Raw genomic sequence first — 57,671 nt, 5'->3', positions numbered from 1 at the left:
TAGAAGCAATAACTGGGGGTAAACCCACATGTAAGATACCTGCTAATGGTCCTGACCTCTCTTTCAGTGATTTTTTCATATTGTTAAAAAGTTCAAGTAATTGCACCCCGTAACGGTACAGAATTTCGCCTTCATCAGTCAGCTTAACCCCATCAGGTGCCCTCACTAATAAAATATAACCAAGCTCCTGCTCCAACTTTTGAATACTTCGACTGATTGCCGGTTGTGTAATAAATAAGCTTTTCGCCGCTCGGCTGAACCCATTAAGTTGTACAACCTCTACAAAATATCGTATTGCGCGTACGTCCATTTCTTCACCTATTACTTTTAGTTATAGCTACGATGATTATATGTGATTTCCAAATAAGAGAATTATGCACTAGAAATAATATAAAGCAGAAGATTTGTCTAATATAATTACTAGGAGCAATATAATGAGTAAGACAGTCATTGAACATGTTCTGAGCCGCTTAAACGAAATTGGAATTTGTGACATTTTTGGTGTTGCTGGTGACTATGCCTTCCCAATTGAAGATGCAGTTTGTGAAAGTAAAAATATGCGTTGGATAGGCAATTGCAACGAATTAAACGCCTCATATGCAGCAGACGGCTATGCGCGGACAAAGGGTGCCGCCGCACTGTCTACAACCTTTGGTGTGGGCGAACTGAGCGCATTAAATGGTATTGCCGGTTCTTATGCTGAAAACCTTGCTATTTTCCACCTTGTAGGGATGCCAGCAAGCGGCGTGCAGAAAAAACATCGCTTAGTTCACCATTCTCTTGGTAATGGTGATTTTGATGTTTTTTATCAAATGAGCCAACATTTAAGCTGTGCTCATGCCATTTTAACACCTGAAAACTGCATAGCAGAAACCGAACGTTTAATCACGACAGCCTTACATGAGCGGCGCCCTGTTTACCTAGGTTTTCCCTCTGACTACGCAGTCATGCCTGTCATCGCAGATGAAAACACTGAAACAATCACTATACATAAAAGTAATGATGAGTCACTATCAGCTGCAGTAACCGCTATCATAGAAAAACTCAATTCAAGCTCACAAGCCTGCGTTATTCCCGGTATTTTAACGGCTCGACTCGGCTTAGCTGACGATGTTCAAACTATTATCAATAAAACAGGGCTTCCTTATGCAACCATGTTTATGGATAAAGCTATTTTAAGTGAGTCTAATCCGAGCTATATGGGGATTTATAATGGCCAATTAATGAACCATGCTGTCGCTGAATTTGTTGAAAATTGTGACTGTATTTTAGGTATAGGGGCTGTATTAACTGATTTTAATTCAGGGAGTTTTACCGCAACTGTTAAAGTGGAAAACTGGATTAATATTCTAGCAGACCATGTCAAAATAGGCTCTGCCGTTTATCCACAAGTTTATATGAAAGACGTGCTTAGCGAACTGAAAAGGCTAGCCCCATCATTAAACCATCGAGGCATCACAGCACAAGGGCTCGGAGAACCAATTCAAAATCAACAAGGGAAAATTACCGCCGCCTACCTCTATCCACGCCTAGAAAAAATGTTTAAAAAGGATGATATTATTATTACGGAAACAGGCACCGCTTCCATGGGCTTAGGTTTCGCTTTATTACCTGAAAATGCTCAGGTCTATAACCAGACTCTATGGGGTTCGATTGGCTGGGCGACCCCCGCTGCCTTTGGCGCGGCCATCGCTGCACCACAGCGACGCGTTATTCTAGTCACAGGGGAAGGTTCACACCAATTGACAGTACAAGAAATTAGTCAGTTTGCCCGTTTTGGTTTAAAACCCATTATTCTTGTACTCAATAATGATGGTTACCTAATTGAGCGCTTACTCTGTAAAAACCCTGAAGCTTATTACAATGATATAGCTCAATGGAATTATGCACAATTACCCGCAGCACTGGGGTGTACAAATTGGTATTGCCAGAGAGTCACTGATTGTAACGAGCTAGATGCCGCAATAAAAGCAGCAGAGTTATCAGATAATGCTGCTTATATAGAGATCGTTATGGATAGGTATGCCGCATCTGAACTCGCACAAAAACTCGGTGATTCTATTGCTTCATTATATTCGTTTTAAACCAGAGTGTTCGGTACCCTCGGTGTTTTCATACACCGAGGTATAAAAAGCAACCTAAAAGTAGGTTACTCAAATACTAAGCCTACATCATGTTTTGATTGACTCAGTATCTTCGAGACGGTTAATGCCAATTCTAGCAGTTCTTGGCTAGTCGTTAATTTATTGGAGGCAATCTGATCACGAAAGAACGCAAATTCGTAAACCATATGATTAATTGCCCTATCCCGAGAAACCGTTGTGATGTCCCCATCAATACACACCTCAACTGATTCACAAAGACTCGGTGCGCCAATAACACGAATATAGCCTTTCGTCCCTTGAATAATAAAATAACCTGGACTTGCTGAATCTTTAGCGCCAACACAAGTAGCTACCGCAGTAGAAAAATAGGCCGTTAATACACCTGAAGTATCAATCCCATTATACCCTTTGTTGCAAATATATTGGCTTTTCTCTGGAGCCCCCAATAATGCGGATAACAGATAAATATTATAAAGGTTGATATCATACAGTGCTCCACCTGCTTGTTTGGGGTCAAATGCAGCATGAATATGGCCTTGTAAATAATCATTATATCGGCTTGAATATTGTGAATAATTACCTTGAATTATTTTTATTTCGCCTATTTTATCAATATATTGCTTAATAAAATGAAATTCAGGTGTGTGTATTGATGTAATAGCTTCGAATAGATATAAACCTTTTTGACGTGATAAAGAAATTAACTCCTGCAACTGTTCCCAATCTGGCGTGAAAGGTTTCTCACAAATAACATGCTTATTTGCCATCAACGCATCATAGGTATATTTGTAATGCAGATGATTTGGAAGCCCAATATATACAACATCAATATCCGGCTGTTGTAAGAGTTTTTCGTAATCCGTATACAAGCTAGCTATATCAAATTGTTGACAGATTGACTCCCCCTTTTCAATACTTTCAGCCCTAACACATAATGCGGCCAATTCTACCCCTTGCACCTGCGTTAGCGCATCAAGAGCCATCATGATTATTTTACCTGAACCAATCAGCGCTATTTTCATCTACGTTACCTATATAAGAAGAGTAAATTTTATTCTGCCACAGAGCATCACAATTAAGAAATCCCTTCGATTAATTTTTGATACTGACTCCCCTTTCCAAACTGTTCAATTAAAAACTCGGTAAATGCTGAGACTTTTCGTGGTAAGTATTCTTTTGCAGGATATACCGCATAGATATTGTGCTCAGGTAATTGATAATTCCCCAATAAAGGAACTAATTGATGGTTATTGTCACCTATAGCCGTAATGAAATAAGGTAACAATGCGATACCTATATCCGCTAATACGGCTTGGATTAGTGCCTGACTATTATTGGCACGAAAAGACCCTTTTGGTATATGGCTATATTTTTTCCCTTTTTGGTAAAATACCCACTCTTGCCCTGCTTGGTAAAATGAATAGCACAAACAATTATACCCTTTAAGATCGGCGACTTTTTGGGGAGAACCATATTTCGCCAGATAAGATTTCGATGCATACAGCCGACTATGGCAAGGGGATAATTTACGCGCAATTAAGGACGAATCAGGCAACGCACCAATACGAATAGCTAGGTCATATCCCTCACTAATTAAATCTACTACTTTATCATTAAAAGATAACTCAACATTAAGCTCAGGGTATCTTTGCATAAACTGGGGGAGAACTTTAGCTAAGTGTAAAGTACCAAAAGACATTGGAGCTGAAACCCTCAGAGTTCCTGTTATTTTATCACTAAATTTAGCGGCAATATCATCTGCCATAACCGCGAATTGATAAGATTGTCGAATATAACGAATATATACAGCCCCCGCTTCCGTCAAACTTACCGTTCGAGTAGTACGATGGAAAAGTTTTATTCCCAGTTTGTCTTCGACGATTTGAATTGTTTTACTTACCGCCGATTTAGTCATATTTAATGAATTTGCCGCTTTAGTCAGACTTAAACTATCAGCCACTGCAATCAAAACTGGAAATGCATTCATATCCATAGATACCCCATTGTCAACCAAAAGGAAACAGTGTGTTTTCTTGATACCAAAGAAAAAACAGCATACCTTATCGCTACAGAAATACAATGTTTACGCGATAAGACATATCATTATGAAAAATAAATATATTCTATCTTTTCTTGCCTTAGCCTCTGGGGTTTTACTGTCAATGATGATCATGGCAAATAGTTACCTAGCCCGCTTTACAACACCATTGACAGCATCATGGCTTACTCATGGCATCGGAACATTATTTTCGCTCGTTATTTATTTTTTTTACTTACAAAAAAGGAAACAACAAGTTCAGCCACAAGTCATAAAAAAAGGGAAAATGATTTGGTATTTAGGTGGTATTCCTGGAGGCTTTACCGTTTTATTGGCAGCAATAACCGTTAATAGCCCACTATCACTTGCGGGAAGCATTATTTTAATGATCACCGGCCAAATTATATTCGGTTTGTTAGTAGACACTATGGGCTGGTTTGGTGTGATAAAACGTAAAATTACAGTTAGTGACTTTCTGATGTGTACATTATTAATAACAGGCTGTAGCTTGTTAATTATAGGAAAATAATAAAATGAGTATATATACTTTTATCGCATTACTAAATGGTATTTGTATTGTTATTAGCCGCACATTAAATGGCAAATTAGCTCAACAACATAATGCGTTCTACAGTTCACTAATCAACCACTTTGTTGGTTTTTTGTTTCTCACTATCATGGTGCTCATTTTTAAAACATACCTGTTTAATTTCAATGAGATCCCGTTAGTTGCATTCATTGGCGGTATCATTGGTGCGTTTTTTGTTATCATTAATAGCTATGTTCTACCATTGCTTGGTGTCATGCTCACCTCAATACTGGCTATTTGCGGCCAAATGATTTCAAGCTTAGTGATTGACCTTGTAAATGGCGCACATAGTCAAAATGTCTACTTACAATTAATAGGCGTTGTATTAATTATTGGTGGTGTATCCATTCATTTTATCAGGCGAACCAATTAAATTACTTTTTAAGGTTTTTTATCTCTGTTTATTTTGTTTTTTACTTGAATAGCCATCCGCTTTCTTTATTTGCCAAATAGAAATTAACCAATTGTTTTATATAAAAAATCAATTATTAAATACGCTTTCTAACACGCTAAATTCATTTTCAAAAACCTAATCCACCTCACAATTTATTAACAACTCTCTTGAATCATTTTTAGTTATTCCCCATGCTAATTTTATTATATAAACCAGTGGTTTGCTGTGCAAACCAAGTGAGGCAATCATGAAAGACAATATTGTGACGGCTGTTGATGATGCTTTATTACTGATGATGTTATTAGGTGAGAAAAATAACCTTGGATTAAGTGAGCTAGCTCGCTTATCTGGAATGAATAAATCTAAAGTATACAGGCTATTATGCACATTGGAGCATCGTGATTTTGTACAAAAAAATGATAACCCTGTTACCTATCATTTGGGTCATCAATTATTAAGCTTAGGAAATTGTGCTCGCCAGCAAATCAACTATATCCAAGTAGCTGATATTGAAGCTGAACATCTACGTCAACTTTTTGATGAAAACATTCAACTGCGTATACGTGATCACCATGAAATTTTGCAAGTTCTTCATAAAGCTTCAGGGCAGTCACTACAAGTTCGCAGTGAAGCTGGTAACCGCCGCCCACTCGGTTCAGGTGCCTCAGGAAGAGTATTACTCGCCTATGCTCCTACCACTGTGCAGGCGCCCTTTGTTGAAAAAAATGCCTCCCTGACCAAATCCCTTGACGAAATACGGGCACGGGGTTTCGCCATTACACGCGGGGAATTAACGGCGGGAATAGGTGCTATTGCCGCCCCTATTTTTTCTCAACAGGGCGAATGCATTGCAGCACTCAGTATCAGCCTTCCTCTTAGCCGCTTTTCTGATGAAAAAGAACACAATATGACGGAGCAATTACTCCAAGCGACTCAACGTATTTCGAGGCAACTCGGTTACCACTTATAATTAATACAATAAAAGAGATAACACCCATGCAACCAACACAAACCACAATACACAGCCCATCACCATCTCCTGGCTGGCAAATGAACCCCGTTTTAGTGATGTTAACCATTGTTGTTATTGCTTTTTTAATGACTTACTTTGTTAATTCAGGGCAGTATGAACGCGAGGGTAAAAAGGTCATTCCTGGTTCCTACCAAACCATCACAAAACAAGTAACTGTTGACCAAGTATTGGGAATAGAAAAACCGGCTGAAAATGAAGCGGCTCCTGTCAGCCTACTTCAGCTATTCAAAGCCATTCCTGAAGGAATTATTAAACAATCCCCACTTATTTATATGGTGCTATTTATTGGTGGTATGTTTGGTATTCTCAATAAAACAGGCGCGATTGAGTCAGGTTTAGAAAGGTTGCTGCATGTCACTCGTGGCAATATTTACCTCTTAATCCCTTTTTTAATGATTGTTTTTTCTATGGGTAGTACCTTTATGGGGTTAGCTAAAGAGTATCTTTTAGTGATCCCGATGGTTATTGCCTTAATGAAGCGTGTCGGGCTTAATGAGCTCATCGGTCTTGCTATTGTCGCTATCGCTGTCAAAGTGGGTTATTTGGCATCAATTACTAACCCATATGCCTTATCTATTGCACAACCGCTCGTTGGCTTACCTGTGTTTAGCGGCCTCAGTATGCGGGTTGCAGCCTACTTTGTGTTTATTACTTTAGGGATCTTATTTGTTTTCTATAGCATTCGTAAGACAACATTAACTTCTTATGTTGTCGAAGAACATGTCCAATCAAGTCAGTTAACCCGCCGCCATAAACTCATGCTCATTGTTTTAGCGATTGGCGTGGCATTTTTAGTTTATGCGTCTAATCGCTGGCATTGGAAAAATAATGATTTATCTGCTTATTATTTATTTTTAAGTGTCATTCTCACTTTTTGTAGCGGCTTAACCGCCAGTGCAGCGGCGGATGCCTTTGTCAGCGGGATGAAAAAAGTGCTGATTGCGGGTGTCTTAATTGGCCTAGCTACCGCCGTTGAAATTATTCTTTCACAAGGGAAAATTCTCGATACCATTATTCATCAACTAGTTGGTTTAGTTGGCGACCATGGTGCTTATATCTCGTCATATAGCATGTTCCTTTCGCAGTTATTACTGGATGTCGCCATCCCTTCCACATCAGGTCAAGCCGCCGTTACTATGCCAATTTTAGGTCCAGTAGGGGAAATTTCAGGCGTTTCGCCACAAACAACCGTCTTTGCGTTTTTAATGGGCAATGGATTAACCAATATGATCACACCAACATCCAGTGGGCTACTCATCTTCTTAGCTACCGCAGGGGTAAGTTGGACGACATGGGCAAAATACATTTTTCCTCTATTTTTAATTTTTATGGCAGTCGGAATTGGCTTATTAACCATAGCAGTAACCATAGGGTATTAGCAGGATGGATATGAAGAATTACCGCGTAACAATGCGCGATGGGATCACGCTTTCTACTGATGTTTATTTTCCTCAGGGAAAATTATCAGCAGCTTACCCTGTTATTATTGAGCGTACACCTTACGATAAAACTGCACCTTCACGCTCAGAAAAAACGGCTTCTGGACATCAAATTACACGCCAAGAGATGGCCCAGTATTTCGTTAACCACGGGTTTATTGTGATATTTCAAGATTGCCGTGGGCGCTATGACTCTGAAGGAGTATTCACTAAATACATTAATGAAGCCGAGGATGGTTTCGACACATTACAATGGATCATGGAACAACCTTGGAGCAATAAGAAAATAGGTTCAATGGGCCTCTCATATGCCGCACACACGCAATTGGCAATGGCTTGTTTGAACCCTCCAGGTTTGCTAACTATGGTGTTAGATTCCGGCGGTTTTGCCAATGCCTTTCAGTGTGGGATCCGCCAAGGAGGCGCATTTGAACTTAAACAAGCTACTTGGGCATTTAAGCAAGCAAAATTAAGTCCATTAGCGCAACAATCGGCTAAAATATCAGCAGCACTTGAGCAAGAAAATATTCATGATTGGTTTGCTGCAATGCCATGGCATCAAGGACATACCTTACTAAAACATGTCCCTGAATATGAATCCTACTTGTTTGAGCAGTGGGAAGAAGAGTGTTTTACAGATTATTGGCAGAAAATAGGCATTTATGCGGAAGGATATTATGACCAGATACCTGATATCCCAGTACTATTCATGTCCAGCTGGTATGATGCCTATGTCAGTTCCACATTAGATAATTACCGTGCATTTGTCACCAAGAAACAATCCCCGCAAAAATTAATCATGGGGCCTTGGTTACATGGGGATCGTAATATCACCCACAGTGGTGATGTCGAGTTTGGTGATATCGCAACATTTGACCGCAATGTAAGCGAAGATTGGTTATCTTGCCGTTTATCTTGGTTCCAAGAACACTTACAAGGTAATACAACTGACTGCCCCCATGAGGATGTAACTATTTTTATGATGGGGGGAGGTTCGGGTAAACGTAATACTAACGGGCGTTTAGAGCATGGTGGCCAGTGGCTAACCCATCACCAATGGCCGCTGCCCAATATTAAGCCTACAGCTTTTTATTTATGGCCCGACAATTCATTACGCCATGAAAAACACTCTGAAACAGTGTCTTTATCCTATTGTTATGACCCTAAACACCCCGTCCCGACAATTGGAGGGGCTTTAACATCTGGGCAACCCATATTTTGGGGCGGTGCATTTGATCAGCGTGAATTACCGCAGTTTTTTGGTAGCAAAGGAAATAACCTCCCCCTTGCATCTCGTTCTGATGTACTGGTATTTGAAACGGAAGAATTACAAGAAGAGGTATGCTTAGCTGGGGATATTGAAGTCTCATTATGGATCAGTAGTGATGCCCTGGATACCGACTTTACAGCAAAGCTGATCGATGTTTACCCACCAAGTGATGATTACCCACAAGGGTATGCAATGAATATCACCGATGGCATCATACGTTGCCGCTTTCGTAATGGCTATGAACAAAAACAGTTACTCATACCGGAGCAAATTGTTGAAGTGAAGATAAAACCATTTGCTTGTGCTAACCGCTTTACCAAGGGCCACCGTATCCGGTTAGATATCTCAAGCAGTAATTTCCCCAAATATGATTTCAATACCAATACGGGGGAAATGATTGCAGGTGATAGGAAATTACAAGTAGCCCGCAATAGCATACATATTTCGAGCGAACACCCATCAAAAATTGTATTACCTGTTATTAAACCACGTTAATCGTTTTCAATAATAGTTAATGTATTCCGTTACCTGCTTTAGTTATTTGATAACACTAAAGCAGGTAAAACATGGTCATCGCCTATTGTGCTTGTACCCAAAATACACCGTCACCATCTAGCGCGGTAAAAGTTTGGTGTAAATAGTCGCTATCGGCTTGGGGATCAAGATCCGCAAATAGCTCCGGATGGATAAACTTCGCAATCGCCTCCACTGCAATAATATTAAATGGAGTATCATAATATTGTTGATATAGTGCTAATACTTGTTTGTTTTGAAATGCCGCTAACGAACGAAACTTAGGGCGTTCCATCAGCTTGTTCAGTCGCGCTAGAGACTTTTGTTTATCCCCTGTATAACCCAATGGTACTGAAGCGCTGCCTTTACGGGTACTATCCCAATCAGCGGCTGTCATCAAATAGTAATCTGGGTTGCTGTGGATTAATTGCTCCTCACTAATTTCCCCACCCATGCCAATGCTAAACCATTGTGAACCGAGGTTATTTCCCCCTGCTGTTTCAACAAACTCACCAAAATTACCATTACCAAAGGTTTTACAACAGTAATCAACCCCTGAAATACCAGCGGCCCTTTCAATAAATACACTTGGACGTTTATCTTTATCAATCGAGGAGACCCTTGAACGAATTAACCCCAATTTTTGTTGATAAAACTGGTTAAATTCCTTCGCCTGCTGCTCCTCACCAAATACTTGCCCGAGTATCGTCATACTCGGCATAGTATTTTTAAGTGGGTATTGTCTAAAATCGATAAAAATGACAGGTAAACCGCTTTTTTCCAATAATGATAACGTCCCGCTTTCTGTTAGCTTGCTTTTCAAGCCAATATCAAAAATCAATAAATCGGGTTGAGCAACTAGCGCTTTTTCTACGCTGAAATCAGTAGTGTATGGGTTAGGAAACACAGGGATCTTTTTGAGTTCTGGGAATTTTTTGCTATATGCAACACTTAGGTCAGGTGCTTTTTTTATTAACGCGTCATCCCAAGCAATAACCCCTTTTAATGGCGTTTTGGGGTGTAGTATATTCAGTGCTACCAAGACACGGCTATCCGCTAACATTACACGGGATACTGGCACATTCACCGTGACTTCCCGACCTGCAATATCAGTGACCACAGTAGGTGCAGCCATGCTTGTAGCCGCAAAAAATAGGCTAACGACGCTAAGAATTACACCCAATTTTTTGATAGTTTGTCTACCAGTCATTGTTTTGCCTTATATTCATTAAAATTTCACAGACGCTTGAACGTAGTAAGTTCTCGGCTGCCCAACATAAATGCCATAATTGTTATCCGTAGAGCGTGTGAAATAGGTTTGATCAAATAAATTTTTAATACCAGCGGATAGCGTTAAATCAGACAAACTTCTCCCAAAATGGTATTCACCGCGAGCGTCCCATACCATATAACCTGGGATAGTCCCATAACGGCCATCCACGCTTGGTTTAGTAACATATTGGTCTGTTGTGCCTGGTGACTCTTGGGTTGATTGCGCATAAGTATTCAAGTTCCAAACCCAATTCCCCGTTTCGTAACGGCCACCTGCGGTGAATACTTGGCGTGAATAAAAAGGTAAATCTTTATGAGCAAAGTTCCCTTTCTTACTCACCGCCTTAGTGTAGGTATAGGTACTGTAAACACTCGCGCCTTCAAGTACATCAGTAAGGTCAGATAAGTTGTACCTCGCGGCTAACTCGACACCTTGGTGTGTTGTTGCACCTAGGTTCGTCCAACCCGTTGTATTTTCAACGTATAATAATTGGTCATCAAAATCGATATAAAATAATGTTGCTTCAAGGGACAAGGCGGTATTGTCGTATTTAGTACCTACTTCATAATTATGCGCTTTTTCTGCACTTAACCCATTCGCAGGCGAGTTACCGACCCCTTTAGTATTCAATTGGAAATATTGCAAACTCCCAAATGATGTGCTGGCATTGGCAAATAACTTCCATTCATCATCAATATGGTAGATCACAGCTAGTGCAGGAAGTGGTTCACTATAACGTTTACTGCGATGTTGTTCTTTAAAGCTATCGTCTAAATGAATGTTAATATTTTCGTATCTAATTCCGGGAATAAGCGTCCAATTACCAACATCGATAGTGTCATCCAAATAAATCGCATGGGCTTCTGTTCCCCCAGACGTGTGCTGATAATAATTATTGGTATCAGGGCGAGTGCTTTGGCTCCCCGCTTGATACCAATTTGAGCGGTACGCTTTTTCATCTGCCGTTTCATTTAAATAACGATAACCAATGGTAACCTCATGGGAAATATCATTAAAACGGAATAATTGCGAGTAACTTGGTTCAATCGCATAAGCAGTATAATGACGAGGGTAAGACACTAAGCGCCTTTCATTCGCTTTTTCTTTATGGTCACTTTCTATATAACTCCCCCGGTAACTTTTGCTAAACCAAGTCATCAATTCAAATTGTTTGTCATCTACTTCGTGCTTGTATTTCAATGACATATCCTGCCGATTACCTTCAAAACGGTCATAAGGCCGTGTTGATTGGAATGGGTCAGCATTATATTCAGCTTGGGTCAAGCCTCCGGGCATACCCGACATTGCACGGTAATAATGAAAATTAGCTAATAATTCATCGTTATCTGTTAAGGCATAACGCGTTTTCAGCATGAGGTCATCAATATCCGTGTTATCATTGCTTTTACGGTAACCTTGCCCGTGTAAACCCGAATAAAGCAAAATTGCCCCAGCAGAATCATCCGCTTTAGAGCCCCCTAGCGAGGCATCCACTAATGTTTTTAACCCGCCTGTTTTGGCACCCTGCGTCTGTACTGATACACCGCCACCAAAATCTTTAGGGATAGGCTTAGTCACAAAATTAATCACTCCCCCTACATTTTGTGGCCCATAACGTACCGAAGCCCCTCCGCGTATGACATCAATAGATTCAATACTTCCCAAAGATAATGGGGACATAGAAAGCTGCGGCTGGCCATAAGGTGCTGCGGCTAATGGCATCCCATCAAGCAAAATAGTTGAGCGCGGTGAAAGACGGGAAGTTAACCCACGGACTCCCACATTCAAAGAAACATCACTGCCACCGGTTCCATTACTTTCACGAACTTGTACACCAGGGATACCTTTTAATGCATCTGCGATTGTTTCACTGCCAGTTTCTTTTATTTGTTGTTGTGTTTTTACCGTTCTAGCGCCGGGATGATTAAATACCACTTCACTGTCTTGTGTATTTTCGAGCCAATTGCCCGTAACTGTGATTTGGTCACTCTTTGTATTATCAGCCGCAACTGCGTAATGAGATATCAGAGCAGTAGAAATTGCGAGGGGGGTAAGTAATTTGCGAGTTTTTAATTTCATAACCGATGAGCTAAAAGAGAATTAAGAGCGATAATGATAATTATAATCATTAATAACAATCAACATAATTTACTCACTTTTGGTAATTAATTTGTCAATAACCCACTTTTACAATCATAATTTAGTTTTTGCTGTACTAAAATGCACATAAGCATATAAAAAAAATCCGAAGGAGCTCACCTTCGGATTTTAGATTAATATGATGATAAATTAACCACCAAGTGAGAAAAATACCACTCGTCCAACACCCTCACCGGCAAAAATACACAGCGTGGCCAAAGACATCACAACCGTAGCGTTGGTATTTTGCCCCGTCTTTTGGCACAGCAAGCGGCCAACAAATAGTATGCCTAATGCGATTAGCACTACACGAACAAGGCTTAAACTCAGTAGCCCTTCTGGCATTTCACGCTGGGTCATACCGAGGTAAATCGGCTCACCTATATTACCAAGCAGCGATAAAGCCCCTAATAACATAAGTAGTATCCCCATAATACCTAGCCCTAAGGTAATTTTAACCACTCGTTGTACCTGCTCTTCTTTCGCACTTCGGCGCAAAGACCCCACCAGCAAAAGTGCAGCAACAACACCGCCTACCAGTAATACCGCGCCGAAGAAACTCGCGTAAGTGAATAAACCATTCCATAAGTTAAATAATGTATTGGCATATAACGCTGACATCGCATACATATACATCAAGCCAGCAATCGCACTCAGTACCAGTAATGCAGCATTCGCTTTTTGTTTCAGTAAAAGTAAAGCGACACTAAAAAATAGTAACCCCATGTAAATTGCAGTCGCCCAAACTTCACGGCTCATCCATGAGGTCGACACGTGCAGCATAGTGTAAAACATGTGCAGAGGGTTCCCCATGTGAAATAACGAACCGAGTAACCCAACGCAGCCTAAAACAAAACTGGCTAAAACAGGTCGTTTGATAAACTGAACATTCTGAATATCATTTCCCCCGCCAAGTACCCGGAAATAACAGATTAATGCAACAACCAAGCAGCCCACTGAGGCCTGCATAAATAAGGTGAAAATCACCAATGGAAATTCATGCATGATAGTTTTCCTTATCCTTTCGTGCCGACAACAAGGTTCGGCTTCGTGATTGATGAGCTTGGTAACCCATCAATATCCGCATTTGTGCCATATTTTTTGCGCAATTCACTGATTAAGCCAAATTCAATGGCACGCATTGGGCAAGAATCCACACACATAGGGTTTCCCCCTTTCTCACGCAGGTCGATGCAGGTATCACATTTGGTCATCATGCCAATACTCGCATCAAATTGTGGTGCTTCATATGGGCAAGCCCAAGTACAATAGCGGCATCCAACACATTTATTGTGATCGACCAACACAACCCCATCTTCTTCACGTTTATGCATTGCCGTTGTTGGGCAATGACTGACGCACTGAGGGTCATCACAGTGATTACAAGCTATTGATAAATGCCAGAGACGAGGCCGCGGGTATTCCCCAACTTCAACGTCATATACTCGGCGAAAATTACGCCCAACCTCAAGGTCGTTCTTGTCTTTACAAGCTACTACACAGGTTTTACACCCAATACAGGCAGCAACGTTTATATAAAATCCGACTTGTTTATCCATTTCTTATTGCCCCCTAAAAAATAATACGCTGTGGAATAGCAGCATCTGGAACTAATTGATCACCATGCCATTTCTCGATATTACACAGCATGGTGTTCCAACCTGATGTGCCAAGACCCGTTGGTACTTGGATCGTTAGCGTATTATCAGCCCCTGCCATATCTATCCCTGTTTTTTCATCCACATTCGTCCAACTACCATGAGGTAATGCAACCACTCCTGGTTTCATCGTTTGGGTAACCAATGCTGGACGTACAATTTTCCCTTGTGAGCTTGTAACTAACACCGTTTCACCATGCTTAATTCCTAGGCGCTTTGCATCCGACGCATTGATGTAAATTGGGCTAGGCCACTGCTCGCGTAACCAAGGCACATTATCAAGGGTACTGTGTGAACGGCGTAAATAATGAGGGTTATAGATTTGGAATGGATAATCCCCTTTTTCTTTTTTAGAGAAATCCTTAAAGCTAGCTTCATAGCCATTTGCTGAAGGAATGTACTCAGGGATCGGAGGTAATTTTGTCCAACCACATTCATCCGCTTTTTCTACCAATGTTTGGCAATAAATTTCAAATTTACCACTTGGCGTTGGGCGCGGATTCCCTTCAGGGTCTCGAATAAAGTCTTCATAGGCGATATAACCATAGTTATCACCTTTAGTTCGTTTAACTTGATATTTCCCAACGGTAAGAAACTCATTCAATGTAATGCGACCTTGCTGAGGTTTGCCTGTCACTTGCCATTCATCAATGTCTGCTTGGGTAATTGTCAGCAATGGCTCAGTGGTTTTACCATCTTCACCAATAATTGTTGCACCATTAAGCTTATTGAAGAACTGCTGTTTCTCAGAAACAGGGAATACTTCATCGACATTAATGCCAAGGCGTTTTCCGATTTCTTTGGCAATCCATTGGTCACTTTTCGCTTCATAAAGAGGTGGGGTCACATTAACCGCGGCAATAATAACTTCGCGGTTGCTTGGATTTAATATGGTCCCTTCACGCTCCCATTCGGTAGTTACTGGCAGTACAATATCGGAGTATTTAGCGCAAGTGTGTGGAACATAAGCTGCTGTTACCACTAATTCCACATCTTTACGGTAGGCTTCAATACTCTGCGAAATATTGGCGCGTGTTTGCAGTGTGGCATTAAATGGGTGGATAATCATTTGAATGTTAGCGTTTACATCACCCACACCGCGTTGACGGAATTTTTTCTCTAATAATGCACGGTTGAGTTCATTATGGTTAATTTTCAGGCTAATTGGGTTTGGCACCGCCGGTAAACCACTGTCGCCAGCCATCACTAAGCGAGTACCGTTATTCCCTGCCGCAAAATGGCAGCTTACCCCTGTCATACGCCCCGGTTTACCCATATGCCCTGTCATAAAACCTAAGGTTGAGAATGCTTGTACCCAACCTTCTCCATTATGAACACGAGCTGGAGCCCAGCCAGTAAGTAGTGCCACTCGGTTTGTCCCACCAATTTCACGGGCCAATTTACGGATATCTGTAGCGGATAGCCCACAAATGTTAGATGCCCATTCAGGTGTTTTCGGCTCCCCTGTATACGTACCTAATAAATAATCTTTAAAATTACCTTTTGGATCAGCCCCTGCTGGCATATTAGTTTCATCAAAACCAACCGTACAACGGCGCAAGAAATCCCAATCAATTAATGGGTTATCTTGGCTGTCCATTTCCAATAGAGCATACATGATGCCCAACGCTAAAGCGTGGTCAGTACCCGGGTTAATAGGGTACCAATCAGCATCCATTAATTCCGCTGTCGCAGTATAGCTTGGGTCGATACAAATAAACCGAGCTCCTGCTTTTTTTGCTTGATAGTAGTTATAGGTTGGGCTACCAGGGCTACTCCACGCAGGGTTTGCCCCCCACATAACAATCAATTGTGAATTACGCATATCAAAGCGATCATTGGTACCAAAGGTATAAAAACCTTCTAACAACCCTAAATGGGCTGGTGTTTCAAACCATGCTCCCCATGACGTTGTTCCCCAGTCGCCAACAAATCCACCCGCTTTCGCATAAATATTTTGGATATCAACACCATTGCCGCCTGTGATCCAAATGGATTCATTACCATATTTTTCTTTGATGCGTTTGCTTTCTGACGCAACAATATCAAGTGCTTCATCCCAGCTAATACGTACCCACTGGTCACGCCCACGCAAGCTTTTATCTCCCCCTCCGGGAGCCCAACCTTTACGTTTCATTGGGTATTTTAATCGATCGGCACCGAACACCTGTTTACGTTGAGAACGCCCACGTAAACAGCCTCGTTGTTGTGGAAAGTCAGGTGAGTCCGCTACCACATCATCTGTTTTTTGCCTAACAACGACACCTTCAACGACGAGGGCTTTATTGACACAACGACCACCGCAGTTATGCCAACATGCCACGGGCTTCCATGTCCCTTGAGTGACAGCGTCGGTTGCTTGGGCAACGGCTTTTTCCTCTTCTGGTGTTGCAGCATAAAGTCGTTTACTTAGCGGCAACGTAGCCATCACTGATGCCGCCGATGTCCATGCTAAAAATGAACGACGACTTAAGGCTACTTTCTGTCTTTCTGACATTGCTCTTACCTCTTCACTTTGCTTTATTATTATTAATTAACTAATTCATTGATTCTTTTAAGGTCGTTGCGCAAAAAAAGCTCTAAAAGTGAGCTTAATTGGCGATAAAATAAGGTTTCTGCATGGTTATGCATTGCACGGCAAAACGGGGTAATAAATGCTAAAAGATGCGTATCTAAGAATGCAGATGACCCTAGCAATAATTTTTTTGCGTCTTCGCCTAGCTCATTTCCAACATCGGCAATCGCAACAATGCGTTGACTTAAATTCCACATAAAATCTAACTCAAACCCAATATGATCTGCTGCCTCCATGTCACCCTCAGGTAATTGGAACCCATATTTTTGATAAAAGGTTTTTACAGCTAATGTGTTTTCTTGAAACAACAATTTGTCACGGGAGACATAAGTAGACTCCCATGGTGCCGCCGGAGGCGCTTCTGGGCCAATAAATAAGCGGGTAAAATCCCAATGTAAATCTTCAAAACTATCCGCGTTTGCTTGTAACGTCCGTGACTGTAAATCTTTTCCCATTTCCTCAATTGCATTTTTCATCGCGGGTAATGCTTCATCACAAGGGAATAATGCCAACCCCGTATTATCCAAATAATTTAATAACTCAGGGGTAGGTTCTTCTATTAATAAGCGTCTTAATACGTCATAAGCAAATTGACGCGCATAGAGATAATCAAATGTTGGGATGTTATTCATTACAGGAACCTTCATGCAAATCGGCCAATAAAAATTGAGTTGGTGTCGTTAATTCAACCTTCACTTCTTTAATTAAAGGGTTGCCCTGCTCATCAGGCTCAATGATGTGTGAGGTGAGTGCGATGGGTAAATCAACGAGGGAAGTTAAATACAAAATAGATTCGGGATTAAACTGCAAAAAGCCGTGCAACAACTCTTCGTGATAAGAAATTCCCGCTTGTTTTAATAGTCTTGCTACTTGTGGGCGGTCATCACCAAATACTTTGGCGCTTTTATAAAAATAATCGCGAGATGAAAATAGATAATGTTGCCCAATAAGCTGAGCATGTTGCCGAAAAAATGCGTTACTTTGGTATACTTGACCTGTGTGTTTATTCTCCAAGGAACAATAATGCACACCAAGTGATAGCTGTTGTTCTAATGCAAATTTAACCACACGCAAACAAGCTAATTCACTTTGGGAGACAGCAAGCCCACCTGCATACCAATAATTGTAATACACTTCATAAGGGGGGTTTTTAAGTTGAAAGCCCCGTGATTGGTAAGCGTCACTATTTGTTAAAGGAAAACAAAATTCCAATAAGTTAATCCCATCTATACCAATATCATCTAACCGCATGAGTAACTTGTACATTTGCGGTTCAGTGCCTGGGATAACCGGCATCTCCACCATCACCGTCGGGAAAATTTCTCTTGCTAATTCAATGCGGTGTAAAACTTTCTCAATCCGTTCTTCTGCATCATCAATTTTGATGCTAAAGCGAATTTCTTTAAGGCCTGCGTTTGCTAAGGCTACCGCTGTGCTACGGTCTAATGGGTCACCAGCTGTATATAAGCGGCTATGAACCTGAGGTAATTTCTGTTGAACTGCTGCGAAAAACGCAATGCTCTCTTGGCGGAAAAGTAATGGTTCACCTCCCGTTAAAGCAATATGTGTTAGCGGGTATTCTTGCTCTGCAATTGCAGCAACTTCGCCAACAGCGTCCCTCATCTCATGTTGAAAACCTTGGTAGTTCTCTTGGTTAGGATTGAAACAAAAATAGCAGTCGCGGTGGCATTTTAATGATAAAAATGTGGTGTAACTCCCTTCCCCTGTGCGGCACTGCACACAAGCACTCGATAGCCAATGACTATGTATACTCTTTCCATTATTCGCAAAACATGCACCTAGCGCTTTAATATCCTGTTTAAGCTGGTTTATCTCACTTTGCTGTGAAAAAGCAGGTTCAAAACTAAGCCCATATTGAGTAATAGCTTGCTGTGTTTGTCTCTCAATATCCAAATAACGCATAGCATAACGCTTAAACTCAGCGTTATTGATGGTAGGCAACAGCCTATCAGTAATCGGATAAATCATAGTTTTCCTTCAATTTACTGACGAATAGTTTCTTTAAAATTTGAGCTTCATAATTCGAATAAAGAAATATAATAACCATCTAATTCACTGGCAAACTGATAACAGAACAAAGCAGTGCCAATAATTACATTCGTGTTATTGAAATAAACTGGAAATTACCAACTTCATTAAATAAGAAATATTCGCATTATATTTTTTTGATTAATACTAGTATAAGGAAGGGATATAAAATGATGTTGCGCAGGATCAAAAAAAAATCATTTCATTACTGACATATCAAGCAATTAGATTACGCTATCAGTAGTATTGATTTATAAACCCAACAGTTACTATTATTGAGCCAAATACCTAATCAAAAAACGAACCGATATATAAATAAGTACATTTCACATTCTCACACTAAACAACAACGCTACTATTTCACCATAACTTTTCTCTCTATATATTAAAATCAATAATTATATTTCAATTTGTAAAATTAATTTTCAAAATATAATTAAATATCACCTACCCATAGTTAAACAATATTTAATAAATAAAAATTTTATTTTATATTTTACTTATTGTCTTTTCTTAAAATACTAAATAATATATCGGTTACTATTATTGATTCGTCACAACCGCCATAATGCCTGATACAAGGCATATTATGCCCACTATTTTAATTGTTAAATCAAAAAAATGGGGAAATCAGGCTATTTTTACTTACCTGATAACACTGTAGAGCTAACTGAATGTGCCCCAACAAAATTGATAAAACAACAATAAACGATTAGCGATACTGTCATAATGGTAATGCATAAGTCACTTTAACTGTTTCCATTGGCACTTCAGTCTTAATACTTTGAATACTATTAATTTGTGTCAGATGGTCGGCATGGAAACGGCGATATGATGCAAGATCATGTGTCACAATACGGACAAGCGCATCACATTCCCCTGCCATTAAGTGGCATTCAACAACCTCTGGCATTTGCTTTATCTCTTGGACAAATTGATTGATGGTGTGAGCATCCTGCGTTTTAAACCAAATACGCGCAAATAAAGATAACCCCGCCCCAATCTTAGCGCCATCAAGCACCGCAACGTAACGTTTTATCACCCCAGCTTCTTCCAATAATTTAACTCTGCGTAAACAAGGAGAAGGGGAAAGCCCAACTTCTTTAGCTAATTCAATATTTTGAATTTTACCGTCTCGTTGTAAAACCCGTAAAATATGTTTATCTATGGCATCAAGTTTTACCATATTTTCACCTATTGAATCTGAGTGCTATTTTTAAGTTAATTTTTGATATTTAATATCAAAAATTAACGCTTTACAAGCAATAAAAAAACCCAACACTATCGATACATAGTTATAATTTTATTGCGACTGGCCAGTTGTGTTAAATAAAAATAATCAACATGAGGTATTCAAATGGAGTTACAAACTTTGCTGTTATTTAGCGCAACTGTGATCCCTCTGGTATGTACACCAGGACCTGATCTGCTGTTTATTTCTGCTCAAGGCCTTTCCGGCGGAGCCATTGCTGCTTGGAAAGCTAATTTAGGAATTATTATGGGCTATATGACCCATGCTATACTTGCCGCATTAGGGTTATCAGCGATTGTTGCTGCCTCACCAGCCATTTTCCATACAATTAAATGGGTAGGTGTCGCGTATGTGGCTTATCTCGCGGTTTGTATGCTGCTATCAGCCATCAGAACACGTGAAATATGCATTAAAACAGCCTCGACAAAATCAATCATCGGCAAAGCCTTTTTGACCAGCTTTCTCAACCCTAAAGGTCTCTTAGTTTACTTCGCCATCTTACCTAATTTTATCCAATTAAATGAAAGTGTTGCTATTCAATCGTTGATCTTGTCTGCCACTTTTATTTTTTCTTGTATTGTTATTTACGGTGTGATCGGAGCATTATTTGCGTCCATGCATAACAAGCAAACTTATAATGATAAAAAACGCCGCATAACCGAAGGTGTTGCAGGGGGAATGCTGACTTTTGCTGCAATTGGCTTAGCAACCAGCTAGTGAGGCAACAACTCAATCCAAATTAATTTGCTATCGGTGCTAAGTGGCTTAACCTCCCCTTCACCGATATCAGGAAGCCACCAGCCCCCTTGCCCCTTTGCCATTATGTTACAATTTCCACCAAAAACCTCCCACTGGCCCTCAAGTACATAAACAAGACCTGCTTGGTTTGCCGGTAACCTACGTTTTTCAGTCACTAAATAATTTTTAACGCTCCACCTATCTTGCCGAAAAATAAAATTCAATAATTGAGTTGAGGGTTGCTTTATATTAACTGCGCAATACTGCTGAGCAGAAAACTGAATACTGTCACCCACTTGCCCTAGTGGATATTCAACACCCTTGTTATCGGTTAATGAAAGCGGCTGTTTATTAAGCAAGATAGCTAGCCTTTCGCCTTCGGCATAGCGTTTTAAGTAGCTATCTTTATTAATCGTTGCAATACTTGCACGTAAAGAGTAATCCGATGCGACAGGCCAGCAAAAAACCTCTTGGCTAAACCCCCCGCCATCATTCCAATCAAGGATAGGTAACTCCGTCATATCAAAACATTTTATTTTCACATTACCCCCTATGCTGCCATTGGTACTTGTGGTTTTAGCTTAGATTGGCAAAGTTAGTCTCTCAAGGCAATGAATTAACAACAATAATGTGACTATTCGCGCCTCTCATTAATTAAATAGTGACATAAACGACCTAAAGTTTTCATGGCCTCTTCTACTTGCTCGTTCCATGTAAATGAAGCATTCAGACGAAATGCATGGTTGAACTGCTCGCTCGTTGAAAACATACTACCAGGCGCAATACTGATCCCTTCTTTAAGAGCCAATTGATAAAGACGAATAGCATTAAAAGGTGCTTCAAATTCTAACCACAAAAAATACCCGCCTTTAGGCATATTAACTTTTACTGAAGCCGGCATATATTTTGCTATGGCCCCGAGCATCTGATGTTGACGTTGCTCCATAGTTTGCCGCAGTTTACGCAAATGATTGTCATAACCGCCCAGAGAAAGATACTCAGCAATCGCCAATTGAGTCGGTACACTGGCAGAAACTGTGCTCATCATTTGTAAATGTTGAATTTTTGTCGCGTGGTGACCAGCCGCAACCCAGCCAACCCGATAACCCGGCGCTAAACATTTGGAAAATGAAGAGCAATGGAAGAAATTACCTTTGGTATCTAAAGCCTTAGCAGGGATGGGTTGTTTATTGCCAAAATAGAGTTCACCGTAAACATCATCTTCAATTAACGCAATTTGGTGTTTATTGAGAATATCAACTAAGCGCTTTTTGTTAGCCTGTGGCATCGTACCGCCAAGGGGGTTTTGATAGTGAGTCATTAACCAACAGGCTTTAATTGGGTATTTATTCGCTATCTCTTCAAGTGCATCTAGGTCGATACCAAAGATAGGGTCAGTTTTGATAGCTATTGCTTTGAGTTTTAAACGTTCTATCGCCTGTAAAGAACCATAAAATGCTGGAGACTCGATAACAACCCAGTCCCCTGGTTGCGTAACTGATTGTAAGCTAAGAACTAAGGACTCCATCGCCCCAGCTGTAATGACAATTTCATCGGGTGCAACGTGGATCCCTTGAGTGGCATAACGTTGGGCAATATTACGCCGTAATTGCTCATTCCCCGGTGGAAGGTTCGCTGGCGTATTAAATTTTGATAAGCGCCTTGCCACTGAAGCTAGCGATTTAGCAAGCTTTGGTTCATCTAACAGGGCGGGTTCTGGAAATGCGGAGCCAAATGGGATAATATCTGGGTCCTTACAAGCTTGTAGCACACCAAAAATAGAAGCGTTAATCTCTACATTCTCATTTAAATGTAGCCCTTTTCCTCCCTTTGCCGCAGCAAATGAATTATTACGGTTAGCCACATAGTAGCCCGATTGCGGGCGAGCAACGACCCAACCTTGGCTTTCGAGTAATTGGTAGGCTTGTACCACGGTCATTAAACTCAGACCTGATTGCTTAACGCTTTCCCTAAGTGAAGGTAATCTGTCACCAACTTGCCAGATATGGTCTTCAATTTGTTGACGAATTTGCGCTGCTAACTGTTCATATCTCGTCATAGCCGCCTCAACTGTTATAGTTAATTTCTCAATAATTGTTACTATTATAGTTTATCGTCTCATGTTCTACTTATCCACACATTCACCTGACTTTTTTTAACTATAAGCACAAAACATTTTTAGCTGTATTCCGGCGTTAACGATTTTTTGCTAGGGATAAGCGCTTCGATTGTTATCACCAAAGCTTTAAATGGGCGTGCCATTAACATTTCCATTCAGGGGTCAATATGTTTGGACTAAGTGCGTTGGAACTCGCCCGTATTCAATTTGCGTTTACGGTCTCGTTCCATATTATTTTTCCCGCCATTACGATTGGGCTAGCGAGTTACCTCGCTGTGCTTCAAGGTTTATGGCTTAAAACTCGTGATGAAGACTATATAAAGCTGTTCCATTTTTGGTCAAAAGTTTTTGCGGTTAATTTCGGAATGGGTGTCGTTTCTGGGTTGGTAATGGCTTATCAATTTGGGACTAACTGGAGCTTCTTCTCTGATTTTGCAGGCGGTATTACTGGGCCATTACTAACTTATGAAGTCCTCACTGCATTTTTCTTAGAAGCGGGTTTCCTTGGTGTAATGCTGTTTGGTATGAACCGTGTGGGTGAAAAACTTCACTTTTTTGCGACTTGCATGGTCGCACTCGGAACCATTATCTCAACATTCTGGATCTTAGCATCTAACAGCTTCATGCAAACGCCACAAGGCTTTGAAATCATTGATGGTCGTATTGTACCCGTTGACTGGTTGGCCGTTATTTTCAATCCATCCTTCCCTTATCGCCTACTGCACATGACAACCGCAGCATTCCTTGCGGCAGCTTTCTTTGTCGGTGCTTCTGCTGCATGGCACCTACTAAAAGGTAACAAGTCCAGTGCCATGAAAAAGATGTTTTCCATGTCACTGTGGCTAATTTTGGTATTAGCCCCCGTTCAAGCTTTGATTGGTGATGCACACGGCTTAAATACATTGAAACATCAACCAGTTAAAGTTGCTGCAATGGAGGGCCATTGGGAAAACAAACCCGGTGAAGCGACGCCACTTATTTTATTTGGTATCCCCAACCAAGAAAAAGAAAAAACGGAATACGCTATCGAAATCCCTTATCTGGCAAGTTTAATTTTAACACACAGCATTGATAAACAAGTGCCAGCGTTAAAAGAATATGCACCAGAAGATAGGCCAAATGTGTTTATGGTGTTTTGGTCATTCCGCGTCATGGTCGGGCTAGGCTTGTTAATGATAGTTGCTGGCGTGTGGGGGCTTTGGCTGCGTTATCGTAAAAACCTTTACGAGTCAAAAGCATTTTTACGTTTTATTTTCTTCATGGCACCTTCTGGTTTAATCGCTATTCTTGCAGGGTGGTTTACCACAGAAATAGGCCGCCAACCATGGGTTGTCTATGGGTTACAGCGAACCACTGATGCTGTTAGTGCACACGGTGAAATGCACATGAGTATTAGCCTAATCGCTTTCTTTATCGTCTATGGCAGTGTATTCGGTATCGGTTACATGTACATGATGAAATTAATTCGTAAAGGTATCGCGGAGGACGCAACTCATGGGCATTGATTTACCTCTCATTTGGTTTGTCATCATTGTATTTAGTATGTTGATGTATATCGTAATGGATGGCTTCGATTTAGGTATAGGGATCTTGTATCCAGCCCTGAAAGATAGCCAAGACCGCGATTTGATGATGAATAGCGTTGCCCCCGTATGGGATGGCAATGAAACTTGGCTGGTTTTAGGTGGTGCCGCCTTATTTGGTGCATTCCCACTCGCCTATGCAATTGTATTAGATGCTCTTTCTATCCCTTTAACCTTCATGTTATTAGCGTTGATTTTCCGAGGTGTTGCTTTTGAGTTCCGCTTTAGAGCAGACGAATCGCACCGTCGACATTGGGATCATGCCTTTATTTGGGGGTCTATTTTCGCCACATTTGTACAGGGTGTGGTTGTCGGGGCATTTATTCAAGGCTTCCATGTTGAAAACCGCGTTTACATGGGGGGCTATTTTGATTGGTTTGCGCCGTTCCCACTATTTTGTGGTTTTGGCTTAGTCGTGGCATATGCGTTGCTCGCTTGTGGCTGGTTAATCATGAAAACTGAAGGCCACCTACGTCGTACCATGTATCGTATCCTGCGCCCATTAACCTTACTGATGTTAGCTGTTATTGCAATCATTAGCTTATGGACGCCAATGTTAAATGAAGCTGTGTTTGACCGTTGGTTCTCACTCCCTAACCTATTCTTCTTTTTACCTGTTCCATTACTAGTATTAGGCTGCACTTGGTTGATCTTAAAGAGTGCTAAACGCCAGCAACATGATAGCGTGCCATTCTTGGCGGCACTTTTACTGATTTTCCTTGGTTTTACTGGCCTAGGGATCAGTATTTGGCCAACGCTCATTCCGCCAGTAATTAGCTTCCGTGAAGCCGCTGGTCCACCGGAAAGCTTGGGCTTTATGCTCGTTGGTGCATTATTCATTATTCCCGTTATTTTGGTTTATACCTATTGGAGTTACTATGTCTTCAGAGGAAAAATTACCCCAGACCAAGGCTACCACTGATAACGTGATAGCCTCACCTTGGTGGAAAAAACTTGGTTGGATGGCGGTCATTTGGCTAGGGAGTGTATTCGCGTTATTCGCATTCTCTTATCTATTTAAGTTAATGATGACCGCCGCCGGAATGAAAGTGAAGTAGTTAACCTATTGAATGCCGTATAGTTTATATACGGCATATTTTATAAATACGCTGAGTGCATTCAGTGAGTCAAAAGAGTTCATTGCCTAAACGTTACAACGTAACAAAGTACCTTTTTACATATTCAGTCAATTTTTCATGCCTTCAAATGTATTCTTACGACCATACTATACCGCTTTATTTTACTGATTTATCGATTAACCCCTGCTGAATACTCATCCCATCGCTATTCCTTAAGTGGCGGCTATCAGTACAGATCAATCACTCAATTGACTACCGGTTAATAAAACACAAAAATCCTCCCCACAATCATAGACTATGTATTGCAACTTTTCGGCATATTCATGATAATGATAATAATTACCATATAATAAAATTATCATTAACATAGGAGATTGTCCGTGGCTACCGAACAACCCGTTGAAAAAAATATCTACCGCCCGGCTCCACCACAGCTTATCCAAGTTAAATCGATTAGGGATGTCAGCCCTTCTATCCGTTGCATTACCTTCACCGGAGAAAAACTCAGTGCTTATCCTACAGGTTGTGAAGGTGGGCATCTGAAAATTTTTCTCGCTCCTGATTTAAAAAGCCAGCCAGCATTACCTGTATTAACAGAAAAAGGTCGTAGTTGGCCAGAAAATGAGCCCCGTCCATTTGTGAGAACCTATAGTGTGCGTGCTATTCGACCTGAAATAAAAGAAATTGATATTGAATTTGCAATGCATGATGGCGTGACAGGCCCCGCTTATCTTTTCGCTCGGGATGCAAAGCCGGGTAATTGGATGGGGATCACCAATCCTGGTGGTCCAGACCCACTCTTACCTATTAGAAAACACTATTTTATGGCTGGGGATTCTAGCTCATTACCAGCCATTGCCGCATTACTAGAAAAAATGCCTAAAGATGCACAAGGTAAAGTTGTTTTACGGTTAGATAGCCAAGAAGATATTCGTGAATTAGAAAAACCACAACATGTTGAAATTATTTGGATTTGTGGTGATATCACTAAAACGGATGCGTTAATCTCTACTTTTAAATCATGGGACATTCCAACCAGTGATACTGCTTTTTGGATTGCCGGAGAAGACCAAATAATTCGTGATTTACGCCGTTTTATTCGTCGTGAAAAGGGTTTTGGCCGTGAAGATATTTATGCTATCCCATACTGGCGTCATGGCTATGATGAAGAAGGTTACCATCATGAACGCCACGCCGTAATGGATAACCCAGACGATTAAAACCCCCTCTACTCGCTTATTAGGGCTAATAAGCGAGTTTATCTACCCCACCAAACTGTCATTCACAAACGCCACCATTTTATTGCATCGCTTAAAAATGACGTTAAAACACTTTTCATTGCCATTGATGTTATGTTATAACATATCCATTATTTTCTTATCCACTCGATAAAATAGGGAAAATTATTGTGTACAAAATGGCAATTCTAAAAGCGAGCTTATGCACTGTTCTTGCTGTAACCAGCTTTACTGCAATTTCTCATGGCTCACACAGTCACGCTCATCCCCAATCAGAAAAAGCACTTCAAGCTTCCAAAGGGGTTTTTGATGATGCTGATGTCAAAAATAGGTCACTGAGTGATTGGCAAGGTATTTGGGTATCCGTCAACCCATTATTATTAAATGGAAAACTTGATGAAGTGCTCGAAAATAAAGCGAAAAAAAATAAAGATAAAACCGTTGAAGAGTACCGAGAGTATTATAAAAAAGGCTATGCAACGGATGTTGATAGCATCGGTATTGAAAATGACATTATCGAATTTACCCAAAATGGTGTCGTAAATAGCTGCCACTACACATATTCTGGTTATAAAATACTGAATTACGTTTCGGGGAAAAAAGGTGTTCGCTATTTATTTGAGTGCCAAGACGCAAACTCGAAAGCACCAAAATATATTCAATTTAGCGACCATATCATTGAGCCGCAAACCTCGGGCCACTTCCATTTATATATGGGTAATGATTCGCAAGAAAAATTATTAGGGCAACTAGAAAATTGGCCAACCTACTACCCTTATACTTTAACCGATGAACAAATTGTGCACGAAATGTTATATCACTAATCAACCGCTTTCAGATTAAACAAGATGCCCCGTAACTAACCACGGGGCATCAGCAATAATGACGATATTAATGGTTATAAGCCAACAATGCCTTATGACACAATTGTGACCGAACACAATCTTCAATCGTGAAATTCACCATTGAGACCATTTCATCACTACTAAAACGTTGTAATGCATCTGCCAACCCTGATGGCACATTCTCAGGTAAATCACATTGTGTGACGTCACCATTAACAATTACCGTCACATTCTCACCTAATCGGGTTAAAAACATCTTCATTTGTGTGACTGTGACATTCTGCGCTTCGTCTAAAATTACAATCGCATTTTCAAAGGTTCTACCACGCATATAGGCAAATGGCGCTATTTCCACCTTAGCAATTTCAGGACGTAAACAATATTGTAAAAAAGAGGCTCCTAACCTTTTCAGCAAAACGTCATAGACAGGACGAAAGTAAGGTGCAAATTTTTCCGACATATCCCCCGGTAAGAAACCGAGATCTTCCTCCGCTTGAAGAACAGGTCTTGTCACAATAATCTTATTGATATCTTTATGAATTAACGCATCCGCAGCAAGTGCAGTACTTATGTAGGTTTTCCCACACCCCGCTTCACCATTAGCAAAAATTAATTGCTTATGCTTAATGGAATTAATATAGAGCTTTTGAGCGTCATTTCTTGGCAAGATAGGAGATTCATCACGACGTTCTTTTGCCATACCAATAGGCTCAATGCCTGTAAATTCAGCAAAAGACGCAACATTATTCATATCAAACCGACCAGAACGGTCTTTACGTGATGAACGTTTCATTTCACGACGTGCCTTTGTTGCAGCTTTCTGTCTACTCATAGTATTAACCCTTCCAGGTATCAGTGATGTCAATTCAAATGACGGACTATTCAAAACAGAGAGGAGCTCCCTTCAAGCTCATAGTTAATGGTGGAACTTGTGCTTGGCGATATAATTTCATTTCAGAAAAGTCACCAATAAAAAACCGGTTACCAATCTCACCATGACAGTTCCATGATGGAGTGGTAACCGGTTTTTCATACACCTAAATAAACAATTATTTCCCATTAGTTTCTCCTGTGACAGCGATACCTTTAAACTAATGAATCTGTATGACATTAATATGACAAACTGCAACATTTTTTGAAACCCGATGAGCTCATGTTTTTGCTACAGTTTTTTATTTACATTAAATATAGCGTTATTTTTTTTCGAAAAGCAACATTTTTCTAACATTTTTTAATGGTTTTGTGATAAAAAACATTTGGTGTCATAGCTAAAAAATAAAATAAGCTAATCAAATAATTACCTAGTTAGGTGAAATAAACATATCGTCAACGTGGTTTACAATTTCCCGCTAATATAAAACCAGCTGCTTTAGCCTCGGCCTCTGTTGCAAACATTTTAGCATTTTTATCTGCGGTGGTTTTAAAGCCTGAACAGTGTGAAAAATGGTATTTTTTTGAGTTAATGTTGCCTTTGATTTCATAGGATTCAGGTCTATTTGTCACTCGTTGCTGATTGTGACTATAAGTGGATGATGGCGGTTGTGAAACACGCAACCCTTCCCCTGTATTTTTATGATTTAAACGCCATTTTTTTTCCCCTGTCACAAATGGATTATGATGCCCCATGACTTTTGCTATTCGCTCATCTCGTTGCATTTCCCACTGACTAGGCGGATATTTTTCATCCCAAGCCATTAATAATTGTTGCTGTTGGCGTGACATCGATAAATTATAACGGTCATGCATATAAAAATAGACACGAGCAACTTGGCCTTTGACTTCATTACGGGGCTCAAATACCCTCTGTGCAAAGTCTACACGGCTCCGGCACATTCCATACGGATAAGCTACATCATTGCCCAATTGCCCAAAACGGTAATTGCTTCGGTCACCATTAACTTCCCCTATGGATGGAGCCAAATTATGCAAATCAGCCTCCATCATCCCAAATACTGGGTCAGTTGAAACACAATTTTTTCTGCCGCCTTTTTGCCAACATTGTCGTTGATGCCCAAAGACCCACGCCGGAACAATATGCTCCCATTCAATTCGTTGAGCACGTGTTTGCTGTTTACGCACTTGGTAGCCGCAGGAGGCTAAATCAACTTGTCCACCGCTTTTGCCTGACCATTCCCACTGACAACCACAATATAGGGTCCCTTCGCCCTGTTTATTTTGGTCTTTATACACCTGATTTTTACTGAGAACTTTAGCTTCTGTAAACGAATTTGGTGATGAAAATGCAGGAATGGAAAAAAGAATAATTATAAAAGGAATAAAACGTTTAACGTATTTAAATACACTGGATTGTTTCAAAATAGCACCGATGACTAGAATAACAGCAAAAAATAAGAATAAGGTGATAGGATTAACGCTAACACCTTAAAGTATATAAGAAAATATACATCTATTCTAATCAAATAAAAACACAAATGGTATCAGGAGTCACTCAATTTTATCTATTAAAACCATGATGAGAATTTATGCAAAGTTAGTAGAAACTGTTACTTTTAATTTATCATTAAACACTCGGCCTTTTGCGGTAAAGCCATAAACCAGGTAACGAGATACCAATAGATAATGCCCCAACGATAAAAGATGCTTTGAGAAAATTAGTAACTAAAACCTCAATTAACTCAGGGTTATAACCAAATTGAGAGATTTTCACGACCGAAATCATCGCAATATAAGCACTAATTCCCGGAAACATCGGTATCACCGCAGCGACAGTAAAAACCTTAGGGTGTGCTAACCACCAGCGAGACCACTGAATACCAATCACCCCAACGAGTATAGCGGATACAAAACTGGCCCATTCTATTTGTAAACCAAATTCAATTAATACAATTCTAGAGCCATAACCAATCGCGCCTAATAATGCACAATATTTTAATGCTCTAGCAGGAACATTAAATACCATAGCAAAACCTACCGCAGGGATTGCAGCTAACGCCATCTTTTCAGCTAATTCAAGTAGAAAACTTATGCCCATTCTCTTAAATCCCATATTGTCATAGCAACTACCACACCAATACATGTCGCTAATGTCAGCAAACTTGCCATGGTCCAACGTGCAACCCCTGTATTGACATGCCCTTTGAACATATCAGCAACCGCATTGATCAACGGAAAACCAGGCACTAACAGCAATACGCTTGCTGCCATCGAGATGGTTTCTGTAACCGCCAAATATGGGATCTTCAACAATAGGCCTGAAACGGAGGTGGCAACAAACGCAGTCATACAAAAATTAATCAACGGGTTCATTTGGTGAGACGTTAAGACTTGGCGAATATACATCGCACATCCACTGGCTATAAATGTAATCAATGCACTTTCCCAGCCCCCGCCATTTAAGGTACTAAAACAAGCACAAGATAATGCCACCATGAATACCATTAACCATCGGGGGTAACGTAACGGTTTAATTAACGACAGTTTTTTCTGCAATTGTTTACTGTCTAATAAATGATGCTCTACAAGGATCACCGCATGCTGAACCTCAGTAACAACATGCATGTTAATCCCACGATCAATAATACGACGAGTGGATGTTAAACAACGCCCATCAATAATTGTGGTCAATACCAGTGAATTCGATGAAATTGCACTATCAACCTGACTTGCCCCAAGAGCAATACCAACACGTGTCGTAAGTTGTTCAACTAACATACTTTCGGCACCATGCTGTAAGAGAAGTAAACCACACTCGATACACAGCCTGGTTATTTCTCTCTGCTTATTAATTGATTCATTCTCGCTGACGTTTTGCTCTGTTGCACACCCTACCATCTCGTCCCCCCTAATGACATCCATTCAGATATCGACTTAAACATGTTAACCTCTAAAATATCATAGAGCTAAACATACGTTGAATTTATGATCTCTTTCAGGTAAAAGCGCGAATAAGGTGACTTGATTCAAACTATTTTGGTAAAATTGATAACATTATTTTGTTGTTGAGTAAAAAGGGGAAGATTAATCATTTATGAATAACCCATTAGTGGCTAAAACCCCAAAAGGGAAACGCCGTAATCAAGCATTAATCACTGCCGCTGCTGATATTTTTCTTCAGTATGGTTTTGAAGGGGCGACTTTGGATATGATTATTGAGCGGGCGGGTGGTTCTCGTTCTACCCTGTACAAAAACTTTGGTGATAAAGAAGGGTTATTTGCAGCCGTGGTTGCCGCTATGATAGATGACATCTTTATTGAGCCAAATGAAAAAGCTCCAAAACTCGATACAATTGAAATGGTTTTATCATTTTACGGTTCCCGCTTTCTCTTGAATGTCCTTAAGCCACAATCCATTGGTTTATATCGGCTAATTCTTGGCGAATATAACCGATTCCCCGAAATCAGTCAGGCCTTTTTTGAACAAGGCCCTGTAAAAAGCTACCGTTCACTCACACAAAAACTCAGTCAATTACCTGATGTTAAAGTGGATGAAACAACACTCCTAAGTATTTCTTCCCGTTTCCTAGAAATGTTAAAAGCGGATGTATTCATTACAACTTTTTGTGTCGCTGATTTAAAACCTAGCGATGAATTTATTGAACAACAAATCACCCTTTCTGTTGATATCATTGCCAGCTATATACGCAAAATAAGTTCCACTGCAATATAACTAAATTAAAGCTAACTCAGCTTGCTCTTTGGCTGTTTTAACATCAACGGCTAACAAAACTTCAGGACCATACAATTCTGATAACATAGGTGCCATACGTTCTTTTTCTTCTTTATCGCTGCCATCTGGTTGCAACGTCACAACCATGGCACGGCAATGTTGTTCCATAGGTTCTTTTGCATATTTTAGCCAACGGCGTACATATTTCATCCCTTCCATATCTTCCCTCGATGGTTTTTCTTGCACGGCAATTGGCGGATAAACCAACACAAATTGCTCTCTTCTCGCTAATAGTAAATCCATTTCCTCTACCCATAAGCGTGTTTCATCCATTGATGTAGGAAAGGTATTCATTACACAGACAGGCCAGTTCTCTGTGCTGACTATAATTTTATTTGCCATAGTTATTCTCTCATACCAATAAAGTGTACTTGAATGTACACTTTTTCGCTGCACTAAGTCAAGAATGATTATCATTTCTATTTTGCAAAATATGCTATAACGCCAAGTTATGGAAAGGAATAGTCTTAATATGTATGTAATTTTTATATCTTAAAAACATTAGCAACCTTTGAGTGGTGCGTTTTTTTATATGGAATGTTATCCTGATTATATTATGACTTTTAAAAGCGAAATTATGATGAAAAGAACTCTTCCGTTAATCTGTGGTCTATTTGTGGCTCTAACCGCTTTTAATGCAAGTGCAGGGCCAACATGTGATACCTATTTTAAAGAAATGAATGATCTGGTTAAACAAGCAGAAGAACAATACAAAGACGAAGCTAATGCGGGAGAGCAAATTGCCTTAATGAAATCCCAATTAGAAGAGGCGAAAAAGGCATTAGCAAGCTACCCCGATGATGCCCAAGAGCAAGCCTGTAGCCAAGCCCTTAAAGCTATTGAACAAGCGAAAGAAGCGGTCAAAACGAAGTAGTTTCGTTCATGTATATCACCTAAAAAAATACAGCCTAAAATTAGGCTGTATTTTTATTCTTACTTGCAATTCTTTCTAGCGAACAACAAGTACTGATATTTTAGCGTAAGAAACAATACCTGAAGCATTAGAACCTAATAAATGGGTTGAAATACTCGGATTACGAGAACCGATTACAATTAAATCAGCATTAATACTTTCAGCTTCTGATAACACTTTATCTCTTGGTGAACCAAATTCAACCTTATAAGTGATTTTGTCTGAAGGGTAATCAATTTTTTCAATAATTTCTTTTAATTGCTCTTCAGAACGTTCTACTGCTTTTTTAGCGAAAGAAGACAGTAAATCATAATGATAGCTATAGCTCATAGAGAACCTTGAAACATCAGGTACTGAGTGGAATAAGTGAATTGTCGCATTAGTCATTTTAGCCAAGTAAACAGCATGTTTTAATGCGTTATCTGTTAGTACATCTTCAGATATATCCACGGGAACCAAAATTGTCTTATACATATGATGCCCTCTTTAATTGTGTTTATCCTCTTTTAAACCGTATTTTAGTTAATTTTTACGATTTAATCGTTAGGAAGTGCGGGTGAATATTTACTATTTCATCGATAAAAGTATAGTATTTCTATTGTAAAAAAGCTGTGAACTTCCCTAACATTACGACAAAAAATAGACCTATTCTTCTAAATGCCATTTATGCAAAATACGATGAATAAAGGGTGTTACAATCAAGCCAATACTGATAATAAAAACACTTTGTAGAAATAAACCATAAATAGCAATAAAAAAGCGACCAGCACGCGTAATCGGTGCAGGCTCTATTGGTTGCCCACTTAGCATTGATAATGCATTTAGCATTGACTCAATCAGTGAGTGACCTTCTATACAATAGAAACCGATAATACCGGGCAATAACCCGAGGAAAAACACCAAAAGCGATAACAAATAAAAACGCAAAACTCGAAGCAAGAAATACTCAATACGTAATAATTCTTTTGAAAATTTTTCCATAGGGATTCAAAAATTCCTTACTATAAATAAAATAGATTCTATACTTTACCCACTAAATTTATAACTAAAGAAATCCTATTTAGAAAGAACCTACATTTATAGGTAGGTTCTTATCTGTAAATTAACGAACAACAAGCACTGAAGTTTCTGCGTAACGAACAATACCCGCAGCTGTAGAGCCTAAAAGATGAGTCGTGATATTCGGGCGGCGTGAACCAATGACAATAATATCAGCATTGATATCCTTTGCAGTATTAATCACTTCATCACGAGGGGAACCAAATGTAATGGTGTAGCTAACATGATCATGAGGTAGATCTATAGAATCCATTAGCATTTTCATATCCTCTTCTGCTTTAACTGTTGCACGGTCTTTTATTTCCATGTAACCCAAAGCATAGGCATTAATAATTGCAGATGATATAGGCAAAACGTGAATAAGGTGAATGTTAGCACCCGATTGTTTTGCAAGATTGACAGCATGACGAACCGCTTTACTGGTTAATTCATCTTCAGTTAAATCAATAGGGACCAGAATCGTTTTATACATAACCCCTCCACAAAATAGTTAAAATTAAGATTTACCATAAAATTATAAACAATTAGCTAAGAATGTCTCTCATTCACAAAGATAAATGAGATCTCTAGCGATAATTTAAAGCTATTCTCTTAACCAAGGTGTAACTGTTAATCCAATAAGAATACCTTCAGGACTTAACAAACGAGTTACCGTTTGTCCCCAAGGCTCAATTTGATTAGAGACTAATAATTTATAGCCATGTTCGAGGCAAGTTTGAGTGATTTTATCAATATCTGAAACTTCAAATTCCATCCAACTTTGGGGGATAGGAATTTCAACTGGCCATTGTCGTTCTTTAAAACAAGACAATGCTGCTTGCTCAATCGGCCAAAGTGCAAAATGTTTAGTTCCATTGAGAGCATCTTGCTCACAAGTCAAATACTGACTCCCCTCTTCTATTGGTTTTAAGGGCAGTTTTAGTACATCCAAATAAAAATGCTGACTCATTGGGTGATCAACAACAATGGGGCCAAAACCCGCAATAAATAACACCTCTGAACTATTTGTTAAGTTTAGCATATGGGGATCTCACTATCATGGCTGCTGAAATAAAAAAATGATAATCGACTTTATATTTAACTCTAACTATTTAATTAAGTATTCGCCATTTGCTTTGATTCTAAAATCATTTTTTCAACCAGCCTTTGAGCCATAATCGCCTGCTCACCACTGATCAATGGTTGAGACTGGTTTGAAACCGAGTCAATAAAGTGACGAATTGCCCCATCGAAACCACGTTGTAGTAAGGTTGAATCCCAACTTCCGGGATTTGCCTCATGAATACCAGTGCCGTCTTCACTTCGCCAATGATTCATATTGGTTATTTGGTGTATGCTATCTTCTGCCACAGCAATCAGTTTCTCTTGTTGGCTCCCAGCTTTTCGATGCATAGATGTCGTTAGCCAACATAGCCCTGCTTGTATATGGTGTTCCGCGTAAAAAAGTTCACCTTGTGATGTTGCTTGAATATTTCCACTGATTAATTTCGCCTCTGAGTCAGCCCCCGCCATCCAAATTACGGTGTCGACCACATGCAAGTAATCATCTAATAATGTGAACCTAACATCTTTTGGTCCAACACTGTTCGTACGATGTTTTTCCATACGAAGTGAAGAAATATTTTGTAAGTCATATTTTAAAGCCATGTAGAAAGGTGAAAACCGGCGATTAAAACCAACCATTAACCCTTTCTGTCGAAGGTCTGCTAATTCAATTAATTGCTCAGACTGTTCAATCTGCTCAGTTAATGGTTTATCAACATAAACATGCACATTTAAATCTAATAACCTTTTTATGACCTCATAGTGGCTTGCAGTAGCACTATGTACAAAAACCGCATCACACTGCTGAGCGAGAGAATCAAGACGACTAAATAGCTCTATTCGATATCTGTCACAAACTAATCTGGCTTTCGATTGATTCGGCGAAAATGCGCCTATTAATTCCCAATTATCTTCCTTGGTTAAGATGGGTAAGTACGCCTTTTGCGCAATTGAGCCTAAACCTACGACACCAATTTTTAGTTTTCTCATACTGAATACACTCTATAGTCGATTATCTAGGCTGAAATAATCGCATTAAACGATTTTTTTTAAATAAAATTATTAGTAAAAACACAAAAAAAACAGCTTAATTAACATTAACTAGTTGTTTTTCATGCATAAATAAAATAAATCAGTAGAAATAAAGAATGAGTAGCAATACAAAAAAAGGGGTTGATTTATTAAATGAGAATGGTTATCTTTTACCTCGTGAATACTTGAGTAAATTACTCAAGTTTATCACAAACGACATTGCTCACATTGCTTCCAGTTTAGCAGGCCAACTTAATACGTTGGCCTTTTTTTTGCTTGTAAAACAATGCGCTATTTTTTAAAGATAGCGTTACTGAAGCTCCACGATTTCAAATGGCCAACATAAACTAAGCGCTGAGTTGGCATAAACGTTGGCACATCCCCTGTACGCATATGTAATATATCTGCTGGGGTTATCCATGATGAATTTCCTTCAAATAAAGGAATACCTGCATATTTGTATGCATCAATAACGAACTGAGAACAAAAGAAACCATTTGCTTGGTCTACGTCATCACCTAACTGGACTTTAGCTAACGTCTGTAGACAAAAATTGCGTATTGTTTCACCAATTAATGGTAGTTCACATATTCTTTTTGTCACCATCCAAGGGGCTATCATCACAATACCTTTATAATTATATTTACGCCCATCATTACGCATCGAAAATTCACGTAATTTATCTGCGTGTAGTGATGTAAGACCCGACTGTCGCAATACCACCATATTATTCGAATCCCTTACGGCTTGGTTCAATGAAATAACTCTCACACCACTGCCAACAGATTCAGCAACCTCACCAAGTCCCAAATAAATAGATGCATGACTTACACCACTAATACTAAATAGCCTAATTCCCCACGAGTTTAACCCTGTCGCTGAAGACAAAAGAATATCGCCAGGCAACATGTCGGAAACAGCAAGTGGTTCAACGGAATCTTTAATAGGAATAGTATTGGCATGTTGGATACTGAATTTTAAACGATTTGTTTTTTCATCTGATTTAAATTGAGTAGAACACCCTGTTAAAAACATATAACACAAAAACAACAACCAACAGTAAGATTTCATCCAAAAGCGCCTAATCGTAATCATTATTTTTCATTTTATACAATGGATGGAATCTTAACGTTTAATTATATTTCTGACTACAATTATTGTTATAAAAAATTATATTCAGCTAAATATGATTAATTTATTTCGTATTAAAAATAGGATAAGAAATGAGTTTTTTATTAAAAACTAAGTGAAGAGTGTTATTTTAACCCCCTAGAGGGTACTAGAGGGTTAAAAATAATAATTAACCGACTACATATTCAGGGTAAAAAACGGTAATTGAATGATATGTTTTCTTTTCTGTTGCTTTGTTTTTTTGGACTGCTACAGCAATATTATCTTTAGAACCAATAGACACTCGAATATTCTTCTTAGAACGGCTCAATTTGTAAGGCATACCTAATAAACGACGTGCGCTATTATTACTAACCATTATCGACTCCTTAAACTACTAAATTAAAATTCATTAAAAAAATGAATATCAACAAATATAGTCATCGTTGACCACAAAGGTTTTTTTTGTTTTGTATCAATAACAAAACCAACTACAACTCAATTAGTATACCATTAATATAAATATATATAATCCAGTTATTCTTATTAGTTTACTCCCGTAACTACAACTGGGTTTTATTTCAATCACCGTAGGCGGGGTTATCGCAATAACTATAAAAATACAATTGCATAACATAACTATCTATGTTAGTTGAATATTATTATTTTTAAGGGGCTAGATAAAATGTTAAAGATATTAGGTCGAACATCCTCAATTAATGTTCGTAAAGTGTTATGGACAGCACACGAACTGAACCTTGAATTTATTCATGAAGACCAATGGGGAAATACAGAATCTCTAAAACAACTAAACTACTTAAAACTAAACCCTAATGCACTCATTCCAGTATTAATTCATGACCAAGGAGCATTATGGGAAAGCAATACAATATGTCGCTATTTAGCAGCAACAACCCAACATGAAAATATATTACCAACAGACCCTCTTGCTAGAGCCGAAGTTGAAAAATGGATGGATTGGCAAAGCGCTGAACTAAACCCTGCTTGGCGAGCCGCTTTCATGGCCCTAATTAGAAGAGACCCCTTCTATTTACAACACTATGAGCTAGTAGAATCCAGTATTGTTTTATGGAACGAAAAGATGCTAATACTGGATTCTGTTTTAGCACAAAATAAGACCACAAAAAACCACTACGACTACCTATGCGGGGAGTATTTTACCCTGGCAGATATTGTTGTAACACTGTCTATTCAGCGTTGGCTACTAACACCTTTAAATCGGCCGAACACTCCATTTTTAATCGATTATTATCATAGAATGATAAACCGCCCAGCAGCATTAAAATGTATCGACCCAAACACCGCCTAGCATTGCCTTATAACAAGCTACTGACAGCAATAAATACAAATAGCTACGATAACGACTCTAACGGAGATGCTGGGCTAGAACATTTGTCATGCCAAATTTGGTTGACCTGTTCTGGCAACAGTATTTCATGACCGCCATCAACAAATGGAATGGAAATATCCATTCGACCTTCATCATTCGTATACGCTTTAACGATAAAACGTTTAAATCCGTCAGGCTTATCATTTTTATACCGATAAACTTCCCCACATACATAACCAACCTTACCTTTATCGGCAGTATAACGAGCGAAGTGATATTCTATATTTCTAAACTCAGCGGCTTGCGGGTATGCCAAAACATCATTAACATTCTTTTTGACTTGCTCAACTAAACTTAATTGGGTTGGCTTCATATATAGTGCCCCTAATAGAAAAGCAGCACCAAAAATAAGTATCGCAATGATTATTTTAAAAAAATTCATTTGATGGTCGCCATTACCTTACCAATATTATGCATGTGATTTCATTTATGATAATAACTGTATATCATTTAAAATCCATCTTTAAAACGTAAATATTGTTAACTTAGCTCATTTTATTTGATTTTTATTACATCAACAGCCAAAGACCATGCAATAAGTAATGTTTAAATGAAATTAATACCATACATAAGCCAAATATAAAAACAGATTAAACTTAGGTTTAAGACCATGCATATTTTTATATAAGTAAAAAACAGTCATCTTTATAATGCTATCGCATTGTGATTATTGATAAAATATTAGTATAGTTAAAACTAAAACTGTCAGTTATACGGAGCCCCACAATGAAAACAATTGGACTTATTGGTGGTATGAGCTGGGAATCTACTCTGCTTTATTATCAACAACTTAATGAAGGCATTAAACAACATTTAGGTGGCTTACATTCTGCAAAAATTATTTTATATAGTGTAGATTTCGCCGAGATAGAACACTACCAAGCCAATGGTCAATGGGATTTGGCAGCTCAATGCTTAGCTGAGGCAGGGAATCGTTTAAAGCTTGCAGGCGCTGATTTCCTTGTTCTATGTACGAATACAATGCATAAAGTTGCCACGGCAATTGAAATGGAAACTAACCTCCCTCTACTACATATTGCTGATGCAACAGGTGAGCGGATAGTACAATATGGTTTAAAAAAAATAGGGTTACTGGGAACTTCGTTTACTATGGAGCAACCTTTCTATAAAGATAGGCTAACAAATAAATTTAATTTAGACGTATTAACGCCTAATCTTGATGATAGAAAAATTATTCATGAGATTATTTATAATGAGCTTTGTTTAGGGAAAATAAACCAAGCATCAAAAAAAGAATACCAACGGGTTATGTCATCATTAGTACAACAAGGAGCCGAAGGGATTATTTTCGGATGTACTGAAATTACATTATTAGTTAATGAAAAAGATACCACAGCCAAAGTATTTGATACGACAGCTATCCATGCTCAAAAAGCGGTGGAAATCGCATTATCTATTTGATTATCAGGGTAACAATAGATACTGCCTTCAATACCATTAGAAGGTAGTATCTACTAATTAAATCTAATCTATTCAGCGTGCTTATTAGTGTAATAAGCATAATTTATCATTCATCATGATACATCCTACTAATTTCAAACATATAGCACATATAAAATATCATTAAATTTTGATAGCTAAACTATTCAAATTAAATTAGTTTAAATTAACATTGCTTATTAATAACTTTAATCTTTCATTTTACAGATTATTACCCATTGAATATTAATTTTCATCTACGATAATCACTAAAAAACTCACTGAAAAAATGGCTATTATGAAGAAAAACAAAGTTGGTAACATCGTATTAGGTAATTTTATTAAGGAAAAACGTCTAGAAAGTCAATTAACGACAAAGCAAGTAGCAGAACTGATTTCTGTTTCTGAACGCGTCTATATAAAATATGAGGATGGCTCCCTATCTATATTTATAGACCACCTTGTATTACTTTCTAAGGTATTCAAGGTTGATCTTAAGGTGCTGTTTGATATTTATATTGATGCAGAACCATCTTCTAAATTATAGTATTACCTTTATGATTGTACACTAAGGACGCTCTTATTTAGATTATGTCACATTTAACTCGACAAGATATAACTACTCAGTAAAATATTAATCTATTATAACCATTATACAAGGGGCTATCATAATGTTACCAAAAGCAGAAAAACTCCCCTTCTAATAAAAAATTTCCATTTATTATTAGAAGGGTTTAAAAGTGAATTACATAAAATTTAACGTTGATACATGGCAACGTAAAGAGCACTTCCATGTATACGACCAACTTATAAACTGTGGTTTTAGTTTAACAACGAAGATAAATATCACCAATTTAAAAAAGCAAATAGATTCAACAAATTATAGTTTTTACCCAGTTATTATTTATTTGCTATCACAAGTGGCAAATACCTACGATGAGTTTAAATTAGCCAAAAAAAATGGTGAGCTTATTTTATGGGATAAAATTAACCCAAGCTTTACAATTTTCCACCAAGAAACTGAAACATTTTCTGCTTTATGGTGCGAGTATTCTGATGATATTTGCCAATTTATGGAGAATTATCATCAACAGTTGATATTGTACAAAGATAACCCCAAATTATCTCCTCAGCCAATACAAGCTGACAATCTCTTTTATATATCATCTTTGCCATGGGTAGAATTTGATAGCTTTAATTTGAATATCTCTGATATAACAAAAAATTTCGCCCCAATTTTTACTATAGGGAAATTTTACAGTGAGAACGATACATTATTACTTCCACTAGCAGTACAAGTACATCATGCTGTCTGTGATGGTTTTCATGTTGGTAGGTTTCTCATGAGATTACAAAAACTGTGTGATGAATTCACTATTTAGTTCTATTTAACCAGTCAGAAGGAAGTTAAACCTTCCTTCTTTCCAGATAAACACAGGCGATAACTATTAATATAGTGCAGAATTTTTACCCTATAAATAGCCAACTGATAAATACCACATCACCTATAGCCCCACTTTGAACGATATATTCTACTGGGGTGACCACCATTTTTATGGTATTTGCTATAGTATATGAAATCAACTCCATCGGGTTTATTGTAGGCATGTTTCCTCCATTTTTATCTAGGTTAATCACTTGTTTATTAGTATTCAATCAGATAAAAACTATAAATTTTTCTATTCCATTTTTACTTAACCACACCAACTTCTATCTTAGTTGTACCATCATATCCCTTCTAGCGACATTATTGTACTTTGGAGGTTTCAATTACCTATCCGAACAAATAAAAAACCTCTACATAAAGAGGTTTTTTATCACATCAATGACCTAGCTAAAGTACATCGATGAATGCGATTAAATTAACACCAAAACAATATATGAACTTAATTAATTTTGTAACTCATTCATATTTTTTATTTGGTCTCTGTTTATCTGCTCAATCTCACCCGTTTCAGCATTTTTATAGGAAACCAGTCCTGTTTCGCTATCCACTTCAGGTTTTCCATCTGAAATAATAGCCCGGCCGTCAACAGTCTCTATTTTTTGATTTGATGAACACCCTGCGATACCCATCACTGATATAGAGGCGAATATAAAAATGGCAAATAACTTTTTAATTTTCATATCTATCTCCTAATTCAGTTAATAACAACGCCTACATATATTAAATATAATATATAAGTCGAAACTTTCAAGTAAATAGATTAAAGCATCAATATTAAAATTAGGTTTATTAACTTTTTATTCACCAGAAAAATACCATAACTAATTGATAATTAACAAAAAAAACAAAATCAAAAACAATCATCAACTTACACTATTACTCATTATATTTACAAATATAACGGTAACTTTATAAAAAACAAAATTAATCACCAAATTAAAATCATAATATTAATCACGCGTTATTAATTAACACTACAGGGCATTTTTTGTCACCCCTCTATAAAAATAGAAATATTAATAGCGGTATATTTAATAACTCAAATCTAATATAAGCTAATTTGGACTCTGTTTACGTAACTCAAATATTTTTAGAAAAAATCGCTCATTTAATATAATGAACTCAAAAAATTAAACAAAGTTAACTAGCTGTACGATAGTATTAACCCTACATTTTTAGCTCTACCATTTTAGATTGGACTTCGACTCATCAATTAGAGCTTACCCATTATTTTTCAAGTTAATGTACCTCCTCAAGTTGCTTGCCAAACTATCACACTAGTCAAGAAGCAAGACACATAATAAAGCTTTTTTACTAATTAGTATCGAAAGCCCCCAACCATCTGCTATCATTACAGGCTAAGAAATTTCTATGCTAGGAATGTTTTTTAGTTTTGTGTCTGTTAGCTATTTATTTCTAATCTTGGGACTTGGTTTTTTTGATTTTTTCAGGCAAAAATAACCGAAAAGTGACACCCAACCATGAACATCACAAAGCTAAAAAACAATTAATTTACAGCTAATTGCGTAACAACCAGCAACAATGAAGAACAATTTAGAATGACAAACAATAAAGAACAATACAACTTAAACAAGCTGCAAAAAAGGATCCGCCGTGATGTCGGCCAAGCGATCGCTGATTTCAATATGATTGAAGATGGTGACCGGATAATGGTTTGTTTATCCGGTGGCAAGGACAGTTATACCTTACTTTCCATTCTACAAAGCTTGCAAAAAAGTGCACCAATCCAATTTTCATTGGTGGCTGTAAACTTAGACCAAAAGCAACCGGGTTTTCCTGAACATATTTTACCCGCCTATCTTGACAACCTTGGCGTTGAATACAAAATTGTTGAAGAAAATACCTATGGCATTGTTAAAGAAAAAATTCCGGAAGGCAAAACAACCTGCTCCCTATGCTCCCGTTTACGTCGTGGGATCTTATACCGCACAGCCACAGAATTAGGCGCGACAAAAATAGCGCTTGGTCATCATCGTGATGATATTTTGCAAACCATGTTCTTAAATATGTTTTACGGTGGTAAATTAAAGGGTATGCCACCTAAACTAATGAGCGATGACGGAAAACATATCGTTATTCGCCCTCTGGCTTATTGCCGTGAAAAAGACATTGAGCGTTTCGCACAAGCTAAACAATTTCCCATCATTCCTTGTAACCTTTGCGGTTCACAGCCAAACCTGCAACGGCAAGTGATCAAAGAAATGTTACGTGATTGGGATAAACGCTACCCTGGTAGAATTGAAACCATGTTCCGTGCCACCCAAAATGTTGTTCCATCTCATTTATGTGATACCGAGCTTTTTGATTTCAAAAATATTTCTCACGGCGATGACATCATCGATGGTGGAGATTTAGCATTTGATCGAGAAGAAATCCCACTGCAAGCTTTTACTGATGAAGATGATACCCCAGATTTTATTACACAACGTCTTGATATCGTAGAAGTGAAATAATTAACCTATAGCCTCCATAACGGAGGTTATTTTTTGTCGGATTTTAAGCAAAAAAAAAAGCCGATGTAATCAACATCGGCATTACAGTGGTCAATTATTCTGTATAAGAACTCAATATGAGAAAAACTACAATTATGGAGCACAACGTTCATCGCTCAACGTTGCATTCACCTGCAGGACTTATACTGCCCTAAAACCCCATTGGTTTTATTGATTTATCTCAAACTAGGTTGGGTTATAAATAATAAGTCATCAATTTTAGAGCCAACGGCTTTTTCTCAACCACCATAAGACCGTTCCAATTAAGATCGCCAATAAAACACAAAAGGCGCTAAAAGCAAAACGGAACTCATTTCCTGGTATCCCGCCTAAATTAACACCAAACAACCCTGTCAAAAAAGTAGTGGGTAAAAATATCATCGCCATTAATGACATTGTATAGATACGACGATTCATCATCTCTGTCATCATATTAGTTATCTCATCAGAAATAATCGCGGTACGAGCGATAAAACCATCGAGATCTTCAATACAGCGCCCTAATCTATCTGATATTTCTTGAATTCGACGACGGTCGGTATCATCTAACCACAGTAATTTTTCAGTCGTTAAACGTGAAAACATATCCCGCTGAGGAGCCATGTAACGGCGAACTACAATGATCTGCTTGCGAAGTAAAGCAAGCTCCCCTCTTTCCGGAATTTGGCCATTTAATATAAAATCTTCCATATCAATTAGGCGTTCATGCAGAGAGTCAGTAAAATCACTTATTTCATCCGTAATCGAATCAGCAACCTCAACTAACCAATCTCCCGTACTTTGTGCGCCCACGCTTTGTTTTAAATCATCGATAACAGGGTCAAGTGAATTAACTTTTCGGTGGCGACTTGAAATTATCATCCGGTTGTTAATGAATACACGAAAAGCAATTAACTGCTCAGGACGCTGACCGACATTAGTATTTAAGGTTTGCAGTGTTAATAAAATACCATCACCAACCCGGATCAACCGCCAACGACCAGAATGACCTGATAGCGCTGATTTTACTTGGTCATTAAATAAACCCGATTGTTGGATCCAATTAAAACTTTGTGGGTCTTTATAATCGTAATGAAGCCAAAATGGCGATTGCTGACTGGCACTCGCATTAACATCAAGTGGCAGCAGCCCACCGTCCCCATTTAACTGAAACGCATGTACAGGATTTGAGTTTTGAAATAATGAACCATAAATCAGCCCCATGCAATTTCTCCCTTTTATTAACAATATATTATTTTTAATCGAATAAATGAAGTATTGCAATTATTTCAAGGCGATGTTTGAAATCAAAAGCGCAGAACAATAAAAACCCATAGAAGACAAATAGACCATGATAAATAGTAAAATATCGCCATTTTTGCTAAAAAAAGACACATCGTTGACACAAACGAGCAATAAAATAACTTATAAATTTTTTATTATAAAAAGGTAGTGTTTATTCCTTTTTGGTCCTCCTTCCCTTTCTCCAGAGGAAGGAGTTTTTTTAGATACTAACTTAAAAAATTAGCCTATACCTAGTACAGGCTAAGTAAATATTTAATATGTTACGTTAGTGTTTTATGATATAAAAACTATGGCTATAGGCCACATCCTCTGGGTTTTCAATCGGATACCCCTTTAACCAAGGCTTAATTAAACGTGCATTAGTATATTGATAGATAGGAGCAATAGGTGCCTCTTTAGCAATAATTTTTTCCGCGTTATTATAATATTGGTTACGTAATCGCTCATTGGTCTCAATACTGGCGGACCCCATAACGTCATCATATTGCTGGCTATTAAACTTTGGAATATTGCCACTATGTTGTGATGTTAATAAAGACAAAAATGTCGACGGCTCATTAAAATCCCCAATCCATGATGCCCTGATAACATCAAAGTTCCCAGTATTACGGCTATCAATATATGTTTTCCACTCCTGATTAACTAACTTAACTTCAGCACCTAATTTTTTCTTCCACATAGAAGCAATAGCAATGGCTATTTTTTGATGGTTTTCTGAACTATTATACAATAATGTTAATTTCAACGGGCGATTTGTACCAAACCCAGCTTCTTGCAACAAAACTTTCGCTTGCTGGTCTAATTCTTTTTGCGAGTAGCTGTTATATAAGCCTTTCTCTGGTTTAAACCCGTCAGTAACATCTGGAGTAAAATAATAAGCTGGCTTTTCTCCTGTCCCTAATACCTTGCTCGCAATTAATTGGCGGTCAATCGCCATAGACAACGCTTTTCTGACCCTAACATCACTCGTTGGCGCACGTTGTGTATTAAAAGCGTAATAATAAGTCCCTAATTGATCTGGTGTAAAAACCTCATTAGGAATATCCCTTAACAATTTTTGATAGCGTTGCTTGGGGAATGATTCTGTAATGTCTAAATCCCCAGCTAGATAACGGTTTGTTGCATGAGATTCTTGATTAATAGGTACAAAAGTCACCTTAGTAACCACCGTATTTTTATGATCCCAATAATTTGTATTTGGCGTTAAAACAATTTTTTCATTTACAACACGGTCAGATAATACAAATGCACCATTACCAACGAGATTTCCTACTTTTATCCAATTAGCACCAAATTTCTCAACGGTTTCGCGATGTACTGGAAATAAACTAAAATTAGCAGTAAGAGATGGAAAATACGGGACTGGTTTATTTAACACAATTTTTAACGTGTGTTGATCAACTGCCTCCACACCAAGTTGCTCGACAGGCAATTTCCCATCAATAATATCTTGTGCATTGTTGATACCAGCTAATGCAGCAAACCAAGCAAAAGGGGACGTCGTATTAGGCGAAACAAGCCGTTGCCAGCTATAAACAAAATCTTGTGCTGTCACCGGTTCACCATTAGACCAGCGTGCATCAGGACGAAGATTAAATATCCAAACTCGGTTATCCGATGTACTCCAATTAAGCGCAGTTCCAGGAATAGGTTTGCCATGCTTATCTTGGTTAACTAGACCTTCAAAAAGATCTCGCATGACTTGTGCTTCTGTTAACCCTACGGATTTCACTGGGTCCAAAGAAGCTGGTTCATCTTTAAGGTGGCGAGTCACTTCCTGATTTTCAGCTAAAACAGTCCCCGCAGGAATAACTGCACTAATAGCAGGTGTAGTAAAAAAAACTGAAGCAAATAAAATAGTTAAAGGTGTGAATGGACGTTTATGCATTTTATTTTCTATCTGGTTAATATGTAAATTTAACTAAAAATCAGATTTAGCTAAGTGATTTGAATAGAGACAGAGTATGAACAATATTAATCTGTTTAGCCCCCTCTTTATTCACAATTTTTCCTTTATGCAGCATATGCTTTGAGCTTTAAAAAATCCATATCCTAGGTTTTCTTTAGCGTATTGTAAGCTTAAATAGATCTGAGCCTTGGAGCGCGTCGCTATCCCAAAATTTTATGAGTCGCTGCGTCCAATAAAATAACATTAAAGATCATGATATTTTATCCTATAAATTATAGGTTGCTAAAGAAATGGATACAGGCTAACGAGCTTTTGTTACACTCAACAGAGTACTTTGAAAAAGGTATGATAAAAAATGTGGGCATTAACAAGGCTTAACAGTTATATAATCATCCGACGTGATACCTTAATAAGAAACTTAATTTATCGTTATGTCGCCGTGTTAATGAGTCACTTGCCCCACACACAACTTAAGGTATACAGTAAGTCAATGTAGGCAGCAGTATAAATTTTGGTCATTAATAGAGTATAAAACTCAACACTGTGTCACTTTATCTATGAAAGCCTTTAATCGCGAAGACTTTTCTTTAAAAAACAGATTAAGTAACCAGTGACTCAATTTATAAACGGGAGAATATTCATGTCGCAAACAGTTAAACTAAAAGGCAATGATGTTGCAGTTAATGGCGTATTTTTACAAGCAGGAACAAAAGCAAAGCCTTTTACCCTTGTTACGAAAGATCTCAGTGAAGCAACTTTAGAAACGTATGCAGGCAAACGTAAAATCTTAAATATTTTTCCAAGTGTTGATACCGGTGTTTGTGCGGCATCAGTTCGCAAGTTCAATCAACTGGCTAGTGCTTTAGATAACACAGTGGTTCTATGCATTTCAGCCGATTTACCATTTGCACAAGCTCGTTTTTGTGGTGCAGAAGGTATAGACAATGTTGTTATGCTATCCGCTTTTCGTAGTGATTCTTTCGCTGATGATTATGGTGTTGCTCTCGCAAGTGGCCCTTTAAAAGGCCTCACCGCTCGCTCTGTTGTCGTTTTAGATGAAAATGACAATGTTATTTATAGTCAACTAGTACCAGAAATCACTGAAGAACCTGACTATGACGATGCTTTAAACAGTTTAAAATAAGTGATTTAATATTATTTAGGTCACCACCAAGCGGGAAGGTTTATTTCCCGCTTTCACCTTGCTGCAACAAAATATCAAGTCAATCAACATGTGCCCAATAGAGTGGGTGATGGTTCTTCGCATTAACGACATTCGCAAACAATTTATTACCGCTCATGAGTGAAATCAATGTGTGCGATAACGTGCTTAATACTTTTAATGCTTGCTCCTGTGTCACAGGGCAACACGATGTCAAAATATCGATAATTAAATCGCGGGGTTTATAACCATTTTTTACTAAGGCTTCCCACGTAAAACGGTTTTTTTTGGTTAAATATTTCACAGCCGCTTTATTCATTAAATACAATTCAGCAGCCGATGCCGCAGACTCAAACATATCATTTTTATAATGAGACTGACTCATGTATTCACGCAACTTAAGGTTTACAACAAAATTAATGGTGAATTGATCCATGGCGACTCCTTGTAGGCTTTAACCTATTGAATGAGATTAGGTACCCATAAACAGCTGCTATATTTATTATATAGCAGGAAAAATCACCAATTAGCAATAGTATTAGTCGGGTTTTGCCCGTTTGAAATCTAAATATGAGTGGTTAAACAGAAAAATAAGCATTCAGCAAGACAAGCGCGTTTTATCGCCTCCCGCCGAATGGTTAATAAAGAAATGAATTAATCAAGGTGTTTAGTAATTTCTAGCGATGTCCCATCACTATTTTGCCTAAATTGTAAGTGAGTTTCCCCACCTTCGAATTCCTGTTCAATTTTTAAGTTCTGACCACCATTCCAACGGTAGCGAATAGCAACACACCCTTCAGATGGACATGGCATATCCATATCTGTTTTTATCATTAGCTTTTTAGTTAAGAATTGTTGCCCATCAACCAACCCTGCTCGGTAGTGTTGATAGGCTTCTAGGATTGAATCACCCGTAAAATAGCATTTAGTCAACGCACCATTTTCATAGATTTCATCCATAGTTTGCACAGTATCTTGGCAATATTGGTTTAGCTCATTATTTGGTATCGATGTTTCCGCCATCATTGGTGTACTCACTCCAACCAATATTGCAGCTAATATGAATGTTAATCTTTTACTCATTGTATTTAATCTTGCTCTTTTTTGGTATTGAGGCCATATTCTCTCAGCTTATTGGCAATTGCTGTATGAGAAATATCCAAACGTTTTGCTAATTTGCGCGTACTTGGATAATCACGGTATAAACGTGACAACACAGAAGCTTCATAACGCTTCGTTATTTCATCTAGAGAACCATTAAGTGAATCTAACGCCAGAGCAGGTGTGTTCGCAACAGTTGGCAGTTGGACGTTATCTGCATCTAAAATATGGCCATCTAATTGCGTTAAACTTTGATAAAGTGCATTTCTTAACTGCCTTACATTGCCCGGCCAGTCATAACTTCCCAAATACTCAATTAATGAAGGCGTTAATTTAGGTTCAGCCATATGTAATTCTTTCGAGAAACTCGCAACAAATGCTTTAGTCAACGGTAAAATATCTTCTTTGCGTTCACGTAATGGCGGTATAGCTAGTGTTAACACATTTAAACGGTAGTAAAGGTCTTCCCTAAATTTCTTCTCTGCGACTAGCTGAGGTAAATTTTTCTGCGTAGCGCAAATCACGCGAACATTCACTTTCACTTCCCGCTCTTCGCCAACACGCCTGAATGTCCCATCATTTAGAAAACGTAATAATTTAATTTGCATTTGAGGCGACATTTCTGCAATTTCATCAAGTAAAACAGTGCCACCATTTGCTTGTTCAAAAAAACCTTTTTTACCTTCAACTGCATTTGGATACGCCCCTGCGGCATAACCAAATAATTCACTTTCCACCACATCATCAGGCATCGAAGCACAATTTAACCCTAAGAAAGGTTCTTTCCCCCTCGCGCTATGTAAATGGCAAGCTTTCGCTAAAATATCTTTCCCTGTTCCTGTTTCACCCACAAGTAACAAGGGTTCATCAAGCATCGCTATACGTTTTGCCCGTTCAACCACATTTACCATCACAGGGCTAACAGCAATAATTTGTTCAAAGCCGCTTTTATCAATTTCAACCACTTGTTTACGCTGTTGGTCTAAAATTTCAGCCGATTTCAGCAATAACACTGCACCTGTACAATGGGATTTACCATTTTCATCAGCCAAGATAATTGGCGTGACTTGCATTAAATAGTCTCGGCCTTTAATAACGACTTTTTCTGTATAAGGCTCTGGTGATTCACGTTCAAACCAACGCAATAAACCTTGGCTACCAACGAGTTGAGAAAATGTTTTCTCACGAATTTTGGTTTCATCGTAGCCAAATAATTGTAATGTCATTGGGTTAACCAATTCGATATTTAATTTATTATCAATAGACAAAACGGGCTCTGGAAATGAATTTAATAACGCCCAAACAGCTTTATGCTCTCGTTCTGAAGGCATAAAGTAAATTCGACGTACATCAATGACACCATTAATACGGCGAATCTCTGCCATCAATGTACTAAATACCTGAAAATCTACAGGTGTGAAGTTAAGGTAAATTTTACGTTGTGGTGAAATCTCAATCCCTTTCAAGTCAATATTTTGCAGGACTAAAAGATCAAGTAATTCACGTGTTAAACCGATTCGGTCTTGGCAGGTCACTTCGAGGCGCATGGATAGAAACCTTTATCAGAAAAGTCGATTGAATAAAGGTATTTTAGCGTTAAATACTAGGGGAATACAGTGTTTGTGTCACATATTGTTGACAGTCTGTAATGTTAACGTGAATACTCAGACAATATCACTATTTTAGGCTTTTTTTTGTGTGTTGGAATAGCAATAAAACTATTAATTGACAAATAATGCTGCAGGGTGAGTCAAAACTGTCAACTCCCCCTGCCAATTATTCTCTATTTATGATTTATTTTTCTTACTGGGAATAACATTCTTTAATTGACCAATAAGTTGATGACGAAAATCAGCTAACCTTGGTTTGTCTTCAATCCAAGGCAATGGCCGGCATAGCTCCATCGCTTTGATACCAAGGCGAGCGGTTAGCAAGCCTGCACCGATACCTTGTGCGGCACGTGTCGATAAACGCGCGGTGATATCCTGTGACAGCCAATCCATACCGACCTCACGGATCAATTCAGATGCTCCAGCGAATGCAATATTGATTAACACCATACGAAACAACCTAATACGGCTATAATAGCCCAATTCTATGCCATAAATTGCAGCAATTCGGTTGATTAAACGAATGTTACGCCATGCAATGAAAGCCATATCGACAATCGCTAATGGGCTAACCGCGATCATGATTGCCGACTCAGCCGAGCAACGACTAATTTCTTTGCGTGCTTGTTCATCCAAAATAGGTTGAACCATTCTGCTGTATAATTCTACGATTTCTCGGTCATTATGAGAATCATGGATAGTTGCCTGCCAACGTTGCAGTGCGGGGTGTTGTGCCGATAATGCCGATTGTTTGGCCAGTTTTTCACAAAAAGGCTTTCCTTGCCCCATGCCATGGCTGTGTAAAAGTTCTCGCGCAAAATCCCGTTCTTGCGCCCGCTCTCTTAAGCGGTACAAGCGCCGCCATTCTCCCGCAATTGACCCTACACCGGCAATAATAATCAAGCCCCCTGCTGCCGCAGTACCTAGGGCCGTCCAATCCTGAGTAACCCATGACTGGTGTATCCAAATACCTAATTGAGCGACCACACTGACAGCAAAAACCCCCACTGCGGTTCCGACTAACTTACGCCAAAAACTTCTTTTAGGTTTTAATGCTTCGTTAATTAGGCTTTCTACCTCACCTTCTTGGTTATCTTGTTCTAATTCCAAAGAGATAGGCGTAAATTTTTCAAGCTCTTGCTCATCAAAAAAATGTGCCTTTTTCAGCTTTTCTTCATTTTCTTTTTCAAGGCTATCAGCAAAATCAAGACGGTGTTTTAGAGGTTCATTCATTTTAGTTTATCTCCCAACAGAAATTCTAGCGCGCTATCCATACGGATATGGGGCAATGGTTGGTCAATAGGTGTAAATCGTGGCCTAAAGTTTTCAAACTGGAAACCTTGCCGTTGCCAGAATTGCTCATTTGGCAGCCGTTTTGGCACTTCCCCTGGATAAAAAGTCAACGGCAAACCATCACTTAAGCGCTCGCCTTTTAAAGCGGGTAGTTTCTCGCCTTTATAATCCACAAGACCGCTTTCTGTGGCCTGTATCGACGCTAACCCAACACAATCCATGCTTATCCCTTCAAATGCGGCGTGTTGCCAAGCTTCTTGAACCAATTGTTGTAAAAGCGCCACTAAATTTGCATGTTGATCAGGGGTAACATGATCGGACTTACTGGCAGCAAACAGTAATTTATCAATACAAGGAGAAAATAAGCGTCTTAATAATGTCCGTTTCCCATATTGAAAGCTGCGCATCAATTGGGTCAGCGCCATTCTCATATCATTAAATGCATCAGCCCCACTGTTTAACGGTTGCAAGCAATCAACTAAAACAATTTGCCGATCAAAGCGTTGAAAATGCTCCCGATAAAACCCTTTTACTACGTGCTCACAATAATATTGATAACGCTGTTGTAACGCGCCAATATTCGTATTCTTACCTGCTTGGGCGAGCTTTTTCTCCCCATATTTTGCAACATTTGGCCAAGGGAAAAATTGCAACGCTGGAGCCCCAGCCAATTCCGCAGGTAATACAAAACGACCAGGCTGAATAAAATGTTGCCCTTGGGCCTTACATTCTAATAAATATTGTGTATAGGCTTCTGAAATTTCAGCCAATAAATTCTCATCGACAGGCGCTAATGGGTCACATTTCTCACACAAAGTCAGCCATGATTGCGCTAAATGAGCTCGTTCCCCTTTGACTAAAGTATGCATTTGCTCTGACCAAGCCAAATAATGCAAATCCAGCATAGGAAGATCCAATAGCCATTCACCTGGGTAATCAACTATTTCCAAATATAGCGAAGAATTATCAACAAAATGGCGAAGGAAAGAATCTTCTGAACGATAATGTAATTTTAAGCTGATTTCACTCACGCCTCGAGTCGGCGTTGGCCATTGTGGAGGTTGACCATAGAGTGAAGCGATCCCTTCATCGTACGCAAAACGTGGTACCGATAAATCACGGTGAGGAACGCGTTTAACACCCAATAATCGTTTGTCCCTTGCAGCGGAAAATAATGGTAACCGGGCACCAGTATTAACATTCAATAATTGATTAACTAACGAGGTGATAAATGCCGTCTTACCACTACGGCTAAGCCCGGTTACTGCTAGCCTGACATGACGGTCAACACTCCGGTTCATCAAATCAGTTAATTCATTTTGCAGCCGTTTCATGCTCCTCCGAAGACTTATCCTTTAAATATAAATCAATTTCACCAACAACACTGGTGGTTAGATAGATAATACCCTTATTAATTTAGCATAAAACAACAAATTGAATTAGGTTAACCGCTTAATTAACGCATTTATTAGCCACTTACTGCTCAACAGCTTAATTATTTTCCCGATGACACCCGCAGGGCCATAAGTCATCAATAACAATAAAATAAATTTAACTCCTCTCTTCAATATTAGTTGTTTAGCGAATTTTTTTAATCGAGGATTGGTTTGATTTGACATACTGCGCTCACTGACACGTTGAAAACAAAAGGGATTCGGCATCAATACCTAACCCCTTATCGTGTGATGACAATGCGAAATGTTATAGATCACGAAATTTACTATTAACAGTATAAGTATCTGAAGTTACATATCTTTCAATCTGGCGTAGCTTCATTTCACCTGATTTTAACTGTGTATCTATTTGGTTTATTAGGCTACTCACTTCAGGCCCAATATCTTGCTCTGAGCGATAACCACTTGGCGCGGTTTCAACAACAAAGCACATAACAATATACAAAATTAATGTAATTCCGAAACTGACAAATAAAGCCAGTACAGCCAATGCCCTAACCAAAGCAACCGGAAGTTCCAAGTATTCTGCAATACCCGAACATACACCACCGAACACTCGTCTATCCGTTAAACGGTACAGCTTACGGCCGCGAAATTGAGTCATTATTTTTGCCTCCAATTTGGGTGCTCTGCATCCAAAATGTCTTCAAGCGTTTTAATACGTTGCTGCATATGTGATGCCTGTTCAGCCAATTGCATTAAACGCTGTATTTCATTTTCGGTTAGCTGACTCCCTTGCCCATTATTCTTTTTGCTGTAGTGTAACCACAGCCAAATAGGCAAAATAAAAATGAGAAAAATTATTAATCCGAGAGACAGAAAAACGTAGCCCATCACATTTCCTTATACATATGGTTTGCTTGTCTACAGCACTGATACGATGTTACCAACGCATCAGTGCATCAAAAATACTGTTATTGCTCTTTGTTTATTTTAGCTTTAAGTGCAGCTAATTGCGCACTAATTTCATCGTCTGCTTTCAATTCAGCAAACTGTTGGTCCAGTGATTTTTGTTTGCCAATACCATAACTTTGGGCTTCGCCTTCCATATGGTCGATACGGCGTTCAAACTGTTCGAAACGCGCCATAGCTTCATCAAGCTTGCCGCTATCCAACTGACGGCGAACATTACGGCTTGATTGCGCAGCTTCCATACGAACTACCATGGACTGCTGCTTAGCACGCGTTTCCTGCAGTTTATTTTCCAATTCAGTAATTTCGCCTTTCAAACGGGCTAATGTTTCACCAACAATAATTAGCTCATGTTTTAATGTATCTACCATGTCACTAACTTTTTGTTTTTCAATCAATGCAGCACGCGCTAAATCTTCTTTATCTTTAACGAGTGCTAATTCTGCTTTTTCTTGCCAATCAGCAACTTGCTTTTCACCCATTTCAATACGGCGTTCTAGCCCTTTTTTTTCTGCTAGAGTACGTGCAGATGTTGAGCGAATTTCAACCAACATATCTTCCATTTCCTGAATCATCAGGCGGATCATTTTTTGCGGATCTTCAGCTTTGTCTAACAAAGAAGCGATGTTTGCATTAATGATATCGGCAAAACGTGAAAAAATACCCATTATTTATTTCCTCTTGATGGATTTTATCATTCTGTAGCGCCTCGACCTGATTTGGCTTCCAACCAATACCTGACGCTCCGTAAGTCATACAATTAATTCGTTATACCAAACTATTTGCGAAGAAAATATTGCAACTAGCGTGCCAACTTTAAAATTTATTTATATCCAAATGATTTTTAAGTAAATAATTATATGCTTTCCCTTTTATTTCATTTTAGCCTATAGTAAAAAATAGGCATTTTAAACCAACTATTGGTAAAAATAACCATGAAAGAGACTAATGACCCGATCCTTGGTATTTCAAGTAATTTTTTAGACGTACTAGAACAAACCTCCGAGCTCGCTCAACTGAGTAAACCTATACTGGTTATTGGTGAACGAGGTACAGGTAAAGAGCTTATCGCCGATAGGCTTCATTACTTATCCCCTCGATGGCAAGAAGCTTTTATCTCTCTCAATTGCAGTGGACTCAATGAGAATTTACTGGATTCTGAATTATTCGGACATGAGGCAGGGTCTTTTACAGGCGCACAAAAACGCCATCAAGGCCGCTTTGAACGCGCTGATAAAGGGTCACTTTTTCTGGACGAATTAGCCACAGCCCCAATGTCAGTACAAGAAAAATTATTACGAGTAATTGAATATGGTGAATTAGAACGAGTGGGAGGAAGCCAATCATTACATGTTGATGTTCGTTTAATTTGTGCTACTAATGCGAATTTACCAGAACTGGCGAAACAAGGTCGATTTCGAGCAGACCTCTTAGACAGACTTGCTTTTGATGTAATCCGCATACCACCTTTGCGTGAACGCCAACCAGATATTTTACTACTAGCAGAGCATTTCGCCATTTTAATGTGTGGAGAACTAAAACGTTCACATTTTACTGGTTTTACTCATGATGCCCAACAAACACTACAACAATACCCTTGGCCTGGTAATGTACGTGAATTGAAAAATGTCATAGAGCGCTCCGTATACCGTCATGGTGACCGTGCAGAGCCTGTCAACAATATTATTTTTAACCCCTTTGGAGAGCGACTCACAGAATTACATGAGTCATTACCTGCTCAACAATCTGTGTCTCCTTCTTCCTCAACATTGCCCTCGTTACCTTGTGACTTGCGCCAATGGCAACAAACATCTGAGAAAAGGTTGTTAGAGCAAGCACTTGAAATAAGCCATTTTAACCAACGTAAAGCTGCAAAATTACTTTCATTAAGTTATGACCAACTACGTGGTTTGATTAAAAAACATCAGATTAAATTAGAGCCCTAATAATAAATAGTGTTCAAGTGACATTATGGTTATTTGAACACGGCTTTAAATTTAGACATTATTATCTTCCTTATTAACTGTATTTTTATTGCCAAATATTTCAAAAAATTGGCCTCAACCTTTATTACCTAATACGCGATAACACCTAATAATATTTAAATTTTAAATACATATATATTATTTTTTCTAAATAAAAGCAAAAAACCAAACCCCGAGTTTAAATTTAAGCATATCAATTAGATAAGGTTCAATTTTTATCAACTTGCCTTAAATTAATTAATCTGCAATTATTTTCAATGAGATAAAAAATTAAGGTTATCTTAACTAAGTATTTTATACAATTTTATTGGGTAAATCTTCTCGCACAATAAGTTAATTATTAACATAATGATTATGCCAATGTTATACCCTGCAT

General features: G+C 38.6%; 60 protein-coding genes (1 of these 60 running past the window's edge). 22 read left to right on the top strand and 38 right to left on the bottom strand.

The features are described from left to right. Window positions 1–310, bottom strand: the 5' portion of a protein-coding gene (locus tag ACHB7C_RS02415; protein WP_042843944.1) for a LysR family transcriptional regulator. The gene continues 584 nt to the left of window position 1, outside the view; the window shows 310 of its 894 coding nt (coding positions 1–310); it begins with the start codon at window positions 308–310; the stop codon falls past the left edge of the window. Between the two features lie 124 nt (window positions 311–434). On the opposite strand from ACHB7C_RS02415, the gene ACHB7C_RS02410 reads away from it, so the two are divergent. After that, window positions 435–2,084, top strand: a complete 1,650-nt coding sequence (locus tag ACHB7C_RS02410; protein ID WP_166684888.1) for an alpha-keto acid decarboxylase family protein — start codon at window positions 435–437, stop codon at window positions 2,082–2,084. 65 nt (window positions 2,085–2,149) lie between these two features. Here ACHB7C_RS02410 and ACHB7C_RS02405 read toward each other — a convergent pair whose 3' ends face one another. Both ACHB7C_RS02405 and ACHB7C_RS02400 read right to left on the bottom strand, forming a co-directional pair. Next, window positions 2,150–3,127, bottom strand: a complete 978-nt coding sequence (locus ACHB7C_RS02405; RefSeq protein WP_166684887.1) for a Gfo/Idh/MocA family protein — start codon at window positions 3,125–3,127, stop codon at window positions 2,150–2,152. A 53-nt stretch (window positions 3,128–3,180) separates the two neighbouring features. Beyond that, complete coding sequence (locus ACHB7C_RS02400; protein ID WP_210831877.1) at window positions 3,181–4,098, bottom strand: LysR family transcriptional regulator; 918 nt, start codon at window positions 4,096–4,098, stop codon at window positions 3,181–3,183. A gap of 112 nt (window positions 4,099–4,210) precedes the next feature. On the opposite strand from ACHB7C_RS02400, the gene ACHB7C_RS02395 reads away from it, so the two are divergent. The 5 genes from ACHB7C_RS02395 (at window position 4,211) to ACHB7C_RS02375 (ending at window position 9,363) form a co-directional block, all read left to right on the top strand. Further along, complete coding sequence (locus ACHB7C_RS02395) at window positions 4,211–4,672, top strand: DMT family transporter (protein WP_395346288.1); 462 nt, start codon at window positions 4,211–4,213, stop codon at window positions 4,670–4,672. Between the two features lie 4 nt (window positions 4,673–4,676). Next, window positions 4,677–5,105, top strand: coding sequence for a DMT family transporter (locus ACHB7C_RS02390; RefSeq protein WP_166684884.1), 429 nt, complete (start codon window positions 4,677–4,679; stop codon window positions 5,103–5,105). A gap of 268 nt (window positions 5,106–5,373) precedes the next feature. Continuing rightward, complete coding sequence (locus ACHB7C_RS02385) at window positions 5,374–6,096, top strand: IclR family transcriptional regulator (protein WP_042843951.1); 723 nt, start codon at window positions 5,374–5,376, stop codon at window positions 6,094–6,096. A gap of 26 nt (window positions 6,097–6,122) precedes the next feature. Beyond that, window positions 6,123–7,538: a YfcC family protein gene (locus tag ACHB7C_RS02380; protein WP_048607074.1), complete on the top strand. Its 1,416-nt coding sequence runs from the start codon at window positions 6,123–6,125 to the stop codon at window positions 7,536–7,538. 10 nt (window positions 7,539–7,548) lie between these two features. After that, the gene (locus ACHB7C_RS02375) at window positions 7,549–9,363 is read left to right on the top strand and encodes a CocE/NonD family hydrolase (protein ID WP_247605629.1); all 1,815 of its coding nucleotides are present in this window, start codon (window positions 7,549–7,551) and stop codon (window positions 9,361–9,363) included. A gap of 82 nt (window positions 9,364–9,445) precedes the next feature. Here the strand turns inward: ACHB7C_RS02375 and ACHB7C_RS02370 are convergent, their stop codons facing one another. The 8 genes from ACHB7C_RS02370 to ACHB7C_RS02335 form a co-directional block, all read right to left on the bottom strand. After that, window positions 9,446–10,591 carry an ABC transporter substrate-binding protein gene (locus ACHB7C_RS02370; RefSeq protein WP_042843952.1) on the bottom strand — a complete coding sequence of 382 codons (1,146 nt, stop codon included), beginning with the start codon at window positions 10,589–10,591 and terminating at the stop codon, window positions 9,446–9,448. Between the two features lie 18 nt (window positions 10,592–10,609). Further along, on the bottom strand, window positions 10,610–12,733 hold the full coding sequence (locus tag ACHB7C_RS02365; protein WP_198861335.1) for a TonB-dependent siderophore receptor: 2,124 nt from the start codon (window positions 12,731–12,733) through the stop codon (window positions 10,610–10,612). A 210-nt stretch (window positions 12,734–12,943) separates the two neighbouring features. After that, complete coding sequence (locus ACHB7C_RS02360; RefSeq protein WP_181469238.1) at window positions 12,944–13,798, bottom strand: DmsC/YnfH family molybdoenzyme membrane anchor subunit; 855 nt, start codon at window positions 13,796–13,798, stop codon at window positions 12,944–12,946. Between the two features lie 11 nt (window positions 13,799–13,809). Beyond that, complete coding sequence (locus ACHB7C_RS02355) at window positions 13,810–14,352, bottom strand: DMSO/selenate family reductase complex B subunit (protein WP_042843955.1); 543 nt, start codon at window positions 14,350–14,352, stop codon at window positions 13,810–13,812. 13 nt (window positions 14,353–14,365) lie between these two features. Next, window positions 14,366–16,948 carry a molybdopterin-dependent oxidoreductase gene (locus ACHB7C_RS02350; RefSeq protein WP_395346282.1) on the bottom strand — a complete coding sequence of 861 codons (2,583 nt, stop codon included), beginning with the start codon at window positions 16,946–16,948 and terminating at the stop codon, window positions 14,366–14,368. Between the two features lie 32 nt (window positions 16,949–16,980). Beyond that, window positions 16,981–17,658 carry a molecular chaperone gene (locus tag ACHB7C_RS02345; RefSeq protein WP_131679970.1) on the bottom strand — a complete coding sequence of 226 codons (678 nt, stop codon included), beginning with the start codon at window positions 17,656–17,658 and terminating at the stop codon, window positions 16,981–16,983. After that, entirely contained in the window at window positions 17,651–19,015 is a 1,365-nt protein-coding gene (locus ACHB7C_RS02340) for a radical SAM protein (protein ID WP_166684881.1), read from the bottom strand. Before ACHB7C_RS02340 ends, ACHB7C_RS02345 begins: the two co-directional genes overlap by 8 nt. A gap of 784 nt (window positions 19,016–19,799) precedes the next feature. Continuing rightward, window positions 19,800–20,261 (bottom strand): Lrp/AsnC family transcriptional regulator, encoded by a 462-nt coding sequence (locus ACHB7C_RS02335; RefSeq protein WP_042843960.1) that lies wholly within the window; start codon window positions 20,259–20,261, stop codon window positions 19,800–19,802. 171 nt (window positions 20,262–20,432) lie between these two features. On the opposite strand from ACHB7C_RS02335, the gene ACHB7C_RS02330 reads away from it, so the two are divergent. Next, window positions 20,433–21,044, top strand: coding sequence for a LysE family translocator (locus tag ACHB7C_RS02330; RefSeq protein WP_048607063.1), 612 nt, complete (start codon window positions 20,433–20,435; stop codon window positions 21,042–21,044). On the opposite strand, the gene ACHB7C_RS02325 is transcribed toward ACHB7C_RS02330, so the two are convergent. Together ACHB7C_RS02325 and ACHB7C_RS02320 are read right to left on the bottom strand one after the other, a co-directional pair. After that, window positions 21,041–21,607: a HutD family protein gene (locus ACHB7C_RS02325; protein WP_042843962.1), complete on the bottom strand. Its 567-nt coding sequence runs from the start codon at window positions 21,605–21,607 to the stop codon at window positions 21,041–21,043. The genes ACHB7C_RS02330 and ACHB7C_RS02325 overlap by 4 nt on opposite strands. Window positions 21,608–21,699: 92 nt before the next feature. Continuing rightward, window positions 21,700–23,124, bottom strand: coding sequence for a PLP-dependent aminotransferase family protein (locus ACHB7C_RS02320; protein WP_048607059.1), 1,425 nt, complete (start codon window positions 23,122–23,124; stop codon window positions 21,700–21,702). A 227-nt stretch (window positions 23,125–23,351) separates the two neighbouring features. Here ACHB7C_RS02320 and ACHB7C_RS02315 point away from each other — a divergent pair, with 227 nt between their 5' ends. The 5 genes from ACHB7C_RS02315 to zinT all read left to right on the top strand — a co-directional run bounded on the left by ACHB7C_RS02315 (window position 23,352) and on the right by zinT (window position 27,908). Continuing rightward, on the top strand, window positions 23,352–24,689 hold the full coding sequence (locus ACHB7C_RS02315) for a cytochrome ubiquinol oxidase subunit I (protein ID WP_395346278.1): 1,338 nt from the start codon (window positions 23,352–23,354) through the stop codon (window positions 24,687–24,689). Continuing rightward, complete coding sequence (gene cydB, locus ACHB7C_RS02310; RefSeq protein ID WP_042843966.1) at window positions 24,679–25,689, top strand: cytochrome d ubiquinol oxidase subunit II; 1,011 nt, start codon at window positions 24,679–24,681, stop codon at window positions 25,687–25,689. Before ACHB7C_RS02315 ends, cydB begins: the two co-directional genes overlap by 11 nt. After that, window positions 25,646–25,825 (top strand): DUF2474 domain-containing protein, encoded by a 180-nt coding sequence (locus tag ACHB7C_RS02305; protein WP_048607056.1) that lies wholly within the window; start codon window positions 25,646–25,648, stop codon window positions 25,823–25,825. Before cydB ends, ACHB7C_RS02305 begins: the two co-directional genes overlap by 44 nt. 401 nt (window positions 25,826–26,226) lie before the next feature. After that, entirely contained in the window at window positions 26,227–27,066 is an 840-nt protein-coding gene (locus ACHB7C_RS02300; RefSeq protein ID WP_048607054.1) for a siderophore-interacting protein, read from the top strand. Between the two features lie 197 nt (window positions 27,067–27,263). After that, window positions 27,264–27,908, top strand: a complete 645-nt coding sequence (gene zinT, locus ACHB7C_RS02295) for a metal-binding protein ZinT (protein ID WP_166686561.1) — start codon at window positions 27,264–27,266, stop codon at window positions 27,906–27,908. A gap of 67 nt (window positions 27,909–27,975) precedes the next feature. On the opposite strand, the gene phoH is transcribed toward zinT, so the two are convergent. The 4 genes from phoH to ACHB7C_RS02275 all read right to left on the bottom strand — a co-directional run bounded on the left by phoH (window position 27,976) and on the right by ACHB7C_RS02275 (window position 31,721). Next, complete coding sequence (gene phoH / locus ACHB7C_RS02290) at window positions 27,976–28,761, bottom strand: phosphate starvation-inducible protein PhoH (protein WP_042843969.1); 786 nt, start codon at window positions 28,759–28,761, stop codon at window positions 27,976–27,978. Window positions 28,762–29,255: 494 nt separating this feature from the next. Continuing rightward, entirely contained in the window at window positions 29,256–30,206 is a 951-nt protein-coding gene (locus ACHB7C_RS02285; protein WP_395346584.1) for an endonuclease, read from the bottom strand. 244 nt (window positions 30,207–30,450) lie between these two features. Then, window positions 30,451–30,921: a threonine/serine exporter gene (locus tag ACHB7C_RS02280; protein WP_042843971.1), complete on the bottom strand. Its 471-nt coding sequence runs from the start codon at window positions 30,919–30,921 to the stop codon at window positions 30,451–30,453. Beyond that, window positions 30,912–31,721: a threonine/serine exporter ThrE family protein gene (locus ACHB7C_RS02275; RefSeq protein WP_042843972.1), complete on the bottom strand. Its 810-nt coding sequence runs from the start codon at window positions 31,719–31,721 to the stop codon at window positions 30,912–30,914. Before ACHB7C_RS02275 ends, ACHB7C_RS02280 begins: the two co-directional genes overlap by 10 nt. 196 nt (window positions 31,722–31,917) lie before the next feature. Here ACHB7C_RS02275 and ACHB7C_RS02270 point away from each other — a divergent pair, with 196 nt between their 5' ends. Beyond that, window positions 31,918–32,556: a TetR/AcrR family transcriptional regulator gene (locus ACHB7C_RS02270; protein WP_395346274.1), complete on the top strand. Its 639-nt coding sequence runs from the start codon at window positions 31,918–31,920 to the stop codon at window positions 32,554–32,556. Here ACHB7C_RS02270 and ACHB7C_RS02265 read toward each other — a convergent pair whose 3' ends face one another. Then, on the bottom strand, window positions 32,557–32,958 hold the full coding sequence (locus tag ACHB7C_RS02265) for a hypothetical protein (RefSeq protein WP_129465846.1): 402 nt from the start codon (window positions 32,956–32,958) through the stop codon (window positions 32,557–32,559). 238 nt (window positions 32,959–33,196) lie between these two features. Between ACHB7C_RS02265 and ACHB7C_RS02260 the strand changes: the two genes are divergently transcribed. Further along, window positions 33,197–33,490, top strand: a complete 294-nt coding sequence (locus ACHB7C_RS02260; protein ID WP_042844358.1) for a DUF5339 domain-containing protein — start codon at window positions 33,197–33,199, stop codon at window positions 33,488–33,490. 75 nt (window positions 33,491–33,565) lie between these two features. Here ACHB7C_RS02260 and ACHB7C_RS02255 read toward each other — a convergent pair whose 3' ends face one another. The 5 genes from ACHB7C_RS02255 to ACHB7C_RS02235 all read right to left on the bottom strand — a co-directional run bounded on the left by ACHB7C_RS02255 (window position 33,566) and on the right by ACHB7C_RS02235 (window position 36,622). Further along, complete coding sequence (locus ACHB7C_RS02255; RefSeq protein WP_042843975.1) at window positions 33,566–34,003, bottom strand: universal stress protein; 438 nt, start codon at window positions 34,001–34,003, stop codon at window positions 33,566–33,568. A gap of 171 nt (window positions 34,004–34,174) precedes the next feature. Further along, window positions 34,175–34,510 (bottom strand): hypothetical protein, encoded by a 336-nt coding sequence (locus tag ACHB7C_RS02250; protein WP_042843976.1) that lies wholly within the window; start codon window positions 34,508–34,510, stop codon window positions 34,175–34,177. Between the two features lie 121 nt (window positions 34,511–34,631). Beyond that, window positions 34,632–35,060, bottom strand: coding sequence for a universal stress protein (locus tag ACHB7C_RS02245; RefSeq protein WP_042843978.1), 429 nt, complete (start codon window positions 35,058–35,060; stop codon window positions 34,632–34,634). A 111-nt stretch (window positions 35,061–35,171) separates the two neighbouring features. Continuing rightward, window positions 35,172–35,609: a glyoxalase/bleomycin resistance/dioxygenase family protein gene (locus ACHB7C_RS02240; RefSeq protein WP_042843980.1), complete on the bottom strand. Its 438-nt coding sequence runs from the start codon at window positions 35,607–35,609 to the stop codon at window positions 35,172–35,174. A gap of 74 nt (window positions 35,610–35,683) precedes the next feature. After that, on the bottom strand, window positions 35,684–36,622 hold the full coding sequence (locus ACHB7C_RS02235) for a Gfo/Idh/MocA family protein (RefSeq protein ID WP_042843981.1): 939 nt from the start codon (window positions 36,620–36,622) through the stop codon (window positions 35,684–35,686). 158 nt (window positions 36,623–36,780) lie between these two features. Here ACHB7C_RS02235 and ACHB7C_RS02230 point away from each other — a divergent pair, with 158 nt between their 5' ends. Then, on the top strand, window positions 36,781–36,966 hold the full coding sequence (locus ACHB7C_RS02230) for a hypothetical protein (protein WP_042843982.1): 186 nt from the start codon (window positions 36,781–36,783) through the stop codon (window positions 36,964–36,966). Here ACHB7C_RS02230 and ACHB7C_RS02225 read toward each other — a convergent pair. After that, complete coding sequence (locus tag ACHB7C_RS02225) at window positions 36,956–37,735, bottom strand: YaeF family permuted papain-like enzyme (protein WP_042843984.1); 780 nt, start codon at window positions 37,733–37,735, stop codon at window positions 36,956–36,958. The two genes, ACHB7C_RS02230 and ACHB7C_RS02225, sit on opposite strands and share 11 nt — an antisense overlap. A 229-nt stretch (window positions 37,736–37,964) precedes the next feature. Beyond that, complete coding sequence (gene sra, locus ACHB7C_RS02220) at window positions 37,965–38,153, bottom strand: stationary-phase-induced ribosome-associated protein (protein ID WP_048607043.1); 189 nt, start codon at window positions 38,151–38,153, stop codon at window positions 37,965–37,967. Between the two features lie 306 nt (window positions 38,154–38,459). Between sra and ACHB7C_RS02215 the strand changes: the two genes are divergently transcribed. Then, entirely contained in the window at window positions 38,460–39,104 is a 645-nt protein-coding gene (locus ACHB7C_RS02215; protein ID WP_042843986.1) for a glutathione S-transferase family protein, read from the top strand. Window positions 39,105–39,147: 43 nt separating this feature from the next. Here ACHB7C_RS02215 and ACHB7C_RS02210 read toward each other — a convergent pair whose 3' ends face one another. Next, a complete protein-coding gene (locus ACHB7C_RS02210; RefSeq protein ID WP_181469237.1) occupies window positions 39,148–39,498 on the bottom strand; it encodes a hypothetical protein in 351 nt (116 codons plus the stop codon). 413 nt (window positions 39,499–39,911) lie between these two features. On the opposite strand from ACHB7C_RS02210, the gene ACHB7C_RS02205 reads away from it, so the two are divergent. From ACHB7C_RS02205 to catA, 3 genes are all read left to right on the top strand, one after another. Next, a complete protein-coding gene (locus ACHB7C_RS02205; protein ID WP_129465844.1) occupies window positions 39,912–40,607 on the top strand; it encodes an aspartate/glutamate racemase family protein in 696 nt (231 codons plus the stop codon). Between the two features lie 316 nt (window positions 40,608–40,923). Further along, window positions 40,924–41,172: a helix-turn-helix transcriptional regulator gene (locus ACHB7C_RS02200; RefSeq protein ID WP_166684877.1), complete on the top strand. Its 249-nt coding sequence runs from the start codon at window positions 40,924–40,926 to the stop codon at window positions 41,170–41,172. 193 nt (window positions 41,173–41,365) lie between these two features. Further along, window positions 41,366–42,007, top strand: coding sequence for a type A chloramphenicol O-acetyltransferase (catA, locus tag ACHB7C_RS02195; protein ID WP_129465843.1), 642 nt, complete (start codon window positions 41,366–41,368; stop codon window positions 42,005–42,007). An 85-nt stretch (window positions 42,008–42,092) separates the two neighbouring features. On the opposite strand, the gene ACHB7C_RS02190 is transcribed toward catA, so the two are convergent. Both ACHB7C_RS02190 and ACHB7C_RS02185 read right to left on the bottom strand, forming a co-directional pair. Further along, a complete protein-coding gene (locus ACHB7C_RS02190) occupies window positions 42,093–42,233 on the bottom strand; it encodes a hypothetical protein (protein WP_164975491.1) in 141 nt (46 codons plus the stop codon). Window positions 42,234–42,515: 282 nt separating this feature from the next. Continuing rightward, window positions 42,516–42,752, bottom strand: coding sequence for a YgdI/YgdR family lipoprotein (locus tag ACHB7C_RS02185; protein WP_042843991.1), 237 nt, complete (start codon window positions 42,750–42,752; stop codon window positions 42,516–42,518). A gap of 879 nt (window positions 42,753–43,631) precedes the next feature. Between ACHB7C_RS02185 and ttcA the strand changes: the two genes are divergently transcribed. After that, a complete protein-coding gene (ttcA, locus tag ACHB7C_RS02180; RefSeq protein ID WP_042843992.1) occupies window positions 43,632–44,546 on the top strand; it encodes a tRNA 2-thiocytidine(32) synthetase TtcA in 915 nt (304 codons plus the stop codon). A 258-nt stretch (window positions 44,547–44,804) separates the two neighbouring features. Here the strand turns inward: ttcA and zntB are convergent, their stop codons facing one another. After that, window positions 44,805–45,788 (bottom strand): zinc transporter ZntB, encoded by a 984-nt coding sequence (gene zntB / locus ACHB7C_RS02175; protein WP_042843993.1) that lies wholly within the window; start codon window positions 45,786–45,788, stop codon window positions 44,805–44,807. A gap of 346 nt (window positions 45,789–46,134) precedes the next feature. Further along, window positions 46,135–47,757 carry an ABC transporter substrate-binding protein gene (locus ACHB7C_RS02170; RefSeq protein ID WP_042843994.1) on the bottom strand — a complete coding sequence of 541 codons (1,623 nt, stop codon included), beginning with the start codon at window positions 47,755–47,757 and terminating at the stop codon, window positions 46,135–46,137. Between the two features lie 661 nt (window positions 47,758–48,418). On the opposite strand from ACHB7C_RS02170, the gene tpx reads away from it, so the two are divergent. Then, a complete protein-coding gene (gene tpx, locus ACHB7C_RS02165; protein WP_042843995.1) occupies window positions 48,419–48,922 on the top strand; it encodes a thiol peroxidase in 504 nt (167 codons plus the stop codon). Window positions 48,923–49,001: 79 nt separating this feature from the next. On the opposite strand, the gene ACHB7C_RS02160 is transcribed toward tpx, so the two are convergent. The 8 genes from ACHB7C_RS02160 to pspA form a co-directional block, all read right to left on the bottom strand. Next, window positions 49,002–49,376, bottom strand: coding sequence for a hypothetical protein (locus tag ACHB7C_RS02160; RefSeq protein WP_042843996.1), 375 nt, complete (start codon window positions 49,374–49,376; stop codon window positions 49,002–49,004). A gap of 218 nt (window positions 49,377–49,594) precedes the next feature. Further along, a complete protein-coding gene (locus tag ACHB7C_RS02155; protein WP_071548028.1) occupies window positions 49,595–50,023 on the bottom strand; it encodes a hypothetical protein in 429 nt (142 codons plus the stop codon). A gap of 5 nt (window positions 50,024–50,028) precedes the next feature. After that, window positions 50,029–51,588 carry a transcriptional regulator TyrR gene (gene tyrR / locus ACHB7C_RS02150; protein WP_042843998.1) on the bottom strand — a complete coding sequence of 520 codons (1,560 nt, stop codon included), beginning with the start codon at window positions 51,586–51,588 and terminating at the stop codon, window positions 50,029–50,031. A gap of 240 nt (window positions 51,589–51,828) precedes the next feature. Continuing rightward, complete coding sequence (locus tag ACHB7C_RS02145) at window positions 51,829–52,884, bottom strand: YcjF family protein (protein WP_166684876.1); 1,056 nt, start codon at window positions 52,882–52,884, stop codon at window positions 51,829–51,831. Further along, entirely contained in the window at window positions 52,881–54,278 is a 1,398-nt protein-coding gene (locus ACHB7C_RS02140; protein ID WP_395346264.1) for a YcjX family protein, read from the bottom strand. The genes ACHB7C_RS02145 and ACHB7C_RS02140 overlap by 4 nt, the downstream gene beginning before the upstream one ends. A 367-nt stretch (window positions 54,279–54,645) precedes the next feature. Next, window positions 54,646–55,002 carry an envelope stress response membrane protein PspC gene (gene pspC, locus ACHB7C_RS02135; RefSeq protein WP_042844002.1) on the bottom strand — a complete coding sequence of 119 codons (357 nt, stop codon included), beginning with the start codon at window positions 55,000–55,002 and terminating at the stop codon, window positions 54,646–54,648. Next, on the bottom strand, window positions 55,002–55,232 hold the full coding sequence (gene pspB / locus ACHB7C_RS02130; RefSeq protein ID WP_042844003.1) for an envelope stress response membrane protein PspB: 231 nt from the start codon (window positions 55,230–55,232) through the stop codon (window positions 55,002–55,004). The genes pspC and pspB overlap by 1 nt, the downstream gene beginning before the upstream one ends. Window positions 55,233–55,312: 80 nt before the next feature. Beyond that, the gene (gene pspA, locus ACHB7C_RS02125) at window positions 55,313–55,978 is read right to left on the bottom strand and encodes a phage shock protein PspA (RefSeq protein WP_042844004.1); all 666 of its coding nucleotides are present in this window, start codon (window positions 55,976–55,978) and stop codon (window positions 55,313–55,315) included. Between the two features lie 267 nt (window positions 55,979–56,245). Here pspA and pspF point away from each other — a divergent pair, with 267 nt between their 5' ends. Continuing rightward, window positions 56,246–57,256 carry a phage shock protein operon transcriptional activator gene (pspF, locus tag ACHB7C_RS02120; protein ID WP_048607030.1) on the top strand — a complete coding sequence of 337 codons (1,011 nt, stop codon included), beginning with the start codon at window positions 56,246–56,248 and terminating at the stop codon, window positions 57,254–57,256. Window positions 57,257–57,671 lie beyond the last annotated feature (415 nt).

The sequence above is a fragment of the Providencia sp. 2024EL-00732 genome, assembly GCF_044006275.1.
GTDB classification, from domain to species: Bacteria; Pseudomonadota; Gammaproteobacteria; order Enterobacterales; family Enterobacteriaceae; genus Providencia; species Providencia huashanensis.
This window is presented reverse-complemented; position numbering and strand designations above follow the sequence as displayed.

Coding starts and splice junctions, on each gene's coding strand:
- ACHB7C_RS02330 (WP_048607063.1), top strand. CDS start 20,433: ATGGAGTTACAAACTTTGCTGTTATTTAGCGCAACTGTGATCCCTCTG.
- zntB (WP_042843993.1), bottom strand. CDS start 45,788: ATGGGGCTGATTTATGGTTCATTATTTCAAAACTCAAATCCTGTACAT.
- ACHB7C_RS02365 (WP_198861335.1), bottom strand. CDS start 12,733: ATGAAATTAAAAACTCGCAAATTACTTACCCCCCTCGCAATTTCTACT.
- ACHB7C_RS02390 (WP_166684884.1), top strand. CDS start 4,677: ATGAGTATATATACTTTTATCGCATTACTAAATGGTATTTGTATTGTT.
- ACHB7C_RS02350 (WP_395346282.1), bottom strand. CDS start 16,948: ATGTCAGAAAGACAGAAAGTAGCCTTAAGTCGTCGTTCATTTTTAGCA.
- ACHB7C_RS02235 (WP_042843981.1), bottom strand. CDS start 36,622: ATGAGAAAACTAAAAATTGGTGTCGTAGGTTTAGGCTCAATTGCGCAA.
- ACHB7C_RS02405 (WP_166684887.1), bottom strand. CDS start 3,127: ATGAAAATAGCGCTGATTGGTTCAGGTAAAATAATCATGATGGCTCTT.
- ttcA (WP_042843992.1), top strand. CDS start 43,632: ATGACAAACAATAAAGAACAATACAACTTAAACAAGCTGCAAAAAAGG.
- ACHB7C_RS02335 (WP_042843960.1), bottom strand. CDS start 20,261: ATGGTAAAACTTGATGCCATAGATAAACATATTTTACGGGTTTTACAA.
- pspA (WP_042844004.1), bottom strand. CDS start 55,978: ATGGGTATTTTTTCACGTTTTGCCGATATCATTAATGCAAACATCGCT.
- cydB (WP_042843966.1), top strand. CDS start 24,679: ATGGGCATTGATTTACCTCTCATTTGGTTTGTCATCATTGTATTTAGT.
- ACHB7C_RS02155 (WP_071548028.1), bottom strand. CDS start 50,023: ATGAGTAAAAGATTAACATTCATATTAGCTGCAATATTGGTTGGAGTG.
- ACHB7C_RS02255 (WP_042843975.1), bottom strand. CDS start 34,003: ATGTATAAGACAATTTTGGTTCCCGTGGATATATCTGAAGATGTACTA.
- ACHB7C_RS02280 (WP_042843971.1), bottom strand. CDS start 30,921: ATGGGCATAAGTTTTCTACTTGAATTAGCTGAAAAGATGGCGTTAGCT.
- tyrR (WP_042843998.1), bottom strand. CDS start 51,588: ATGCGCCTCGAAGTGACCTGCCAAGACCGAATCGGTTTAACACGTGAA.
- phoH (WP_042843969.1), bottom strand. CDS start 28,761: ATGAGTAGACAGAAAGCTGCAACAAAGGCACGTCGTGAAATGAAACGT.
- ACHB7C_RS02205 (WP_129465844.1), top strand. CDS start 39,912: ATGAAAACAATTGGACTTATTGGTGGTATGAGCTGGGAATCTACTCTG.
- ACHB7C_RS02370 (WP_042843952.1), bottom strand. CDS start 10,591: ATGACTGGTAGACAAACTATCAAAAAATTGGGTGTAATTCTTAGCGTC.
- ACHB7C_RS02410 (WP_166684888.1), top strand. CDS start 435: ATGAGTAAGACAGTCATTGAACATGTTCTGAGCCGCTTAAACGAAATT.
- ACHB7C_RS02320 (WP_048607059.1), bottom strand. CDS start 23,124: ATGACGAGATATGAACAGTTAGCAGCGCAAATTCGTCAACAAATTGAA.
- ACHB7C_RS02185 (WP_042843991.1), bottom strand. CDS start 42,752: ATGAAAATTAAAAAGTTATTTGCCATTTTTATATTCGCCTCTATATCA.
- ACHB7C_RS02395 (WP_395346288.1), top strand. CDS start 4,211: ATGAAAAATAAATATATTCTATCTTTTCTTGCCTTAGCCTCTGGGGTT.
- pspB (WP_042844003.1), bottom strand. CDS start 55,232: ATGGGCTACGTTTTTCTGTCTCTCGGATTAATAATTTTTCTCATTTTT.
- ACHB7C_RS02200 (WP_166684877.1), top strand. CDS start 40,924: ATGAAGAAAAACAAAGTTGGTAACATCGTATTAGGTAATTTTATTAAG.
- zinT (WP_166686561.1), top strand. CDS start 27,264: ATGGCAATTCTAAAAGCGAGCTTATGCACTGTTCTTGCTGTAACCAGC.
- ACHB7C_RS02340 (WP_166684881.1), bottom strand. CDS start 19,015: ATGATTTATCCGATTACTGATAGGCTGTTGCCTACCATCAATAACGCT.
- ACHB7C_RS02265 (WP_129465846.1), bottom strand. CDS start 32,958: ATGGCAAATAAAATTATAGTCAGCACAGAGAACTGGCCTGTCTGTGTA.
- pspC (WP_042844002.1), bottom strand. CDS start 55,002: ATGACTCAATTTCGCGGCCGTAAGCTGTACCGTTTAACGGATAGACGA.
- ACHB7C_RS02215 (WP_042843986.1), top strand. CDS start 38,460: ATGTTAAAGATATTAGGTCGAACATCCTCAATTAATGTTCGTAAAGTG.
- ACHB7C_RS02225 (WP_042843984.1), bottom strand. CDS start 37,735: ATGAAATCTTACTGTTGGTTGTTGTTTTTGTGTTATATGTTTTTAACA.
- ACHB7C_RS02360 (WP_181469238.1), bottom strand. CDS start 13,798: ATGCATGAATTTCCATTGGTGATTTTCACCTTATTTATGCAGGCCTCA.
- ACHB7C_RS02315 (WP_395346278.1), top strand. CDS start 23,352: ATGTTTGGACTAAGTGCGTTGGAACTCGCCCGTATTCAATTTGCGTTT.
- ACHB7C_RS02275 (WP_042843972.1), bottom strand. CDS start 31,721: ATGGTAGGGTGTGCAACAGAGCAAAACGTCAGCGAGAATGAATCAATT.
- ACHB7C_RS02400 (WP_210831877.1), bottom strand. CDS start 4,098: ATGGATATGAATGCATTTCCAGTTTTGATTGCAGTGGCTGATAGTTTA.
- ACHB7C_RS02245 (WP_042843978.1), bottom strand. CDS start 35,060: ATGTATAAAACGATTCTGGTCCCTATTGATTTAACTGAAGATGAATTA.
- ACHB7C_RS02230 (WP_042843982.1), top strand. CDS start 36,781: ATGAGTAGCAATACAAAAAAAGGGGTTGATTTATTAAATGAGAATGGT.
- ACHB7C_RS02145 (WP_166684876.1), bottom strand. CDS start 52,884: ATGAATGAACCTCTAAAACACCGTCTTGATTTTGCTGATAGCCTTGAA.
- tpx (WP_042843995.1), top strand. CDS start 48,419: ATGTCGCAAACAGTTAAACTAAAAGGCAATGATGTTGCAGTTAATGGC.
- ACHB7C_RS02375 (WP_247605629.1), top strand. CDS start 7,549: ATGAAGAATTACCGCGTAACAATGCGCGATGGGATCACGCTTTCTACT.
- ACHB7C_RS02250 (WP_042843976.1), bottom strand. CDS start 34,510: ATGGAAAAATTTTCAAAAGAATTATTACGTATTGAGTATTTCTTGCTT.
- ACHB7C_RS02345 (WP_131679970.1), bottom strand. CDS start 17,658: ATGAATAACATCCCAACATTTGATTATCTCTATGCGCGTCAATTTGCT.
- ACHB7C_RS02385 (WP_042843951.1), top strand. CDS start 5,374: ATGAAAGACAATATTGTGACGGCTGTTGATGATGCTTTATTACTGATG.
- ACHB7C_RS02355 (WP_042843955.1), bottom strand. CDS start 14,352: ATGGATAAACAAGTCGGATTTTATATAAACGTTGCTGCCTGTATTGGG.
- ACHB7C_RS02160 (WP_042843996.1), bottom strand. CDS start 49,376: ATGGATCAATTCACCATTAATTTTGTTGTAAACCTTAAGTTGCGTGAA.
- ACHB7C_RS02190 (WP_164975491.1), bottom strand. CDS start 42,233: ATGCCTACAATAAACCCGATGGAGTTGATTTCATATACTATAGCAAAT.
- pspF (WP_048607030.1), top strand. CDS start 56,246: ATGAAAGAGACTAATGACCCGATCCTTGGTATTTCAAGTAATTTTTTA.
- ACHB7C_RS02305 (WP_048607056.1), top strand. CDS start 25,646: ATGTCTTCAGAGGAAAAATTACCCCAGACCAAGGCTACCACTGATAAC.
- ACHB7C_RS02380 (WP_048607074.1), top strand. CDS start 6,123: ATGCAACCAACACAAACCACAATACACAGCCCATCACCATCTCCTGGC.
- ACHB7C_RS02140 (WP_395346264.1), bottom strand. CDS start 54,278: ATGAAACGGCTGCAAAATGAATTAACTGATTTGATGAACCGGAGTGTT.
- ACHB7C_RS02210 (WP_181469237.1), bottom strand. CDS start 39,498: ATGAAGCCAACCCAATTAAGTTTAGTTGAGCAAGTCAAAAAGAATGTT.
- ACHB7C_RS02170 (WP_042843994.1), bottom strand. CDS start 47,757: ATGCATAAACGTCCATTCACACCTTTAACTATTTTATTTGCTTCAGTT.
- ACHB7C_RS02270 (WP_395346274.1), top strand. CDS start 31,918: ATGAATAACCCATTAGTGGCTAAAACCCCAAAAGGGAAACGCCGTAAT.
- ACHB7C_RS02260 (WP_042844358.1), top strand. CDS start 33,197: ATGAAAAGAACTCTTCCGTTAATCTGTGGTCTATTTGTGGCTCTAACC.
- ACHB7C_RS02240 (WP_042843980.1), bottom strand. CDS start 35,609: ATGCTAAACTTAACAAATAGTTCAGAGGTGTTATTTATTGCGGGTTTT.
- sra (WP_048607043.1), bottom strand. CDS start 38,153: ATGGTTAGTAATAATAGCGCACGTCGTTTATTAGGTATGCCTTACAAA.